We start from the raw sequence: 56,310 nt of genomic DNA, 5'->3' as shown, positions 1-56,310 counted from the left end.
AGCACCACCAGGGCCGCGGCCGGCGGCGAGGCGGTCTGCGCCAGCCAACAGGCGAGCGGATAGCAGACGAGGAAGGTCGCCGCCGTCACCAGCGCGCTCGCCCAGACGGTCTTGAGGAAGATCTCGCGGTGGACGGGCTCGTTCGCCAGATAGGCGAGGTTGTCGAGGGAATAGACGTCGCGGGGCCCGCCGATGTCCGCCGGCAGGAGATTGGGACGCAGCGCGAAGTCGATCATCATCAGGTTCGGCGCGAGCACGAGGCCCGCGAGCCAGAACCCGACGAGGGCGAGGAAGAGGCCCGTGAGCCCCGCGCCGAAGCGTCCGGTCAGCGCGCCCATGTCACGGTCCCCATGTCACGGTCCCCATGTCACGGTCCCCATGTCACGGTCCCCATGTCACGGTCCCCATGTCACGGATCCCCGAGCGCGACGGCGTCGCGCGCGGGATAGGCGAAGCGCGCCCGCGCGCCGGGAGCCGGCGCGGCGGCGAGCGCGGTGGACGGGAGCGCGGCGAGCAGCGGCAGGTCGCCTTCGGCCCGGGCGTGGAGGAGGCCGAAGGCGCCCTCGAAATCGAGCCGCTCGACGGCCGCCTCGATCACGTTCTCGCCCCCCGCACCCGCGAGCGTCAGGGCCTCGGGCCGCACGTAGAGCGTCGCGGGAGCGCCCTCGGCGAGGCCGGCGCCGGCGCGGGCGGTGAGCCGCCCCAGCGGCGTGTCGAGCGCCGCCTCCCCTCCCGCGAGCGCGGCGACGCGGCCGGCGATGGCGTTCGTCTCGCCCACGAAGGTCGCGACGAAGGGCGTCGCCGGGTCGTCGTAGAGCGCGCGCGGGGCGGCGACCTGCTGCACGACGCCCTCGCTCATCACCGCCACCCGGTCCGACATGGCGAGCGCCTCGGACTGGTCGTGGGTGATGTAGAGGAAGGTGACGCCGGTGCGCTTCTGGATCGTGCGCAATTCGGCGCGCATGTGCTGGCGCAGCTTGAGATCGAGGGCCGAGAGCGGCTCGTCGAGGAGGAGCACCTGCGGCTCCACGGCCAGCGCCCGGGCGATGGCGACGCGCTGCTTCTGGCCGCCGGAGAGCTCGGCGATCTTCCGGTCGGCGAAGCCCGGCAGCGCGATCAGCTCGAGCAGCTCCTCGGCCTTCGCGCGGCGCTTGGCCTTGGGCATGCCCCGCGCCTCGAGCCCGAAGGCGATGTTCTCCCACACCGGCATCAGCGGGAACAGCGCCAGCGACTGGAAGATCATCGCGGTCGGGCGCTGGTTGGGGCCGAGCCCCGCCATGTCGCGCCCGCCGATCGTCACCCGCCCCGCGGTCGGCGCGAGGAAGCCCGCGACCATGCGCAGGATCGTGGTCTTGCCGCAGCCGGACGGGCCGAGGATGGAGAAGAATTCCCCCGGATCGACGGTGAAGGTGACGTCGTCCACCGCCTTCACGGCCCCGAAGGCCATGGTGACGCGGTCGAGGTGGACGGAATGGGACATGGATCGGCTTCTCGTGTGCGCGACGGTGCCGTCCCCGGCCGGAGGTCGCGCAGCGACCCTGCGCGCCCGGCGGCGCTCCGGCCGGGGATGACGGGGGCGGCGTCCCCGGGCGCCAGGCTCGGGGACGCGATACAGGTCGGGATTACGCCGACAGGAAGCGATCCTGGTACTCGTTGCGCTTGGCGACGAACCAGCTGTCCTGGATCGGCCACCACCACAGCTTGTCGAGCGCGTCGCCGGGATAGGCGGCGGCGAAGAAGGCCTTGTTGGCGTCCGAGAGCAGCGCGTCGGCGCCCACCGCGGTCGAGTTGATCGAGGTGTGGTTGGCGTACATCGCGCCGGCCTTCGGCGAGACCATCCAGTTGATGAAGGCGTAGGCCTCGTCGAGGTTCTGCGCCTGCGAGGGGATGGACAGACCCTCCATCCAGGCGAGCGCGCCCTCCTTCGGGGCGATGTAGCCGATGGGCAGGCCCTCGCGGGCGAGGCCGGCGGCGGTCGAGTCCCAGGTCTGGCCGATGGCGCAGCCGTTGACGCGGAAGGCGCCCTGAGCCTCGTTCTCGTTCGACCAGAACTGCGCGACGTTGCCCTTGCGGGCGATCGCCTCGGCGAGGATCACGTCGTAGACCTCGACCATCGCCTCCTCGGAGGCGAAGGCCTCGCGCATCGGGCGCGGAAGACGGCCCTCGCCCTCGAGCCACAGGCCGATGCCGACGAGGGCGGAGTGGCCGCGCACCGTGGCCTTGCTCTCCATCTCCGGCTTCCAGATGTCGCCGTAGCCGGCCGAGCCGTATTCGAGCGGCGCCTGGTCCGTGTCGAAGGACAGCGCCTCGGTGCCCCAGTCGGACGGGACCTGGTAGCGCTTGCCGCCGACGACCGCGCCCATGTTCTCCGAGCCCGAGATCGCCGAGGGGATGACCCGGTCCCACATCACCTTGCCCTCGTCGATGGGCTGGACGAGCCCGAACTCGACGTAGTTCGGCACGCGGTCCACCGTCGGCCAGATCACGTCGAAGCCGGCGCCCTGGGAGACGCGCATCTGGTTGAGCAGCTCGTCGTTCGTGCCGTAGGGCGTGAAGACGGGCTTGATGCCGGTGTCGGCCTCGAAGGCGGCGAGCATCTCGTCGGAGATGTAGCCGGCCCAGGCGAAGACGTTGACGGTTCCGGACTGCGCGAAGGCGCGGCGCGAGACGAAGGGCGCGGCGAGGCCGAGGGCGGCGGCGCCGGTGAGGAGCGTGCGGCGGGACACGCCGGTGGACGCGAGGGTCATGAGTTTTGCCTCCCGAAGGGATTGGATCCGACGGATCGCATCGGAGAAGAACCCGGCTAAGCTTCTTTTGCAACAACCCCGTGACCGTTTCCCGGCTCATTTGGTCTTCCCCAAGGGACTCGAACGCACGCCCCGCCTGCGCGTTGGCGCCCCGTCCGCGGGGAGAACGCCTTTCCATGAACGACATCGAGGACTGCGCCGTCGTCGGCGGCGGCATCGGCGGCCTGACCGCCGCGATCTATCTCGCCCGGTTCCGCCGGCGCGTCGTCGTGCTCGACGGCGCGGACTCGCGGGCCCGCTGGATTCCGCGCTCGCGCAATCACCCGGCCTTTCCCGAAGGCGTCACCGGCGACGAGCTGCTGAGCCGCCTTCGCGCCCAGCTCGCGCGATACGGCGTCACGCCGGTGCACGACCGGGTGACCGCCATCGTGCGGGAGGGCGACGGCTTCCGGCTGTCGCGCGCGTCGGGCGCCGAGACGCGCGCGCGGCTCGTGATCCTCGCCACCGGGGTCTCGGATATCGAGCCGCCGATCCCGGACGCTTTCGACGCGGTGAAGCACGGCCTCGTGCGCCATTGCCCGATCTGCGACGCCTACGAGGCGATCGACAAGCGGCTCGCGGTGCTGGGCCGCGGCGACCATTGCCTGGGCGAGGCGCTGTTCCTGCGCACCTACACGCCGCACATCGTGGCGCTGACCAACGGCGCGCCGCTCGGCTGCGCCGCGGAGAGCCGCGCCCGCATGGACGAAGCGGGCGTGCGCCTGAACGAGGCGCCGATCGCCGCGATCGCGCGGGCGGAGGACGGCGCGGGCGTGGTGATCCGCTTCGCGGACGGCGAGACGCTGCGCGTCGACGCGCTCTATTCCGCCATGGGCATGCGCCCGCATGCGGAGCTCGCGGCCGATCTCGGCGTCGCGCTCTCCTCCGACCGGCGCATCCCCGCCGACGACCATCAGCGCACTTCGGCCGACGGCGTGTGGGCCGTGGGCGACGTCGTCACCGGCCTCAACCAGCTCGGCGTCGCGATGGCGCAGGGCGAGATCGCCGCCACCGACGCGCACAACCGGCTGCGGCGGAAGGAGGGGTTGAGCGTGGGCTAGGAGGCTGTCCGAGTAATTTTCTGGACGTGGGAATCCGGTCGTGATTCTCTTGTTTCATGAGCACGAGCAAGACGTTTCGCCCCTGGGATGTCGAGCAGAGCTGGCTTCTGCCGCCGTCCATTCACGACTTCGTCCCGCCTGGGCACGCGGCGCACTTCGTGCGCGAGACGGTGCGTGAGGGGCTGGATCTGCGGGATATCCTGAGCGCCTACATCGAGCTGCGAGGCTATCCGCCGTATCATCCGGCGATGATGGTGGCGCTTCTGCTGTACGGCTACAGCCGCGGGGTCTACTCCTCGCGCCAGCTGGCGCGAGCCTGCGAGGAGCGGGTCGACTTCATGGCGGTGACGGGCCTGCAGCGGCCGGACTTCCGCACGATCGCGGACTTCCGCAAGCGCCATCTCAAGGCGCTGGGGCGCCTGTTCGAGCAGGTGCTGCGCCTGTGCCGGGCGGCGGGACTGGTGCAGCTCGGGCACGTCGCTCTGGACGGCACGAAGATCAAGGCGAACGCCTCGCGGCACAAGGCGATGAGCTATGGCCGCATGAAGAGCGCGGAGCCGGCGCTGGCCGATGCGGTGGCGGGCTGGCTCGACCGGGCCGAGACGGCGGACCGCGAGGAGGATGCCGCGCACGGCGAGCGGCGCGGGGACGAGATGCCGGACTGGGCGGCGGACAAGCTGCGCCGGCTGGAGCGGATCCGGGCGGCCAAGGCCGCGCTGGAGGCCGAGGCGGCGGCGCCGGCGGGCGGCGAGGACGAGGACGGCCCCGGTCCCTCCAGCGGCATGCAGGATCGCGGGCGGCCCAAGCGCGCGCCCGACGGCGGCCCGCCGGACAAGGCGCAGCGCAACTTCACCGACCCCGACAGCCGCATCCAGCCGACCCGCGACGGCTTCATCCAGGGCTACAACGCCCAGATCGCCGTCGACGCCGCCCACCAGGTGATCGTCGCCCACCGCCTCCAGAGCAATCCGGGCGACGTCGACGCCCTCGTCCCCCTGGTGGACGCCGTGCGCCGCAATCTCGGAGCCAAGCCCCGCGAGATCTCGGCGGACGCCGGCTTCTGCTCGGAGGCGAACCTCGGCGCCCTGAAGGCGCGCCGCATCCGCGCCTACGTCGCCGTCGGCCGCGCCAAGCACGCCACCGGGGTCCCGGCGACCGAGCGGCGCCTCTCGAAATCACCCCTGACCCGGGCCATGGCCGAGACGCTCGCCCGCGCCGGGCGGCGCAGCCGCTACAGGCTGCGCAAGCAGGTCGTCGAGCCCGTCTTCGGGCAGATCAAGCAGGATCGCGGGATGCGCCAGCTCCTCTTGCGCGGCCTCGGCGCCGTCAGGGCCGAATGGGCGCTCGTCTGCACCGCTCACAACATCGCGAAGCTCGTCGCCGCTCACAACCGACCGAGGCCGGCCGGATGAGACGGGGCGAACGCGTCCCGCGAACGAAACGCACTCGCGTCGCAGAACGAATTAGCTGGACAGCCTCCTAGGCCGCCGCGTCCGCCTCCAGCACCAGCTCCGCGGTCGCCCGGTTCAGCGCGAACGGGATGTCGTAGAGGATGGCGAGGCGCATCAGGGCCTTGACGTCGACGTCGTGCGGGTGGGGCGTCATCGCGTCGACGAAGAAGATCAGGGCCGCGACCTTCTCCTCGGCGATCAGCGCGCCGATCTGCTGGTCGCCGCCGAGCGGGCCGGACTTGAGGCGGGTCACCTCCAGCTCGGGGAGCGCCTCCGCGATGCGCCCGCCGGTCGTGCCCGTCGCCACCAGCCGATAGCGGGAGAGCGCCGCGCGATGGCCGGAGCAGAAGGCGACGAGGTCCGCCTTCTTCTCGTCGTGGGCGACGAGGGCGACGATGGGGCGCGTATCGGCGCTTTCAGGCGGCATGGGGGATCCTCCGGGCGTCGCGAGGCTACCCCATCGGCGCGATCCGGCAACCCTCGCCGCGCGCCCCGCGTTGGCGGGGAGAAAGCGATCCGCTCAGCGAGGAAAGGATCCCCCGATGAAGCGCGTCCTCATGGAAGCGACGAGCCCCGGCTACACGCCCGAGCGCCTGAGACGGCAAGTGCGCCACGATCGCGGGCGGGAGATGCGCTATCGCCGCGCCATCGTCGCGACCTCGCTCGTCGGCATGGCCTCGATGGCCTTCGTCACCCTGTTCCAGACCGGCCTGGTGCGCCGCCTGCCGGACCCGCCGACGCGCCGGCCGCATTTCGACACGGCCAAGGTGAACAATTCCGACGAGGCCTGGTCCTACGGCATGCCGGACGGCCCGCTGACGCTCGCGATGCACGCGGCGAACCTGACCCTCGCGGCGTCCGGCCCGCCGGAGCGCTGGCGCGAGCGGCCCTGGATTCCGGTCGCCGCGAGCGCCTTCTCCGGCGCGCAGGCGGCGGTGGCCGCGAAATACCTGTTCCACGACATGCCCTATGTCGACCGCGCCTGGTGCCCCTATTGCGTCGTCGACGCGCTGGCGCATTTCGCCTCCTTCGGGCTGACACTGCCGGAGAGCGCCCGGGCGATTCGCGGGCGGTGACGCCCCCCTTTCATCCCCGGCCGGAGCCGGCGAAGCCGGCGCAGGGGAAGGGGAAACAGCACGACTCTTCGCCGCGGAGCGGCGGCATCCGGCGGCGACCAGCCGCCTGGACGGCGGCCGAAGGAGCGCCTACGGCGCGACGTTCTTGCGCTGGCTCCCCTTCCCCTGCGCGCCTACGGCGCTCCGGCCGGGGATGACACCGTGGAGATCCCCGGAACCGCATCCACCGGCGTGGCATTGGCAGGCGGCGCGCGAGGGCTTAGCCTGGACGCTGCGCCGCAACACGAGAAGGATCGGAGCCGATGCCGAACACGCGCTGGACCATCGTCACGGGAGCCTCGAGCGGGATCGGCGCCGAGATCGCGCGCCAATTCTCCGCCATCGGGCACAACCTCGTCCTCGTGGCGCGCCGGCGCGAGAAGATGGAGGCGCTCGCCGCCGAGCTGACGGCGGCGGATCGCGGCTTCGTCGAGATCGTCGAGCTCGACCTCGCCGAGCCCGACGCGCCGGCGAAGCTCCACGCGCAGGTGACGCAGATGGGCTTGGGCGTCCACACGCTCGTCAACAATGCCGGCTTCGGCCTGCGCGGCGAGTTCGTCGATCTCGGCCTCGAGGAGCAGGTGACGATGATCGAGCTCAACGTCACCGCGCTCACCCGGCTCTCGCGGCTGTTCCTGCCCGACCTGATCAAGCGCGGCCAGGGCGGCATCCTCAACGTCTCCTCGCTCGCCGCCTTCCAGGCGGGCCCGCACATGGCGGTCTACCACGCCACCAAGGCCTACGTGCTCTCGCTCTCCGAGGCGCTGCACGAGGAGGCCAAGCCCTTCGGCGTCACGGTGACGGCGCTCTGCCCCGGCGCCACGGAGAGCGAGTTCGGCGCCCGCGCCGGCATGGAGGGCTCGCGGCTGTTCTCACGCGCGCGGATGGACGCGGCCCGCGTCGCCAAGATCGGCGTCGAGGCCTACCGCGCCGGGCACGCGGTCTCGACCCCTGGAACGCGCAACAAGCTCGTCAAGGCGCTGGGCCGCGTCCTGCCGCGCTCGGTGATGCGCAAGGCGGCGGGAGAGATGGTGGGGTGAGGCGCGGGGTCGGAGGACGGCAGAGTCTATCGTCGAGCAGGGACAGGGCTAGTCTAGGTTGACTCGCTGAGCCGACCTGCGATCGTATGCCCCTTGGCTGCGGTCTTGCTCCCGATCGAGGCGCAGCATCTCGAATTCTTCGATTCTCCGAAGGGGCTTCGATCATGCTCGGCGAAGACCTCCTCACCGCCTTGGGAGCGAGCCCGATCGTCCTCGGCGTTCTGCTGCTCTTCTGGACAGGCGACGCGCATGTTAGCGAGGACGCGAAAAAGGCGCTTGCCGATTGGCTGAAGAGGGACCCTCGTCCGCCCAAGACGAGAGCCGTCCGGCTGCTCGTGGAGGGACAATACGAACGCGTCTTCGGCGGAAGCACTCTTTCCCTCAGATTTATCATCGGCTCTATCGGCTTCAGCCTTGCTACACTATCCTCTTTTGTTCTTATATTCGACACCTTCAACTATCTGCGGGGCGCAGATACGATCATTCAGCACGCCTTTAGACGGGAAGGGTATATCACGCTGATGTTCGCGATATCGGTAAATCTGCTTGCCGATTTGGCATCCAACATTCAGACGAGGATATTTTTGAATGCGCTGTTTTCACAGAAGTTGAAAACAATTACTCTTATAGTACTTGATTTTATGCTTACAACACTGATATTGGTCGTCATTGCAGAGATTTCCTACTATACCACAAAACTGATTCTCGACTATGATAATCTTTCCACCTTTACTGCGGCATTCTTCCAGTTTGTTGTCTTCGAATCCGGGAGCTACTCCGTCTTCGGAATTTTCGCCAGCGAAGATAGCGCGATACTGTACATGATGGTCGCAACCACGTATCTCACGTCCGTCTGGATCTGGGCTGCCGCGATCGGCATGACCGCGATCCGATTGGCGTCCCGTCTGCTGGGCGTGAAGCGGCTGATCACCTTCGTCTTTCCCGTCGACGACAAGCCGATCAGGTCCATCGGCATCGTCTTCGCCGGCGTCTATCTCGTGGTCGCGAGCATAGCGGCCCTGCTTCCGCTGTAGCTCAAACCTCGGGCACGCGCCCCCGCATCCCCTCCGGCAGCGCCGCGCGCAGAGCCTCGAGGAAGGGGCCGATCTGGCCCGGCTCGATCGGGCCGATGTGCTTGTGGCGCACGATGCCCTCGGCGTCGACGATGAAGGTCTCCGGCACGCCGTAGACGCCCCAGTCGATGGCGGAGCGGCCGCTCGAATCGACGCCGACGCGGTCGTAGGGATTGCCGAGCGCGCCGAGGAAGCGCCGGGCGTTCTCCGGCGCGTCCTTGTAGTTGATGCCCACCATGGTGACGAAGGGCAATTCGGCGAGCTCCATCAGCACCGGATGCTCGACGCGGCAGGGGCCGCACCAGGAGGCCCAGACGTTGACGATGGTCACCGGCCGCTCCGGCGTGCCGGCGAGATCGGCGCTGGAGAAGCCGGGGATCTGCGCGCCGGCGTCCCGCAGCCCCTCGAGCGGCGGCAGCGTCACCTGCGGCGCGGGGCGCCCGATCAGGACGGACGGCACGCGCGACGGGTCGCCGAACAGGCCGATGAAGAACACGATCGAGAGGCCGGCGAAGATCAGGACCGGCAGCAGGAAGATCAGCCGGATACGGGCGCGCGGCGCGGGATCGGCGGCGCGCTTCGCCTCGGCGGGCTCGGTCTCGGGCGGCGGGGTCGGGCGGTCGTCCATCTCAGGCGCCCTCGCGCACGGGCCGCGCGACGGCGCCGCCCCCGCCGCCGCCGCGACGGCCGCGGCCGCCGCCGCGGGCTTCGAGCTCGGCCAGCGCGCGCTTCTGGGCGCGATGATCGAGGACGAGGCGCGCGATCAGCCCGCCGGTGATCAGGATCCAGGCGGCGTAGCTCGCGATGATGAAGGGGGCGTGAGGGTCGGGCATGGCGTTGTCCCTCAGGCGGCGACGCGTTCGGCGTCGAGGCGCTCGGCCTCGAGGATCGAGAGCGTGCGCACCCGGCGTTTGTAGACCTCGGTGCGCATGGCGTACATGTGCAGCGTCACCGCGAGAAGGCTGAAGGCGAGCGCCATCACCAGCAGCGGATAGAGCATCGAGGGGTAGATGGTCGGCCCGTCCATGCGGAAGACCGAGGCCGGCTGGTGCAGCGTGTTCCACCAGTCGACGGAGAACTTGATGATCGGCAGGTTCAGCGCGCCGACCAGCGTCAGGATCGCCACCGCGCGGGCGGCGCGGGACGGGTCCTCGATCGTGCGCCAGAGCGCGACGATGCCGCAATAGACGAGGAAGAGCACGAGCACGGAGGTGAGCCGGGCGTCCCACACCCAGTAGGTGCCCCACATCGGCTTGCCCCAGAGCGCCCCGGTGATCAGGCACACCAGCGTGAACGCGGCGCCGATGGGCGCGGCCGCCTTCTGCGAGACGTCGGCGAGGGGATGGCGCCAGACCAGCGTGCCGATGGCCGACGCGCTCATCATCGCATAGAGGAAGAGCGCCAGCCACGCGGACGGCACGTGGATGTACATGATGCGGATCGTCTCGCCCTGCTGGTAGTCCGGCGGGGCGACGAACCAGGCCATGTAGAGGCCGACGAGAAGCGTGACCACGGTGAGGCCCGCGAGCCAGGGCACGAGCGCGCCCGACCAGCGCAGGAACGTGCTCGGATTGGCGAGTTTCGTCAGCATGCGGCTCCCTCGAACCCGCTCGATGTAGCGAGCGCGTCACCTCCCCGCAACGGCGGCGTCGTCGCACCTTGGAACCGTTACGGGTTTCGGCGAGCATGGCCGGCGCGCGCGCCGGGGGCAAGTCGCGCAAGTCCGGACCCCGAGGGCGCGCCGCGAGGCCGCCCTCACGGGCTTGCATTCGCCGGCCCGAGCGCGTATAGGCGCGCCCATCCCACACGCGGAGCCCTCCTCGCATGGTGCGAGGCGAACCCGGTGCCGGCTGCTTCAAGCCGGAACGCGGCCCCGCGGAGGCTCAACCGGAGTATAGAGACATGGCCCTTCCCGACACCTCCATGCGTCAGCTGCTCGAGGCCGGCGCGCATTTCGGCCACCAGGCGCACCGCTGGAACCCGAAGATGCTGCCCTTCATCTTCGGCACGCGCAACAACATCCACATCATCGACCTCGCCCAGACGGTGCCGATGTTCTACCGCGCCCTGCAGGCGGTGAGCGACACGGTCGCCCGCGGCGGGCGCGTGCTGCTGGTCGGCACCAAGCGCCAGGCCCAGGAGGCGGTGGCGGACGCGGCGAAGCGCTCGGCCCAGTACTACGTCAACTCCCGCTGGCTCGGCGGCACGCTGACGAACTGGAAGACCATCTCGGGCTCGATCTCGCGCCTGCGCAAGGTCGACGAGATCCTCGACGGCGGGGCGGTCGGCCTCACCAAGAAGGAGCGCCTGATGCTCGCCCGCGAGAAGGAGAAGCTCGAGCGGGCGCTCGGCGGCATCAAGGACATGGGCGGCGTGCCCGACCTGATCTTCGTGATCGACACGAACAAGGAGCAGCTGGCGGTGAAGGAGGCGACGCGCCTCGGCATCCCGGTGGCGGCCGTCGTCGACACGAACTGCGATCCGGACGGCATCACCTATCCGATCCCGGCCAACGACGACGCCGGCCGCGCCATCGCGCTCTATTGCGACCTGATCGCCCGCGCGGCGCTCGACGGCATCTCCCGCTCGCAGGGCGAACTGGGCATCGACATCGGCGCCTCCGAGGCCCCGATGGTCGAGGAGCTGCCGGCCGAGACCGGCCCGGCCGAGGCGCCGGTCGACCTCAGCGTCGAGCAGACCGACACGTTCGAGCGCCTGGCCGCCCCGCGCGGCGCGCCGGACGACCTGACCAAGCTCACGGGCGTCGGCCCCGAGCTCGAGCAGTCCCTCAACGACGGCGGCGTCTTCCACTACTGGCAGATCGCCGCGCTGACCGACGAGGAGGCCGCCGCGCTCGACGCCGACCTCAAGCTCAACGGCAAGATCGCGCAGAACGGCTGGGTCGCCCAGGCCCGCGCGATGATGGAAGCCGCCGCCGCGTAATGCGCGCGATGCGTCGGCGGAACGTCGCGGGCTCGCGGCGTTTCTCCCGACGCGCCGACCGACGACATCAGCCCGGCGTGCCGAACAGGACCGCCGGGCTCCCTTTTGACGGAGACCCGAGATCATGGCGAACATCACCGCGGCGATGGTGAAGGACCTGCGCGAGAAGACCGGCGCGGGCATGATGGACTGCAAGAACGCGCTGGGCGAGACGGACGGCGACATCGAGGCCGCCGTCGACTGGCTGCGCAAGAAGGGCCTCGCCAAGGCGGCGAAGAAGGCCGGCCGCGTGGCGGCCGAGGGCCTCGTCGCCGTGGAGGTGCGCGACAACGTCGCCGGCATGGTCGAGGTGAACTCCGAGACGGACTTCGTCGCCCGCAACGAGCAGTTCCAGGGCTTCGTCTCCGAGGCGGCCAAGATCCTGATCGGCACCGACGGCACCGTGGACGGCCTCTCGGCCGCCGCCTATCCGGGCGGCCCGGGCACCGTCGCCGAGAAGCTGTCCGAGCTCATCGCCACGATCGGCGAGAACATGACGCTGCGCCGCACGGCCAAGGTCACGGTGAAGCAGGGCGTCGTCGCCTCCTACATGCACAACGCCGTCGCCGAGGGCCTCGGCAAGATCGGCGTCCTCGTCGCCATGGAATCGACCGGCTCGAACAAGGACGAGCTCGTCACGCTCGGCCGCCAGATCGCCATGCACGTCGCCGCCGTGAACCCGGCGGCCGTCGACGCCTCGGGCATCGACCCGACGACGGTGGAGCGCGAGTCCGCGATCCTGCGCGAGAAGAACGCCGGCAAGCCGGACCACGTCCTCCAGAAGATCGTCGAGAGCGGGCTGAAGTCCTACTACAAGGAAGTCACCCTCCTCGAGCAGTCCTTCGTGCACGACCCCTCGAAGAGCGTCGGGCAGGTGCTGAAGGAGGCCGAGTCCAAGGTCGGCGGCCCCGTCGCCATCGGCGGCTTCGTGCGCTACGCGCTCGGCGAGGGCATCGAGAAGGAAGAGACCGATTTCGCGGCCGAGGTCGCGGCCCAGGCCGGCAAGGCCTGAGGCTCCTCGTCCTCCTTCTCCGAGGAACGACCGAGGGCGGCGCCGCGGCGCCGCCCTTTTTCGTGCGCGCGCCGCTCACCGGCAGCCGTTGTGGCGACGCCACATGGCGGCGTCGTGCCCTTCGGGAACCGCGGCGCACGGATCGCTCGCATAGCCGCGCAGCCGCCGATAGGCCTCGATCTGCTCCGCCGTCAGCAGCGGCGGCGTCGAGAGATGCCGCGAGAGATGCACGAAGCGCAGGTCGGCCCGGGCGTCCCCCGCCTCGTCCACGAGGCGGCGCAGCGCCGTGTCGTCGAGCCCGCCCCCGCGGAACGCGGCCTCGAGCGCTTCCTCGGCCGCCATCAGGCGCGCACCCGCCTCCTGCGCCTCGCGCCGCATCTGCGCATGGATCGCCGCGATCGCCGCGACCTGCTCCGCATCGAGGCCGATCTCGTCCTTCAGCTCCAGCAGGTGCGCCGGCCCCGGCACCCCGTTCAGCTCCGCGGCGAGCGCGAGGCCCCAGCCGCCGCCGCGCCGGAGCTCGTCGAGGTCGTCCGCGGACAGGCTCTTGATCTCCCGGCTCTCCATGCCGGCATAGGGCGAATGGGCGTGCTGCTGGGCGGCGGCGGCCAGCGGCGCGAGGCAGAGGCAGGCGGCGAGGGCGAGGCGGATCATGGCGAGCTCCTTCGAACGCCGGGACGATAGCGCCGGCCGCCCTCCCCGCGTATGATCGCGATCATGTCCGTCTCGATGGAGCTCCTGTTCGGCGACGCGCCGACCCGTGCCCTGCGCGACGGCGACGTCGTCTTTCGCGTCGGCGCGCCCGTGGAGAGCGTCCTCTTCGTGCGGTCGGGCGCCGTCGCCCTCGTCCGGCACACGCAGGCCGGGAGCCGGCTCGTCCTGCACCGGGCGAGGCCGGGCACGATCGTCGCCGAGGCGTCGGCCTGGTCCGAGACCTACCATTGCGACGGCGTCGCGCTCGGGGACACGGCTCTCGCGGCGCTGCCCCGCGCGGCCTTCCGGGCGGCGCTCGCCCGCGAGCCGGCGCTGCTGGAGGCCTGGGCCGCCGATCTCGCACGCGCGGTGCAGGCCGCGCGGCTGCGCGCGGAGATCCGCAGCCTGCGCACGGTTCCAGAGCGCCTCGACGCCTGGCTCGACGCCTTCGGCGCGCTGCCGGAGCGCGGCCGCCGGCAGGAGGTCGCCGAGGAGATCGGGGTCACGCGCGAGGCGCTCTACCGCGAGCTCGCGCGGCGCGATGCGGACGGTCGGAGAGCCCCGTGACGACGACGTGAAAAATCCGCGCGCGCCGCCTTGCGCCCGCGGCGGGCCGGCGGCAGTGTGCCGCCCGGCGGGCCGATCGGGCGAGAACTGACGGGAGATTGCGGCGTGGCGATGCCCTACAAGCGTATTCTGGTAAAGCTCTCCGGCGAGGCCCTTCAGGCGTCCGACGGCTACTGGCTCGACGCCCAGGTCCTCGCCGGGCTCGCCGAGGACATCGCCCGGGCTCAGGGCGCGGGCTTCGAGATCGCCCTCGTGATCGGCGGCGGCAACATCATCCGCGGCGCGCGCATGAGCGCCGCCGGGTGGATCGACCGCGCCACCGCGGACTCGATGGGCATGCTCGCCACCGTGATGAACTCGCTCGCGCTCGAGACCGCCCTCAACGCCGCCGGCGTGCCGGCGCGCACCATGTCGGCCGTGTCGATGCCCACCATCTGCGAGACCTACGCCCGCCAGCCGGCCCTGCACCATCTGGAGAAGGGCCAGGTGGTGGTGCTCGCCGGCGGCACCGGCAACCCGTTCTTCACTACCGACACCTCCGCCGTGCTGCGCGCCGCGGAGCTGCGCTGCGACGCCGTGCTCAAGGCGACGAACGTCGACGGCGTCTATTCCGCCGACCCCAAGCGCGATCCGCAGGCGCAGCGATACGACCGCCTCACCCACGACGAGGCGATCGGGCGCGACCTCAAGGTGATGGACACCGCCGCCTTCGCGCTCGCCCGCGAGCAGAAGCTGCCGATCATCGTCGGCAGCGTGCACGCGCCCTCCTCGGTCGTCGCCATCCTGGAGGGCGCTGCGCCCGCGACCGTGGTCGCCCCTTGATGAAGCGGCGTCATCGGCGTAAGCCGGATCGACATTGGCGTTAAGGCGAGACCAGCGATGAGCGACGATTTCGATCTCAACGACATCAAGAGGCGCATGCAGGGCGCGGTGACGTCCCTGAAGAACGACCTCTCCGGCCTGCGCACCGGCCGGGCCTCCGCGAGCCTGGTCGAGCCGATCCAGGTCGAGGCCTACGGGGCGGCGATGCCGATGAACCAGGTCGCGACCATTTCCGTGCCGGAGCCGCGCCTGCTCTCCGTGCAGGTCTGGGATCGCGGCATGGTCGGCGCGGTCGAGAAGGCGATTCGCGAGTCGGACCTCGGCCTCAACCCGCAGACGGAAGGCCAGGTGATCCGCCTGCGCATTCCCGAGATGAACGAGCAGCGCCGCAAGGAGATGGTGAAGGTCGCGCACAAGTACGCGGAGGAGGCGCGCGTCGCCATCCGCCACGTGCGCCGCGACGGCCTCGACACGCTCAAGAAGCTCGAGAAGGACGGCGCGCTGTCGCAGGACGACGAGAAGCGCCAGGCGGATCTCGTGCAGAAGGCGACGGACGAGCACGTGTCCGAGGTCGACAGCGTCCTCGCCGCGAAGGAGAAGGAGATCATGCAGGTTTGAGGGACCGGCATGATCGCACGCCGCGCGCGCTTTCGCGCGCGGATCGCAGACGGATTTCGGCATCGCGGCGCGGACGCGGCGCGGGGGGAGCGGAGCGACAGCATGGCCGCTGAGATCGGCGCCACCGCCGCGGCGGCCCGGCCGCCGCAGGACGAAGCGGACGCCCGCACGGGCGCGGCGCGCCCGCCGCGCCACGTCGCCATCATCATGGACGGCAACGGCCGCTGGGCCGCGCGCCGCGGCTTGCCGCGGGTCGAGGGCCATCGGCGCGGCGTCGAGGCCGTGCGCCGCGCCGTACGCCTCGCCGCCGAGGCGGGCGTGCGCTACCTGACGCTCTACTCGTTCTCGGCCGAGAACTGGTCGCGCCCGGCGCAGGAGGTCTCCGACCTCATGCGCCTGCTCAAGCGCTTCGTGCGCAACGACCTGGCCGAGCTCCACCGCAGCAACGTGCGTGTGCGCATCATCGGCGAGCGCGACGGGCTCGCCCCCGACATCCTCGCCGTGCTCGACGAGGCCGAGGGGCTGACGCGCGCCAATACCGGGCTCACCCTCGTCGTCGCCTTCAATTACGGCGGCCGCCAGGAGATCGCCCGCGCGGCCCGCAGGCTGGCGGAGGAGGTCGCCGCCGGGCGGCTGCGGCCGCAGGACGTCACCGTCGACCGGCTCTCGGCCGCCCTCGACACGTCCGACATCCCCGACCCCGACCTCGTCGTGCGCACATCGGGCGAGCAGCGGATCTCCAACTTCCTGCCCTGGCAGACCGCCTATTCCGAGTTCGTCTTCCTGCCGGACCTGTGGCCCGATTTCGGCGCCGACGCCTTCGGGCGGGCGCTCGCCGAGTACGCGCAGCGCGAGCGCCGCTTCGGCGGGCTCGAGGCGCGGACCGCCTGACATGCCGTCTCCCGCCCCGCAGGGACCCGAGAGGCGCGGCTTCCTGCGCTCGGAGACGGGCGTGCGCCTGCTCTCCGCCCTGGTCCTGGTCGCCTTGGCGCTCGGCGCGGCCTGGGCGGGTGGTCCCGCGCTCGCCCTTTTCTGGCTGATCGCGGCGGGCGCGGCGGCCGTCGAGTGGGCGGACGTCTGCAAGCTCGAGCGTCGCGGCGCGATGCGCGTCGCCTTGCTCGCGAGCCTTCTCGCCGGATCGTTGCTCGCGGTCGCCGCCCCGCCCGCCTGGCTCGTGGTCGCCGTCGCCGCACTCGCGATCGCCGCGGTCGCGGCCGCCGGCCGCACCGGCCAGGATCGGCGCTGGGGCCTCGTCGGGCTCGTGGTGACGGCGATCCTCGCCGTCGTCCCCGTCCTGGTGCGCGAGAGCCCCGTGCTCGGCCTCGTCGGGCTCCTGTGGATCTTCGCCGTGGTCTGGGGCACGGACATCGCCGCCTACTTCACCGGGCGGGCGATCGGCGGGGCGAAGCTCGCGCCGAGCATCAGCCCCGGCAAGACCTGGTCCGGCTTCGTCGGCGGGCTCGTCGTCGGCACGCTCGCGGGCGCGCTCGTGGTCGCGGCGGGCGAGGCGTTCGGGTGGTCGCGGCCGCTCACGTGGGGGGCGATCGTCGTCCTCTCGGCCGTCGCGTCGGTGATCGGGCAGATCGGCGACCTCGCCGAATCGAAGCTCAAGCGGCATTTCCAGGTCAAGGATTCGAGCCACCTCATTCCCGGCCACGGCGGCGTGCTCGACCGCATCGACGCCTTCGTCGCGGTGTGCGGCTTCGTCGCGCTCGGGATGGTCCTGACCGGGCTTTCCGGCGCTGCGGCCGGGTGACTTCGCGCGCGTTCTCGCGCATAAATCGCGAGGGCTGGAGACGACATGGCGGACACCGCGACCCATCCCGCGCCCGGCGCGCGGACGATCAGCATCCTCGGCGCGACCGGCTCGGTGGGACGCTCCACCGTCGACGTCGTGCGCGCCCATCCCGACCGCTTCCGGGTCGAGGCCCTCGTCGGCGGCCGCGACGCCGCGGCCCTCGCCGATCTCGCGATCGCGCTCGGCGCGCGCTTCGCCGCGGTCGCGGACGAGGCCGCCGGCCCCGCCCTGCGCGAGGCGCTCTCCGGCTCCGGGATCGCCTGCGGGGCGGGATCGGCGGCCGTGATCGAGGCGGCGGAGCGCGACGCGGACGTCGTGCTCGCCGCGATCTCCGGCGCCGCCGGCCTCGCGCCCACGGCCGCGGCGATGAAGCCCGGCCGCGCCATCGCGCTCGCCAACAAGGAATGCCTGGTCAGCGCCGGCGAGGCCTTCATGGCGCGGGCGCGCCGCCTCGGCGTCGTGCTGCGGCCCGTCGATTCCGAGCACAACGCGCTGGAGCAGGCGTTGCGCGCCGGCCGCCCGGAGGACGTCCTCGCCCTGACGCTGACCGCCTCCGGCGGCCCCTTCCGCACCTGGGAGCGCGCGCGCCTCGAGAGCGCGACCGTCAAGCAGGCGCTCGCCCACCCCACCTGGTCGATGGGCGCGAAGATCTCCATCGATTCCGCCACGCTGATGAACAAGGGCCTCGAATTGATCGAGGCGCATCACCTCTTCGGCGTGGCGTCCGAGCGGCTCGAGGTGCTGGTCCATCCCCAGTCGATCGTGCACGGCCTCGTGCATTGGCGCGACGGCTCGATCACGGCCGGGCTCGGCGCGCCGGACATGCGCATCCCGATCATCAACAGCCTCGCCCTCGACGGCGCGCGGCTCGATCTCGACGCGCCGCGTGTCGATTTCGCCGCGCTCGGCGGCTTCACCTTCGAGGCCGCGGACCGGGAGCGCTTCCGCTGCCTGGCGCTGGCCGAGGCCGCGATGGCGGCGGGCGGCGGCGCGCCGACCGTGCTCAACGCCGCCAACGAGATCGCGGTCGCCGCCTTCTGCGCCGAGCGCATCGGCTTCTTCGCCATCGCCGACACGGTCGAGCGCACGCTCGAGGCGCTGGCCGCCGGGGCGCTGCCGGCGCCGGCGAGCGTCGCCGACGCGTTAACGCTGGACGGCGAATCGCGAGCGAAAGCCGAGGAAATCTTGCAAGATCGGCGCGCGCGCCCGATCTGAGGGTGAACAGGCGAGAGACGGCCCGCCCGCCGGGCGAGAGGAGACGACCCAAATGGAATTCTTCAGCGCGATCGGCGGCGGGGCCTTCGACGTCGTCGTGGGCTATCTCGTCCCCTTCATCGCCGTCCTCGCGCTCGTCGTCTTCGTGCACGAGATGGGGCACTTCCTCGTCGGGCGTTGGTGCGGGGTCGGCGTGCAGGCCTTTTCCATCGGCTTCGGGCCCGAGATCGTCGGCTGGAACGACCGGCACGGCACCCGCTGGAAGATCTCGCTCGTCCCGCTCGGCGGCTACGTCAAGTTCTTCGGCGACGCCGGCGCGGCCTCGACGCCGGACAACGACGGCCTCCAGCAGATGGGCGCGGCCGACAGGGCGAAGAGCTTCCACCACAAGCCGGTCTCCCAGCGCGCCGCGATCGTCGCCGCCGGTCCGCTGGCGAACTTCATCCTCGCGGTCGCGATCTTCGCGGGGCTCGTCTACGTCAACGGGCGCGACGTGCTGATTCCGCGCGTGGACGAGGTGATCGAGGGCAGCGCCGCCGAGCGCGCCGGCTTCCAGCCCGGCGACGTCATCGTGGAGATCGACGGGCGCACCATCGTCGGCTTCAACGACATGCAGCGGATCGTCTCGTCCTCCGCCGAGGACGAGCTGACCATCGTGGTCGACCGCGGCGGGGCGCTCGTGACGCTGACCGCGACCCCGGAGCGGCGGGTGACCGAGACCGCCTTCGGCGTGCAGCGCATCGGCATGCTCGGCATCCAGGCGTCCCGCTCCCCGGAGGCGATTCGGCACATCTCCTACGGGCCGATCGAGGCGGTGGGGCTCGGCGTCTACGAGAGCTACTTCGTCGTCGAGCGCACCTTCGACTATCTCGGCAAGCTGATCACCGGCCGCGAATCGGCCGATCAGCTGTCCGGCCCGATCCGCATCGCCAAGGTCTCCGGCGACGTCGCGGAGGCCGGCGGCATCCTGCAGCTGATCACGCTCGCGGCGGTGCTCTCCGTCTCGATCGGGCTGATCAACCTGTTCCCCGTTCCCATGCTCGATGGCGGGCACCTGATGTTCTACGCGATCGAGGCCGCCCGCGGGCGCCCGCTGAGCGAGAACGCGCAGGAGATCGGCTTCCGGATCGGCTTCGCCCTCGTGATCTTCCTGATGCTCTTCGCCACCTGGAACGACATCGTTCACCTTATCAACCCGTTGACCGCCGACGGGACGTGACACGAAGGCCACGCCCGGCCAAAATTGCGGCGGGGTGAGGACGAGGCGGTTGCGTGGCCGCCCAACTCGGTTAGAAGCGGAGATTGACCAGAACGGTCGGGGGGGCGTTCGCGCGCTTTCGGTCCGCACGGCAACCCGTGGCAACAAGAACGAGACGGGCCTTATATGTCGATGACAGTGAAACGCCGGCGTCATGCGGCGAAGTCGACCTCGGTGGCACTCGCGGCGCTGATGGTCGCATTCAGCGTGTCGGAGGCGGTGGCGCAGCAGGTCGTGGTTCGCGGCAACAGCCGAATCGACGACGCGACCATCCGCGCCTACGTCACCGGCGTCAGCCCCGAGGAGGCGCGTCGCAACCTCGTCGCCACCGGCTTCTTCACGGACGTTCGCGTCTCCCGCTCCGGCGGCCAGACGATCGTCTCCGTCGTCGAGAACAACGTCATCAACCGCGTCGCCTTCGAGGGGAACCGCCGGCTGCCGAGCGAGGCGCTGCTCCCCGAGCTGCAGACGCGCGCCCGCCAGCCCTACAATCCGGCCACCGTCCAGGCGGACGTCGAGCGGATCCAGGAGATCTACCGGCGCACGGGCCGTGCGCTGGCGACGGTGTCCTCGCGCGTGGTCGACCTGCCCGACGGGCGCATCGACGTCGTCTTCACGGTGGACGAGGGCGTCAAGACCGGCATCCGCGAGATCGGCTTCTCCGGCAACGAGGCCTTCTCGGACGGGCGCCTGCGCGACGTCATGACCTCGACCGAGACGAACATCCTGTCGTTCCTCAAGACCTCGGACGTCTACGACCCGGATCGTCTCGCCGCGGACCTCGAGCTGATCCGGCGCTACTACCTGCGCAAGGGTTACGCCGACTTCCGCGTGGTGGGCACGAACGTGGTGTTCGACCCGCAGCGCGAGGGCTACGTCATCGACATCGCCGTCGAGGAAGGCCAGCAGTACCGCGTCGGCGCCGTCTCCGTCGATTCGCGCATCCCGGACGTCGCCACCGACGAGCTTCAGCGCCGCGTGCTGACGCGCTCGGGCCAGATCTACGACGCGACCGCCGTCGAGCGCACGCTGGTCGACCTGACGACCGAGGTGGCGCGCCGCGGCTACGCCTTCGCGCAGGTTCGCCCGGCGGGCGAGCGCGACCCGGCGGCCGGCGTCGTCAACATCACCTACATCGTGGAGGAGGGTCCGCGCGTCTACATCGAGCGGATCAACATCCGCGGCAACACGCGCACCCGCGACTACGTCATCCGTCGCGAGCTCGATCTCGGCGAAGGCGACCCCTACAACAAGGTCCTGATCGACCGCGCGGAGCGCCGGCTGAACAATCTCGGCTTCTTCGAGCGCGTGCGCATCTCCAACGAGCCGAGCCTGTCGCCGGACCGTGTCGTCCTCAACATCGACGTCGAGGACAAGCCGACCGGATCGTTCTCCGTCGCCGGCGGGTATTCCACCTCGGACGGCTTCATCGGCGAGGTGTCGCTGTCGGAGTCGAACTTCCTGGGCCGCGGCCAGGCCGTGCGGATCGCCGGCTCCTGGGGCGAGCGGTCGCAGGGCTTCGACTTCTCCTTCACCGAGCCGTATTTCCTCGGCTATCGCGTGGCGGCGGGCGTCGACCTGTTCTCGCGCTTCTCGGAGGCCTCCGACACGGGCCGCTTCGACACGCGCACGACCGGCGGCGCGCTGCGCTTCGGCCTGCCCATCACGGAGCAGCTCTCGGTCCAGGCGCGGTACTCGCTGTACCAGCAGGACATCGACGTCCCGGCCGCCTTCCGTGACGGCAATCCCGCCAATGGCGAGGCGTCCGTCGCGATCCGCGAGGCGGCCGGCGAGACGATCACCTCGCTCGTGGGCCTGACCTTCACCTTCAACTCGCTCGACAACGCGCGCAATCCGCGCTCGGGTCTCTTCGCCGAGCTGCGGCCGGAACTCGCCGGCCTGGGCGGCGATTCCGAGTTCTTCCGCGTGACGGCCGATGCGCGCTATTACCACGAGCTGTTCGAGGACGTCATCGGCATCGCCCGCGTCCAGGCCGGCCACGTCGTGGCCTGGGGCGGCGACGACCTGCGCATTCTGGACCACTTCTTCATGGGCCCGTCGCTCGTGCGCGGCTTCGAGCCGTCCGGCATCGGCCCGCGCGACCAGCTCGGCAACGCCATCGGCGGCACGACCTATGCCGGCGGCTCGCTGGAGGTGCAGTTCCCGCTGCCGCTGCTGCCGCGCGATCTCGGCTTCAAGGGCGCGGTCTTCGCGGACGTGGGCACGCTCGTGAACTACGAGGGCCAGCGCGTGTTCCGGCTCGCGAACGGCACGACCGAGACGATCACGGTCAACGACAACGACGAGATCCGCTCGTCCATCGGCGCGAGCCTGCTGTGGGCGTCGCCGCTCGGCCCGCTGCGCTTCGACTACGCCTACGCCCTCTCGAAGGCGGACGGCGACCAGACCCAGGCGTTCCGCTTCTCGGGCGGAACGAGCTTCTGATCGCGGGGGTTGACCTCCCGTCGCGGCGATGTCCGCGGCGGGAGCGACTCCCCGATCCACTGCGCGAGCGGCGCCCCAACAGAGCCAGAGCCTCATGGCGGAACCCGATTTCTTCCCCAGGGCCGACGCGCTCACGCTCGCCGACGTCGCGGCTCTCGCCGGCGTCGCGATCCCGGCGGGTGCGGATCCCGAGGCCCGGTTCCGCGGCGCCGGCGCGCTCGAGGAAGCCGGCCCCGACGACATCGCCTACATGGACAACCCGCGCTACGCGGACGCGCTCGCGAGCACGGCCGCCGGCCTCGTCCTGACCTCGAAGCGCTTCGCCCCGCGCGCGCCCGACGAGGCGGTGGTCCTCGTCTGCGCGCAGCCCTACCGGGCCTTCGCCGAGGTGCTGGCGCGGCTGTATCCGACGGCGCTGCGCCCGCAGTCGGTCTTCGGCTCGTCGGGCGTCTCGCCGGGCGCGCTCGTTCACCCGACGGCCAGGATCGAGCACGGCGCCACGATCGACCCCGGCGCGGTGGTCGGGCCGCATGCCGAGATCGGCGCCGGCACGATCGTGTGCGCCAACGCCGTCGTGGGCCCGCAGTGCCGGATCGGCCGAAACTGCTCGATCTCGCCCGGCGCGACGGTGATGAACGCCTTCCTCGGAAACCGTGTGATCGTCCATCCCGGCGTGCGCATCGGCCAGGACGGCTTCGGGTTCGCCATGGGTCCGCGCGGGCACGGCAAGGTCCCGCAGGTCGGGCGGGTCGTCGTTCAGGACGACGTCGAGATCGGCGCCAATTGCACGATCGACCGCGGCTCGGGGCGCGACACCGTCATCGGCGAGGGCACCAAGATCGACAACCTCGTCCAGATCGGACACAACGTCGTCGTCGGCCGCCATTGCGTCATCGTCGCCCAGGTCGGCATCTCCGGGTCGGCGACGCTCGAGGATTTCGTCGTGCTCGGCGGGCAGGTCGGCGTCGTCGGGCACGTGACCGTCGGCATGGGCGCGCAGATCGCGGCGACGAGCAACGTCAACAGCGACGTGCCCGCCGGCGCACGCTGGGGCGGCACGCCCGCCAAGCCGGTGCGGGAATGGTTCCGCGAGATCACAGCCGTCAAAACGCTTGCATCCCGGCGCGTTTCCGCCAAAGACGACGAGGATTGAGAACCTGCCGCCGCAGGCCGCGCGCGCTGTTCGCGAGCGGCGCGAGCGGGTCGCGTGATGGGAGGAGGGAGCATGAGCGAAACCAACGGCGACGCCGCATCGACGACACTCGAGGCCGTCGACATCGTCGAGATCCTGGAGCTCCTGCCTCACCGCTACCCGTTCCTGCTGGTCGACCGCATCCGCGACATCGACGGCGACCGCTCCTGCGTCGGCGTGAAGAACGTCACCTTCAACGAGCCACAATTCACGGGCCACTTCCCGACCCGGCCGATCTTCCCCGGCGTCCTCATCTGCGAGGGCATGGCGCAGACGGCCGGCGCGATCTGCGTGCTCGCGACCCGCGCCGAGAAGAAGAAGCCCGAGCAGGTGTTTTTCATGACCATGGACAAGGTCAAGTTCCGCAAGCCCGTCCAGCCCGGCGACGTGCTCGAGTATCGCATGACCAAGCTGAACCAGCGCCGCGCCATGTGGTGGTACCGCGGCGAGGCCTTCGTCGACGGCCAGATGGTCGCCGAGGCGGAACTCTCCGCCATGCTGGTGCTCTCGTGACGGCTTTCGTCCATCCGACCGCCATCGTCGAGGACGGGGCGCAGCTCGGGGAGGGCGTCTCGATCGGCCCCTTCTGCACGGTCGGCCCGGAGGTCGTCCTCGGCGACGGCGTCGAGCTCCTCAGCCACGTGGTGGTGACGGGGCGCACCGAGATCGGCGCGCGCACCAAGATCCATCCCTTCGCCGCCATCGGGCACGGGCCGCAGGACCTGAAGTACAAGGGCGAGTGGAACAAGCTGATCGTCGGCGCCGACTGCATCATCCGCGAGTCGGTGACGATGAACGCCGGCACGCCGCAGGGCGACGGCGTCACCCGCGTCGGCGACCGCTGCTTCTTTCTCGCCTACAGCCACGTCGCCCACGACAACCGCATCGGCGACGGCGTCGTGCTCGCCAACAACGTCATGCTCGCCGGCCATTGCAAGCTCGGCGACCACGTCATCGTCGGCGGCGGCGCGGGCCTGCATCAATTCGTGCGCATCGGCTCCTACGCCTTCATCGGTGGCATGTCGGCGATCGAGAACGACGTCATCCCCTACGGCATGGCCATGGGCAACCGCGCCGCGCTGGCGGGGCTCAACGTCATCGGCCTCAAGCGACGCGGCTTCTCGCGCGAGTCGATCCACGACCTGCGCCGCGCCTACCGGCTCCTGTTCGGCGCCGAGGGCACCTTCGCCGAGCGCCTCGCCGACGTGGAGGAGGCCTATGGCGGGCACGAGCAGGTGCGCGAGATCCTCGCCTTCATCCGCGCGGGCGGCGACCGGTCGGTGATGACGCCGCGCGAGAGCGCCTGACCATGCGGAACGACGGCCCGGTCGTCGTGGTCGCCGGGGCGGGCGCGCTGCCCGAGATCCTGGTCTCGGCTCTGGCCGCGCAGGGCCGCGAGGCGCGCGTGCTCGCGCTCTCTGGCTTCGCCGGGCGGGCGGTTCGTCGCCGCGCCGACAGGACGATGAGCCTTCTCGACGTCGCGGGCATTCTGGACCAGCTGGCAGCCTGGCGTCCCGCCGCCGTGGCGCTCGCCGGCGGCGTCGCCCGCCCCTCCCCCGCGGCGCTCGCGAGCGGCGTCGCCGCCTGGCGCAATCGCAAGGAGATCGCCGAGGTCTTCGCGCGCGGCGACGACCACCTCCTGCGCGGCGTCGTCGCGCTGCTGGAGGAGCGCGGCCACCGCGTGATCGGCGCGCACGAGATCGCGCCGGACGTGCTCGCGCCCGCGGGTCTCCTCGGGGCGGTCCGCCCCGCGCCCGAGCATCTGCGCGCCGTGCGGGTCGGCTTCGCCTGCCTCGCCGCCCTCTCGCCCTTCGACGTCGGGCAGGCCTGCGTCACGGTCGAGAGCCGCATCGTCGCCATCGAGGGGGCGGAGGGGACGGACCGCATGCTCGCGCGCGTCGCGGCGCTCGGCCGCGGCATCCCCTTCCTGAGCCGGCGCAAGCCCCTCGGCGGCGTCCTCGTCAAGACCGCGAAGGCGGGGCAGGACCGGCGCGTCGACCTCGCCGCGAGCGGCCCGCGCACGATCCGCAACGCCGCCGCCGCCGGCCTCGCCGGCGTGGCGCTCGGCGCCGGCGCGACGCTGACGATCGAGCGCGAGGCCATGATCGCCGAGGCCGACCGGCGCGGGCTGTTCCTGATCGGCGTCGATCCCGACCGGCCGGAGGAGATCGCCGCATGAGCGCCGCTCCCCTGATCTACCTCGTCGCCGGCGAGGAATCGGGCGACGCCCTCGGCGCCGGCCTGATGCGGGCGATCCGCGCGCACGTGCCCGAGGCGCGCTTCGTCGGCGTCGGCGGGGAGCGCATGGCCCGCGAGGGGCTCGACAGCCTGTTCCCCATGGCGGAGATGTCGGTGATGGGCATCCTGCCGGTGATCGCCCGTCTGCCCTCGCTGCTGCGCCGGATCGACCAGACCGCCACAGCGGTGGTCGCGGCGAAGCCGGACGCGCTCGTGCTCATCGACAGCCCGGACTTCACCCACCGCGTCGCCCGGCGCGCCCGCAAGCGGCTGCCGGATTTGACGGTGATCAACTACGTCTCGCCGACCGTCTGGGCCTGGCGGCCGGGCCGCGCCAGGGCGATGCGGGCCTATGTCGACCACGTCATGGCGCTCAAGCCCTTCGAGCCGGCGGCGCACCAGCGGCTCGGCGGCCCGCCCTGCACCTATGTCGGCCACCCGCTGATCGAGCGCACCGAGGCCCTGCGCCCGGCGCCCGGCGAGCGCCATCCGGTCGGCGAGGGGCCGCTCGAGCTGCTCGTCCTTCCCGGCAGCCGCCGGTCCGAGGTGTCGCGGCTGCTGGCGCCCTTCGGCGAGGCGCTCGCCCTGCTCTCGAAGGCGCTCGACGGTCGCGAGATCGCGCTGACCCTCCCCGCCGTCGACCATGTCCTGCCGCTGATCGAGGACGGCGTGCGCAACTGGCCGATCGCGCCGACCATCGTGCGCGGCGAGGCGGCCAAGCACGCCGCCTTCCGCAAGGCGCACGCGGCGCTCGCGGCCTCGGGCACGGTGACGCTCGAGCTCGCGCTCGCGGGCGTACCGATGGTCGTGGCCTACAAGGTCTCGACGCTCGAGGCGCAGCTGCGCTGGCTGCTCACGGTGGACACGATCGTGCTCGCGAACCTGGTGCTCGGCGAGAAGGCCATCCCCGAATTCATCCAGGGCGAATGCCGCGGCGACACGCTCTGCGCCGCCCTCGCGCCCTTGTGCGCCGACACCCCCGCCCGCCGCGCCCAGGAGGACGCCTTCGCCCGCATCGACGCCGCGATGGATCTCGGCGGCGAGACCCCGAGCGAGGCGGCGGCGCGGGTGGTTCTGGAGACGATGGGGATTAGCTGACGAGCGGAACAGCTTGTCACTCGACACGAATGCTCGCGTTGCTTATCCTTCGACGCGCAGCCTGGAGGCGAGAGACATGGGGACCGTCCGCTACGCGCTCGAGCCCGAGAACCCGCCGAAGCTCTCGGACGAGACGAAGGCGCGCCTCGACGCCATGCGGGACGAGGACATCGCCTTCAACGACATTCCGGAGCTCGACCCGGCCCACCTGCGCGAGCTGGAGCCACGCCCTGTCGTCTACAGGCTCGACCCGGCCCGGCCACCGCCTCTGTCCGACGAGAGCGCCGCGCGGTGGGATGCGCTCGCGGACGAAGACATCGACTACAGCGATGCGCCGGAAGTCGACCCGAAGGGCTGGCGCGAAGTCGACCCGCAGTCGTCGGCCGCCGTCTCCAAGCGCTAAGACCGGCGTCAATCGGAACGGCGAGACGGACTGACAGCCAACCCGTTGAAAATCGGATACGTCGAAAAATTTCAGCCGCGTCGACGGCTTTCCGGTGTCATCCCGGGCGCCGAACGGCGACCCGGGACCCATAGACGCCGACGCCCGAGTCGCAGCCTTGAGGCTGCGTTGCGCGACATCGACATAGCTGGCGCGACGAGCGCGGCATGCGCGCTCGAGCCGAGGTCGAGGTGATGGGTCCCGGGTCCGCTTCGCGGCCCGGGATGACAGCGCTCCGCATTGCGCGCCTCGCTCCCCTCCTCACGCCTCCCCGGCCGCCGGCGCTTCCAGACCCTCGATCAGCCCCCGCTTGCGCAGCAGCGGCTCCACGTCCGGCATGCGGCCGCGGAAGGCGAAATAGGCGTCCGCCGGATCTCGGCGGTTGCCGGCGGCGTAGATGTGGTCGTGGAGCTTCTTCGCCGTCTCGGGGTGGAAGACGTCGCCCGTCTCCTTGAAGGCGTCGAAGGCGTCGGCGTCGAGCACCTCGGACCACATGTAGCTGTAGTACCCCGCCGCGTAGCCGGCGCCCGCGAAGATATGGGCAAAATGCGGCGTGCGGTGACGCATCACCATCTCGTCCGGCATGCCGATGCGCGCGAGCGCGTCGCGCTCGAAGGCGATCGGGTCGACGTTGTCCGCCGACGGCAGCAGGTGGAAGTCGAGGTCGACCAGCGCGCAGGAGAGATACTCCACCGTGGCGAAGCCCTGGTTGAAGGTGCGCGCGCCGATGAGCTTCTCGCGCAGGTCGAGCGGCATCGGCTCGCCGGTGCGGTAGTGCGTGGCGAAGCGCTCCAGCACCTCCGGCGTCTCGAGCCAGTGCTCGTAGAGCTGCGAGGGCAGCTCCACGAAGTCCCGGGCCACCGCCGTGCCGGCGAGCGAAGCGTAGGTCACGTCCGACAGGAGCCCGTGCAGCGCGTGGCCGAACTCGTGGAAGAGCGTGCGCGCGTCGTCGAACGAAAGAAGCGACGGCTCCCCGGGCGCGCCGGCGGAGAAGTTCATCACGTTGACGATGATCGGCCGCACCCGCCCGTCGAGATTCTGCTGAGAGCGGAAGGAGGAGGCCCAGGCGCCGGAGCGCTTCGAGGGTCGCGCGAAATAGTCGCCGTAGAACAGCCCGACATGGGCGCCGTCCGGGCCGGTGACCTCGTAGGCGCGCACGTCCGGGTGCCAGGTCGGCACGTCGTGGCGCTCGGTGAAGGCGAGGCCGAAGAGCCGGTTCGCCACCCAGAAGGCGGCGCCGATGATGTTCTCGAGCTGCAGGTACGGCTTGAGCGCGCCCTCGTCGAGATCGTAGCGCTCGCGCCGCACCTGCTCGGCGAAGTACCGCCAGTCCCAGGGCGCGATCTCGGCCGGCTCGCCGCGGGCCTGCGCCAGAGCGGAGAGCGCGTCGCGCTCCTCGCCGACGCGCTTGCGGGCGGGCGTCCAGACCGCGCCGAGGAGGTCGCTCACGGCGTCGGGCGTCTTCGCCATGGCGTCGTCGAGCTTGAAGTGCGCGAAGCTCTCGTAGCCGAGCAGCTGGGCGCGCTCGGCGCGCAGCCGCACGGTCTCGGCGACGATGCCGCGATTGTCGGTCTCCGCGCGGCTCTCGCCGCGGGTGGTCCAGGCCTCGAAGGCTCTCTTGCGCAGGTCGCGCCGGGCCGAGAAGGCGAGGAAGGGCTCGACCGAGGAGCGCGCCAGCGTGATCACGTGCTTGCCCCGCATGCCGCGATCCTCCGCCGCGCGGGCGGCGGCCGAGACCAGCCAGTCCGGCAGGCCGGCGAGGTCGTCCTCGCCATCCAGCACGAGGGTGAAGTCGCTCTCGTCCTTCAGAACGTTCTGGGCGAAGGACGTGCCGAGCTCGGCCAGGCGCTGGTCGATGGCGGCGAGCCGCTCCTTCGTCTCCGGCGGCAGCTGCGCGCCGGCGCGCACGAAGCCGAGATGCGTGCGCTCGAGGAGCCGCGCCGCCTCGGCGTCGAGGCCGAGCGTCTCGCGCGCCTGGAACACGACGTCGACGCGGGAGAAGAGCGCCGGGTCGAGATTGATCTTCGAGGAATGGCGGGAGAGCCGAGGCGCCATCCGGCGCTCGATCGCCTGGATCTCCGGATTCGTGTGCGCGCCGGCGAGATTGTAGAACACGAGCGCGACCCGGCGCAGGGCCTTGCCCGCGCGTTCCAGCGCCAGGATCGTGTTCTCGAAGGTGGCGGGCGCGGAATCGTCGCGGATCGCGGCGATCTCGGCCTCGTGCGCGGCGAGCCCCGTCTCGAACGCCTCCTCCATGTGCTCCGGCGCGATCTCCGCGAAGGGCGGCGCCTCGAAGGGCGTGGTCCAGGCCTGGGAGAAGGGGTTCGCATTCATGGGTGGCGCTCCTTGTCGTGACACTCCTCATTTAGGCCCTGCACGTGGCCACGTCGAGGCGCTATGGTCCGCCATGATCACAGACGATCGCGCGGCCTTCGTGCGCGCAAACACCCGCCTCCTGCCCGTGCCGCACGCGCCCGAGCTCGCCCTCCACGTCGCCGACGAGGCGACGGCGCTGTGGGAGAAGACCGAGGAGGAGCTCGGGAGAATCGGCCTGCCGCCGCCCTTCTGGGCCTTCGCCTGGGCCGGCGGGCAGGCGCTCGCGCGATACGTGCTCGACCATCCCGAGACGGTCGCGGGGCGGCGCGTGCTCGATTTCGCCGCCGGTTCCGGCCTCGTCGCCATCGCCGCCGCGAAGGCGGGGGCCGCGCGGGTCGAGGCCGCCGACATCGACCCCTTCGCCCGCGCCGCCATGCCGCTCAACGCCGCGGCCAACGGCGTGACCATCCTGCCGCGGGGCGAGGACCTGATCGACGCCGACGAGGGCTGGGAGGTCGTTCTCGCCGGCGACATCTGCTACGAGCGCGACCTCGCCGAGCGCGTGATCGCCTGGCTGGAAACCCTCGCCGCGCGCGGCGCGACGGTGCTGATCGGCGATCCCGGCCGGGCCTACCTGCCGAAGGAGCGGCTGACGGAGGTCGCGATCTACCAGGTGCCGGTGACGCGGGCGCTGGAGGACGCGGAGATCAAGCGCTCGTGCGTGTGGCGGGTGAGGTGATCAGCGGCGGGCGCGGCCTGGGCCGTGCGGCTGCGCACCCGAGGCCACGCTTTGCCCGGCCAGAGACTCGAGCGCGAGGGCGCTCATGTCGATCGCCTCGTCCTCGCCCCAGACCAGAGCCGAGCCGTAGGCGCCGACGCGGACGGTGGCGAACAAGGTGGGGTCGGCCCGCAGGGGCGCATAGAGCTTGTAGCGATCCAGCATCGGCGAGAGGTCGACCGTCTGCGCGCCGGCGACGCCGTCGCCCTCCGCCCAGGTCACGCGCACCGCGCGGGACCCGACCGCCTCGACCGCGGCGATCCGGGGAAGCACCCGGCCGACGACGATGGTGTCATTCTCGGTCATTCAACTCGTCCCGTCTCGCCTCCAGAAGATGCCGGTTCGCCGCCGCCCATGCAAGGACCTCCTGCATGGGCCGCCTCGGATACCGCCCGAACAGCACCTTCAAGCTCCGCAGGTCGACGACTGCATCCGTTCCCGGCCCCACGACATGAAAGTGCGGCGGCGGATGCTCCGCGGGCGCTGCGTAAATGTAGATCGCGAGCTTGGTGCGAAACGTGACGATACGGGGCATGCCCGTCGCCTTGCAGGCGCATTTGATCTCACGATATCCCCAAATATGCAACCATTCGACAGTTAAATCTCAAAGAAGCCACTGAGTGTATCAACTGATCTCCACCCACTCCACCCCCGGCACAGCCCTGAGCGCCCCCGCGATCTGCGGGGTGGCCAGATACCGTCCGGGGAGCTTCACCTCCACCTCCTGCTCGCCCTCGTTCAGGATCAGCACGAGGGAGACCTCGCCCTCGCCCTTCGTCTTCAGCCGCTCCTGCACGGAGCGGATGGGGCGGTCGTCGCGCAGGTAGATGCGCATGCCCTTCTGGTGCTTGGCGATGGCCTGGTCGAGGGGCTCCACCGCATTGATGCGCGCGCGCACGTCCTCGCCCTCGACGCCCGCCTGGACGACGAGCACCACCGCCGCGCCCGGCTCCAGATCGTCGCGGAAGCGCTGGAGGCCCTCGGAGAAGACGATCGCCTCGAAATGCCCGGACTGGTCGGAGAGCTGCAGGATGCCCATCTTCGAGCCGGACTTGGTGCGCCGCTCCTGCCGGTCGAGCACGGTGGCGGCGAGGCGCCCGACATTGGCGCCGGCGCGCACGGAGCGGACGAAATCCGTCCAGCGCTGGACGCGCAGCTTGCCCAGCAGCTCGGCATATTCGTCGAGCGGATGGCCCGAGAGGAAGAAGCCCACCGCGTCGTATTCGCGCTGCAGCCGATCGGACGCCGTCCACGGCTCGTGCTCGGGCACGCGCAGCGACACGTCCGCCGCCGCGAGCCCGCCGAACATGTCGACGATGCCGGTCGTCTCCGCCTCCGCCGCCTGGGCGGCGAGGGCGAGCATCGGCTCGATGGCGGCGAAGGCGCGGGCGCGGTCGGGCTCGAGGTCGTCGAAGGCGCCGGCGCAGACGAGGTTCTCGAGGATGCGCTTGTTGACGCTCTTGGGCGGCAGGCGCCGGGCGAAATCGGCGAGGTCCTTGAACGGCTCCGCCCCGCGCGCGGCGACGATCGACTCCATGGCCTGGCGGCCGACCCCCTTCACCGCGGCGAGCGCGTAGCGGATCGCGCCCTCGTGCACCGAGAAGCGCACCTGCGAGCGGTTGATCGAGGGCGGCTCCACCCGGATGCCGAGGCGCTGCGCCTCCCGGCGGAATTCGGAGAGCTTGTCCGTGTTGTCGATGTCGAGGTTCATCGACGCGGCCAGGAACTCGACCGGGTGGTTCGCCTTCACGTAGGCCGTCTGGTAGGAGACGACCGCGTAGGCGGCGGCGTGCGACTTGTTGAAGCCGTAATCCGCGAACTTGGCGAGCAGGTCGAAGATCTCGTCCGCCTTGGCCTCGTCGATGCCGTTCGCCTTGCAGCCGTCGACGAAGCGGACGCGCTGCTTGTCCATCTCCGCCTTGATCTTCTTGCCCATGGCGCGGCGCAGGAGGTCGGCGTCCCCGAGCGAGTAGCCGGCCAGCAGCTTGGCCACCTCCATCACCTGCTCCTGGTACACGATGATCCCGAAGGTCTCGCGCAGGATCGGCGCGAGCTTGGGGTGCGGGTACCATTCGCTCTCGGGCTCGCCCTTGCCGAGCTTGCGGGCGCAATAGACCGGGATGTTCGCCATCGGGCCCGGACGGTAGAGGGCGACCAGCGCGATCAGGTCCTCGATGCGGTCGGCGCGCATCTCGACGAGCGCCTTGCGCATGCCCGCCGATTCCACCTGGAACACGCCCACCGTCTCGCCGCGCCCGAGCATCTCGTAGGTGGTCTTGTCGTCGAGCGGCAGGCCGGAGAGATCGACCGCGACGCCGCGTTCCTTAAGGAGGTCGACGGCGTTGCGCAGCACGGTGAGCGTCTTGAGGCCGAGGAAGTCGAACTTGACGAGGCCCGCCTGCTCGACCCACTTCATGTTGTACTGCGTCACCCGCATGCCCGTCTTCGGGTCTCGGTAGAGCGGCACGAGCTCCTGGAGCGGGCGGTCGCCGATGACGACGCCGGCGGCGTGCGTCGAGGCGTGGCGGTGGAGGCCCTCCAGCTTCTGCGCGATGGCGAGGAGCCGCTCGACCACCTCCTCCTGCTCGGCCGCCTCGCGCAGGCGCGGCTCGTCCTCGATGGCCTGCTCGAGGGTGACGGGCTTCGCCGGGTTTTGCGGCACGAGCTTGCAGAGCTTGTCCACCTGCCCGAAGGGCATGGCGAGCGCCCGGCCGACGTCGCGCAAGACGCCGCGGGCGAGCAGCGTGCCGAAGGTGATGATCTGCGCCACTTGGCGTTCGCCGTAGCGGCGCTGCACGTAGTGGATCACGTCCTCGCGGCCGTCGACGCAGAAGTCGATGTCGAAATCCGGCATCGAGACGCGCTCGGGATTGAGGAAGCGCTCGAACAGCAGACCGAAGCGCAGCGGGTCGATGTCGGTGATGGTCAGAGACCAGGCCACCAGCGAGCCCGCGCCCGAGCCGCGGCCCGGGCCGACGGGGATGTCGTGGTCCTTGGCCCACTTGATGAAGTCGGCGACGATGAGGAAGTAGCCGGGGAACTTCATCCGCCGGATGATGCCGAGCTCGAAGTCGAGCCGGTCGTGGTAGTCCTGCTCCGTCGTGCCCGGCGCCGGGCCGTGCGCCGCGAGCCGCGCGGCGAGCCCCTCCTTGGCCTGGCGCTCGAGCTCGAGCCCCTCGGCCTCCTCGCCGTCGACGCCCTCCACGTCAGCGGTGAAGCGCGGCAGGATGGGCTTTCGCGTCGTCACCCGGTACGAGCAGCGCATCGCCACCTCGACGGTGTTGGCGAGCGCGTCCGGCAGGTCGGCGAAGAGCGCCTGCATCTCGGCGCGGGTCTTGAAGCGGTGCTCCGGCGAGAGCCGGCGCCGATCCGTGTTGGCGACGACCTGGCCCTCGGCCACTGCGAGGAGCGCGTCGTGGGCCTCGTAGTCGTTCTCACCTGCGAAGAAGGGCTCGTTCGTCGCGACCAGCGGCAGGCCGCGCTCGTCGGCGAGCGCGATCAGCGCGCCCTCCACCGCACGCTCCTCCTCGAGCCCGTGGCGCTGGATCTCGACGTAGAGCCGCTCGCCGTAGATCGCCTCCAGCGCCGAAAGCCGCTTGCCGGCGAGCTCGGCGCGGCCGGAGGCGAAGGCCCGGTCGAGGGGGCCGGTGAGCCCGCCGGTGAGCGCGATCACGCCCTCGGCGTGATCGGCGAGCGCCGCGAGCGAGACCTGCGGGCTCGCACCGAGCGCCCCATCGAAATAGCCGCGCGTGACGAGCCGCATGAGGTTGCGGAAGCCCTCCTCGGTCTGCGCCAGCAGCACGAGGTTGGCGATCCCGCCGGCGAGCGCGGCGGGGCCCTGGCGCTGGGCCGGGTCCGGCTCCTCGAAGCAGGTGGTGAGCTGCACGCCCGCGATCGGCTGGATGCCGGCCCCCGACAGCTTCTCGGAGAATTCCAGCGCGCCGAACAGGTTGTTCGTGTCGGTCAGCGCCAGCGCCGGCTGGCGGTCGGCGAGCGCGAGCTTGGAGAGCGCGCCGATCTGCAGAGCGCCCTCGAGCAGCGAGTAGGACGAGTGCGCGTGGAGGTGAACGAAGCCCACGTCCTTGAGAACCGCCATCGTCTCCCCCGCGTCCCGATCCGCCGACGTTCCTTATCCGTTTTAGGGAGCCGGGTGTCGAGGGGAGAGGGGCGACGGGGCTGTGGACGGCGGCGGCGTACGCCGCCTCAGCCCTCGCCGTTCGCCGGCTTCGGACCGCCCTTCGACACCCCGACCATCGCGGGCCGCAGGCAGCGCTCGCCGATGACGTAGCCGGTCTGGACGACCTGGACGACGGTGCCGTTGGGCACGTCCGGGTTCGGGATCTCGAACATGGCCTGGTGCAGGTTCGGATCGAACTTCTCGCCCTGCGGGTCGATCTTCCTCACGCCGTGGCGCTCGAGCGTGTGGAGCAGATCGCGCTCGGTGAGCTCGATGCCTTCCACCAGAGTCTTCGCCGGGCCTTCCATGCCCTCGCGGGCGTCGCCGAGGCTCTCCAGCGCGCGGCGCACGTTGTCGGCCACGGTGAGCATGTCGCGGGCGAAGTTGGTCTTGGCGTAGGTCCGCGCGTCGGCGACCTCGCGCTCGGCCCGGCGGCGCACGTTCTCGAGGTCGGCGAGGGCGCGCAGGAGCTTGTCCTTGAGCGCGTCGCGCTCGGCCTCGACCTCGGCGAGGCGCGCCTCCGGCGTGCCCTCGACGGCGTGGGCGGCGGCCGCCGCGTCGAGCGGATGGGCCGCGGCCGCGGTCGCGTCGACGCGGGCGAGCTCGTCCGTGCCGCCCTCGCCCGGGGCGGTGTCGGCGTTCTCGGCAGGATTCTCGGGACGGGAGGTGTCGTTGGTCATGAGGCTCGATTCGGCTGATCGTCGGAACGGGTGAACTCGGCCCTCATATCAGGGCGCGAGCGCGATGAATCAAGCGCGCGCGGCGGCCGGCTCCTTCGCGGCGTCCTTCGCCCGCCCGGCCCGATCGCGCGCGAGCACCTCCATCACCGCCTTGCGGATGGCGCTCTGGCGCGAGGCCTGGACGACCTTGCCGCCGGTGAGATCGGTGACGTAGAACACGTCCACCACCTTCTCGCCGAAGGTGGCGATGTGGGCGGAGGCGATGTTGAGGTTGAGCTTGCCGAGCGCCGTCGTGAGGTCGTAGAGCAGCCCCGGCCGGTCGAGCCCGGTGATCTCGAGCACCGTCTGCCGCGAGGACAAGGTGTTGTCGATGATCACCTCCGGCACGACGTCGAAGGGCTTCGTGCGCTCGCGCGGCTGGCGGCGGCCGTCGACGAGGTCGGCGATCTTCACCTCGCCCTTGAGCGCCTTCTCGATGGAGCGCGCCACGCGCTCGGCCCGGCGCAGCTCGTCCTCGTCCTGGTCGAAGGCGCGCGAGACGAAGATCGTGTCGAGCGCCAAGCCGTCGGCGGTGGTGAAGATCGCGGCGTCGACGATGTTGCCGCCCGCCGCGGCGCAGGCGCCGGTGAGGATGGCGAGCAGCCGCGGGTGGTCCGGCGAGAGGACGGTGAACTCGGTCACGCCGCGGAAGGCGTCGGTCTCGTAGGAGACGGACACCGTCTTGCCGGCGCGCTCCGCCTCGCGGATGAAGCGCGCGTGCTTGACGCGGTAGCGCAGGTCGACCTTGAGCCAGTAGGACGGATAATGGCGTGCGGCGTAGGTCTCGACCGCCTCGTCGGACCAGTCCCCCAGCTCGGCGCGCAGATCCTCCTGGGCGATGCGGATGCGCTGGGGCCGCTCGACGTCGCCGGCCGCGCCGCCCAGCACCATCTCCGTCTCGTAGTAGAGCGTGCGCAGGAGCTCGCCCTTCCAGCCGGTCCAGACCCCGGGTCCCACCGCGCCGATGTCGCAGACCGTGAGGAGGAGGAGGAGCTTCAGCCGCTCCATGGTCTGCACGACGCCCGCGAAGTCCTGGATCGTGCGCGGGTCGGAGAGATCGCGGCTCTGGGCGATGGTGGACATGAGCAGGTGGTGCTCGACCAGCCACGCCACCGTCTCGACCTCCGCCGGCGTCAGGCCGAGCCGCGGCCCGACCTTGCGGGCGATGCGGGCGCCGGCGATGGAATGGTCCTCCTGCCGGCCCTTGGCGATGTCGTGCAGGAAGAGCGCGACGTAGAGCGCGCGCCGGTGCTGGACGGAGTGGATGATGCGATGCGACAGCGGATGGTCGGCGTCGAGCCGGCCGGCCTCGAGATCGGCGAGCCGGCCGATGGAGCGGATCAGGTGCTCGTCGACCGTGTAGTGATGATACATGTTGAACTGCATCATCGCCACGATCCGCCCGAAATCCGGCACGAAGCGACCGAGCACGCCGGATTCGTTCATGCGCCGCAGCACGCTCTCGGGCGCGTTCTTCGAGGTGAGGATCTCGAGGAAGAGCTTGTTCGCCCGCGGATCCCGACGCACCTCGGTGCCGATCAGCTTCAGGCAGCGGCTGGCGAGGCGGCTCGCGTCGGGATGGATCGCGACGTCGTTGCGGTCCGCGTGCCAGTAGAGCGCGATCAGGTTGACCGGGTCCTTGGCGAAGACCTCCTCGTCCTTGACCGTGATGCGCGCGTTCTCGACGACGAAGTCCCCCGATTGCAGGCGCTTGGGCTTGGGCCGGCGGAACGAGCCGATGACGCGGTCGAGCATCGGCTTGGGCTTGGCGTGGCGCGCTTCCATGGCGGCGCAGACGATGGCGGTGAGATCGCCCACGTCCTTGGCGCGCAGGAAGTAGGCCTTCATGAAGCGCTCGACCTGGGAGAGACCGACGCGATCGGAATAGTCGATGCGCGCGGCGACCTTCGGCTGGAGGTCGAAGGTCAGCCGCTCCTCGGCGCGGCCGGTGACGAAATGCATGTGGCAGCGCACGCGCCAGAGGAATTCCTCGCAGCGCGCGAAGAGCCGCGCCTCCTCCGGGGAGAACAGCCCCGCGGCGACGAGCTCCTTGGGGTCGCGCACGCGGTAGACGTACTTGCCGATCCAGAACAGGGTGTGCAGGTCGCGCAGGCCGCCCTTGCCGTCCTTGACGTTCGGCTCGACGAGGTAGCGCGAGGCGCCGACGCGGCTCACCCGGCGGTCGCGCTCGCGCAGCTTGGCGTCGACGAACTCGGCCGCCGTACCCTCCACCACCTCGGCGTCGAAGCGCCGCTGGAGCTCGGAATAGAGCGCCTCGTCGCCGAGCAGCAGGCGCGTCTCGAGCAGGGCCGTGCGGATCGTCATGTCCGCCCGCGCCTCGCGGATGCACTCGTCCACCGAGCGCGTGGCGTGGCCGACCTTCAGCTTCAGGTCCCAGAGGATGTAGAGCATGGATTCGACCACGCTCTCGCCCCAGGCGGTCTGCTTGTAGGGCAGGAGGAACAGGAGATCGACGTCGGAGCCCGGCGCGAGCGTGCCGCGGCCGTAGCCGCCGGTCGCGACGAGGGCGAGGCGCTCGCCCGTCGAGGGGTTCTCGAGCGGGTAGAGGTGGCGCGTCACGGCCTCGAAGGCGGTGCGCACCACGCCGTCCATCAGGGTGCAGATGCGGCTCGCGCAGGCGAGACCGTTCGCTTCGGCGACGAGGCGGGCGTCCTCGCGGGCGAGGCCCTCGTCGATCGCCGCGCGGAGCGCCGGGACGAGGCGCGCGCGAAGGTCGCTCGCGCCGGCCGGCGGATCGCGGGCGAGGTCGTCGAGGCTATCGCTGAGCGGCTCTGGCAGGACGGGCTGACGCATGCCGTTTGGTAGCACGCCGCGGGGGCGCCGGGAAACGAGCCTTTCGGCCGCGCCGCCACTCCCCTCGGGGGCCGGCGGCGCGGGCGCGGCTCAGCGGCGGCGCGGGCCGCCGGGGCGCGAGCCGCCCGGGCGGGGGCCGATCGGGCCGCGGTCGTCCTTGTGGCGGAACACGAGACGTCCCTTGTCGAGGTCGTAGGGGGACATCTCGACGGTGACGCGGTCGCCGGCGATGGTCTTGATGCGGAACTTGCGCATCTTGCCGGCGGTGTAGGCGATCACCTCGTGGCCGTTCTCGAGCTCGACCCGAAACTTGGCATCGGGGAGAACCTCGGTCACGATGCCCTCGAAGGTGATCAGCTCCTCTTTCGCCATACGGTCATCCTTTGATCAGCGAGCGCGCCCGTCTCGCCGCGCGAGCGGGGGCAAATCTTGCGCTCTGGCTTTAAACCCGAGGGCGCGCGAGGTCAAACGCGCGCGGCGCATGCCGCGGCGGACGCGGGCGGCCAAGGCCGCCCCGGGGCGCGCGCCTCGTTCTCGTTCCGGTGATGTGGGGTGCGCGGGACCCCGAGGCAAGGCCGTCGCGCCGCGCGGCCGCTCTCTCAGAGTGTCGGCGCGGGGGTCGGCGGCCCGCCGTTCTCGATGATGCGCCGGATGGCGTCCTGATCGAAGGTCGGCAGCGCCGGCGCCTCGGCGGGCCGGGCGTCCTCGGCCGGAGGCGGCTCCTGCTCGGCTTCCTCCGCCGCCCGGCGCGCCTCCTCCTCCGACCGGAGCCGCTCGGCCTCCGCCGCCCGGCGCGCCTCCTCCTCCAGCCGAAGCCGCTCGGCCTCCGCCGCCCGGCGCACGCGCTCCTCGGCGAGGGCCTCGACGGAGCGGGCCTCGGCCTCCCGGCGGCTCTGCTCGACGGCGCCGCGGCGGCGGATCTCCTCGGCGCGGCGGCGGGCGACCTCCTCGCGCCAGGCCTCGGCGCGCTCGCGGCGCAGCTCCAGCATCCGCGCCTGGTCGATCCGGCGCTGGCGCTCGCTCGCCTCGCGCTCGAACGCCTCGATGCGCGCGAGCTCGCGCTGGAGCACGATGGCGGCGATGCCGTTGGTGAGCGGGCCGACGTCGATCGTGCGCGCGAGGCCGCCGATCGGCCCCGCGAGCGCGTAGCCGATCATCGGATCGGGCCCCTCCCAGCCCTGCGGCGCGGCGGGCGAGCGCAGGAAGCCCCGGATGTCGAGGGTGAGCGAGCGCAGGTCGAGCGCCGCGACGCCCTCGAACCCGCCAGCGGCCCCTTGCGCGCCGTCCGCGTCGACCCGCACCGGCGAGAGATTCAAGACGCCCGAGACCAGGGTCGCCGGCGCCTCGACCGCCTGCGCGCGGAACGGCGCCTCGTCGAGCGCCGCGCCGACGAAGGTGTCGATCCGCCGGCCGCCGAGCGGGTCCTCCTCCCGAAGCGCGCGCTCGAGGCCCCTGCCGATGGCGCCCGGATCGGCGCCGGGCACGACGAGGTCGGCGATCGTCACCCGGCCCTCTCCCGCCAGCGCGCCCACCACCTCGGCCACGCTGCCGCCGACGCCGCCGAAATCCACCGTGCCGGTCAGCCGGCCGTCGATGGCGAGCTCCGGCGCGATCTCGGAGAGGGCGAGGTCCGCCAGGGACGCCTCGCCGACGATGGAGGCCTGCTCGGCCGTCGGCCGGCGCAGGGTGAGGTCCGCCGCGATCCGCCCGTCGGCGAACGCGCCCTCGAGGCCGGTGATCGTGAAGCCGTCGCGGGTCAGGGCGAGGCCGAAGCGGGCCTCGCGCGCGACGTAGCCGCGTCCCAGCGCCAGCGCGTCCACGGTGACGGTGGCGCCGCCGCGCTCCAGCGGCCGGCCGAGCGCCGCGAAGGCCTCGCGCGACCAGAGCGTATCGCGCTCGGCCTCGAGCACGTCGCCGATGGCGAGCGTCTCGGCGAGCCAGGGCAGCGACAGGCGCTCGAGCCGGATCTCCCCCTGCGGATCGCCGCCGAGCGGCCAGGTCAGGTCCGCGCGCACGCTCTGGCCGGCGACCGTGCCGCCGGCCTGCAGCGTCGTCTCGAGCCCCTCGCGGGAGAGCGAGGCGCGCAGGTTCGCCGGGACCGGCTCGTCCGCAGCCACCCTCCCACCGAGGAGCGCCAGGGCCGGGCGGACGTCCGCGCTCGCGAGCACGATCTCGCCGTCGAGCGGCGAGAAGTCGATGGCGTCGAGGGCGAGCGGGCGCGGCGTCGACAGGCGCAGGCCCGCCATCTCGCCGGCGATGCGGGCGACGAAGCGGTCCGGCCCGCTGCGGCCGAGGGTGAGGGTGACCAGCGAGGGCTCCCCCGCGACGAGCGGGCTCTCCACGTCGAGCCAGCGCCGGGTGTCGTCGGTGGAGAGCTCGACCTCGAGCCGCTCGGTCCGCCCGTCGAGCGTGAGCCATTGCGCCGAGATCGGCCCGCCCGCGGCCGTGCCCTCGATCGCGGTGCGCAGGCCGGGCTGCGCCCCGTTCGCCGCGTCCGCGAAGCGCTCGACGGTGAGCGCGACGTCGAGGCCGCCCTCGCGGATGAAGGCGGGAATGACGTCGACGGCGTCGCCGAAGGCGACGCGCCCGAGAAGCGCGATCAGCGGCTCGGCCTCCACCGCCTGCAGGCGGCCTTCGATCCGCCCCGCCCCGTCCTCGTCGATGCGTCCCGACACGGAGACGTCGGCGCCGGCGAGGTCGGAGATCTCCAGCGTGTCGACGAGGATCCCCTCCCCGCGCGATTCGAGCCGGGCCTGGATGCGGCCCGCGCCCTCCAGCCCCTCGAAGCGCACGTCCTCGGCGTCGATGATCAGCGCGACGTCGAGCTCGGACGGCAGGTCCGCGAGCGCGGAGAGCTGCGGCAGGCGCGCGACGTCGAGCCCGTCGGCGGCGATCTGCGCCTCGAGCGTGGGACGCGCGCCGGCCTCGCCCGGCTGGTAGCGCAGCGCGCCGGTGAGCGCGGCGTCGCCGGCGGCGAGGCGCAGGTCCGAGAGCGCGACGAGATCCCGGCGGAGCACGATGTCCGCGTTCAGGTCGATCGGCTGGCCGTCGAGCAGGCCGAGACCGGGCCCGTCCAGCCCGGCGCGGCGCAGGAAGCGGGCGAGCCGGGCGCTGTCGGCGACGTTCAGCGAGACCCGGCCGTCGACCACGGGCGGGTCCTCCAGCGCGACCTCGCCGAGAAAGCCGAGCGCGGCCTCGCCCGGCAGGGTCGCGGTCGCCTCGCGCACCGCGAGCGTGTCGCCGTCGGCGACGACGTCGAGGCGCACGCCGGCGATCTCCTCGCCGAGCACCGACAAGCTGTCCACCGTGAGGTCGAGCGCGACCGGGACCGGCAGCGCGCCCTGGGCCGTGGCGGTCAGCGCGCGCCCGAGCGGGCTTTCCAGCATGCGCTCGGCGACGATGCGCCGGCTCGTCAGCGCGAGCCGAACGCGCGGGTCGTCGAGCCGCACGAAGCCCGAGCCCTCGAGCCGCGCGCCCGTGGCGGCGTCGCCGGTCTCGATGGAGAGATCGGCGAGCGCGACGCCGCCCGGCGCGGTCTCGAAGCCGGTCTCCACCACCATCGGCGCCGCGTCGGGCTCGGGCGGCGCGACGATCATCCGCCCCTCGCCCGCGAGCGCGGCGGCGAAGAAGCCGCCGCCCGCATCCGTCAGCGTCAACGCCGCCTCGGCGTCGAAGCGCACGGGACCCTCCTCGCCCGCGAGGAAGCGCATCGGCATCGCGCCATCGGCGTCGAAGCGGCCCGTCACCAGCCGGAACGACAGGCCGTCGGCGACGCCGTCGATGCGGTACGGCCCCCCGAGCGCGTCGGCCGAGAGCCGCACGTCGTCGAGCGTGAGCCAGCGCCGCGCCCCCATCTCGGGGGAGACGGCGACGATCGTGAGCGCGTCCGTGCGCAGGTCCTCGAAGGCGAAGGTCGTCGCGGTCTCGGCGCCGGGCGCGAGCGCGCCGGGAAGCCGCAACCCCGCATCGCCCCGCGTGGGGATGCGGATCTGCGCGTCCGCGGCATAGCCCGCGGAGAAGCGCACCTGCCCGCGCAGCAGCGGCGCGAGCTCGATCTCGGCCACCACGTCGTCGGCGACGAGAGCGGCCGCGTCCTCGCCCGACCCGCCGATCACCAGCCGGCCGACGCCGAGCCGCGGCGAGGGCAGGAGCCGCACCTCGATCGGTCCCGCGGTCTCGATCGGCGCGCCGGCGGCGCGCGACAGGGCCGCCTCGACCTCCGCGCGGCGCAGGTCCCAATCGATCAGCGGCGGCGCGACGAGCGCCGCCGTGAGCAGGACGATGACGAGACCCGCGAGCGCGGTCAGGATGTCACGCAAGACGGTAAGACCCTTCTCTCGGTCGCACCCGGCTCATACCGGCGCCACGACCTTGCCGGGGTTCATGATGTCGTGCGGATCGATGGCACGTTTGATCGCACGCATCAATTCCAGCGCGGCCGGGCCGTGCTCGGCCTCGAGATAGCGCATCTTCTTCTGGCCGACGCCGTGCTCGCCGGTGCAGGTGCCCTCCATGGCGAGCGCGCGCTCCACCAGCCGGTCGACGAAGGCCTTGGCGCGGGCGACCTCGTCGGCGTCGTCGATGTCGACGAGCGGCAGGACGTGGAAATTGCCGTCGCCCACATGCCCGACGATGGGCGCGACGAGCCCCGAGGCGTCGGCGTCGGCGATGGTCTCCTCGACGCAGTCGGCGAGGCGCGAGATCGGGACGCAGACGTCGGTGGCGACGCCCTTGGTGCCGGGCCTGAGGCTCAGCGCGGCCCAGTACGAATCGTGCCGCGCCTGCCACAGCCGCGAGCGCTCCTCCGCCTCGGTGGCCCAGGCGAAGGGTCCGCCGCCGAGTTCCTCGGCGATCTCGCCGAAGCGCTCCGCCTGCTCGCGCACGCCGGCCTCGGTGCCGTGGAACTCGACGAAGAGCGTCGGCGCCTCCGCGAGGGAGAGCTTCGAATAGGCGTTGCAGGCGCGCACCTGCGCCGCGTCGAGGAGCTCGATGCGTGCGACGGGGATGCCGGACTGGATCGCCAGGATCGTCGCCTCGCAGGCGGCGCGCACGCTCGGAAAGGCGCAGACGCCCCCCGAGATCGCCTCGGGAATCCCGTGGAGCTTCAAGGTGATCTCGGTGACGATCCCGAGCGTCCCCTCCGAGCCGACGAGGAGGCGCGTGAGGTCGTAGCCCGCGCTCGACTTGCGGGCGCGCCGGGAGGTGCGCACGATCGCGCCGTCGGGCGTCACGGCGGTGAGCGCCACGACGTTGTCCTTCATCGTGCCGTAGCGCACGGCGTTGGTGCCGGACGCGCGGGTCGCGACCATGCCGCCGAGCGAGGCGTCGGCGCCGGGGTCGATGGGGAAGAACAGGCCCTGATCGCGAAGATGGGCGTTCAGCTGCTTGCGGGTCACGCCCGGCTGGACGACGCAGTCGAGATCCTCGGCGTGCACGGCCAGGATCGCGTTCATCCGGCTCGTGTCGACAGAGACGCCGCCGAAGGGCGCGTTGACGTGGCCCTCCAGCGACGAGCCCGTGCCGAAGGGGATGATCGGCACGCGGTGCTCCGCGCACAGGCGCACGATCTCGGCCACCTCCTCCGTCGTCTCGGGGAAGACGACGGCGTCCGGGGGTTCGTTGGCGGCCCAGGTGAGCGTGCTCGCATGCTGCTCGCGGACGGCGCCGGCGGTCGAGGCGCGGGCGCCGAACCGCTCCGCGAGCCGCGCGAGCACGGCCGCGAGCGCGTCGGGCGCGGGGCGCGATCTCGGGACGGGATGCGGAGCGTTCATGACGGCCTCGGTGCTTCGGACGCGATCGGATCGGGATCAACACGAATCTAACAGAGGTCGCGCCCCGGGAACATCCGCGCAAATCGCCCGATCGGGATGAAACCGCAGAGCCTAAACCGATTTTACCGTGTCGCGCACTGGACGTGCGCGCGCCGATTCGGCACCCTCTTCCCGGCAGGACTCCGGAGGGACACGTGGGCGACGATGCGCCGACACCGATCTTCTTCTTCGCGCCGTTCGTCTCGTCGACGATGCGGGTCGAGGACGCGTGGATCGACTACAACGGCCACATGAACCTCGCCTATTACCACGTGCTGTTCGACCGCACGCTGGACGAGGCCTTCGGGCTCGCCGGCCTGGGGCCCGACTACGTGGCGGAGAAGAAGGCCTCGTTCTTCGCCGCGGAGGCGCACGTGCTCTACCGGCGCGAGCTGAAGGCCGGCGACGCCGTGCGCGTGACCCTGCAGCTGCTCGACACGGACGAGAAGCGCTTCCACGTCTACATGGAGGCGCGGCACGCCAGCGAGGGCTGGACGGCCGCGACCTGCGAGATGCTGTCGCTGCACGTCGACCTGACGACGAAGCGTGTGACGCCCTTCCCGGAGGAGATCCGCGGCAATCTCGAGGTGATGCGCTCGGCCCATGCGCGCCTGCCGCGGCCGGACGCCGTCGGCCGGGTGATCGCGATCCCGAGCGCGGAGCCGCAGCGGGCGACAGGCACGCGGCACTGAGGCCGCCGCCTCCCCGGGTCAGGCGCCCATCACGAGCCCGATTCCGTTCAGCAGCACGCGGCCGGCCACCAGGCTCCAGAAGCCTGCGATGCAGGTCGCGATCATCACGAAGGGGATGGGCCGGCGCTCGAAGCGGCGCCCGCGCACGGTGTTGCGCAGGATGATGAAGGGGGCGCAGAAGACCAGCATCGGCAGGCTCGCCATCGCCACCACGGCCCCGCGCTCGAGCAGCGAGAAGCTCGCCCGCGTGCGCGTGACGAGCTCGAAGGCGCTCGCCAGCAGGCCCGCGAAGGCGAAACCGAGGATCAGGGCCTGCAGGGCCGAGGCCGAAGCCGGGTCGAGGCTCATGCGCGTCTCCGCTCACCGGCCCGTCCCGGGCCGGCACGGCGATCCTGCCCCGGCTTTTACCGATCGTTAAGCACGAAGCGGGAAAAGGGTTAACGTCGCCCGCTGGCACCGAGGAGCCGCCGATGCCCCGCGCCGCCGCGCTCACCGCCGATCCGCAGCCGATCCGCTGGCGCCGCATCGGCCTGCCCGCCGCCTTCCTGATGCTCGCCATCGCCGCCGGCCTCGCGGCGCTCGCCCTATGGTCGCGCATGCTGATCGCGCCGGCGCCGGTCGCGATCTCCGGGACGGTCGCGGTCGCGCTCGCCGACCGCACCCTCGTCGTCCCGCGGGCCTGGCTGATCGAGCCGCATGGCGGGCGTCCGGTGGCGCGGCTCGCGCTCGAGGCGCCCCTGCGCGAGCTCCTCGACCGCGACACGATCCCGCACGACCTCGCGATCGGCCTCGCGATCCAGCCGGCGGACGACGCGCCGGCGCCCTCCGACCGGCCGGCTCTCCTGTACAATCGCTTCCTGCTGCCCGGGGCCGAGTCCACCGCCGACGGCCTCGTGCGCCGCGTCTTCGAGCCGAGCTCCCCTTATGCGGGCGAGGCGCTCTTCCTCGCGCCGCCGCAAGGCCGCGCCTTCGCCGCGCGCTGCCTCGACGGCGCGGCGGCGGAGGGCGTGCGCCTTCCTTGCCTCGCCGAGATCCGCCGCGCCGGCCTCGACGTGCAGGTCCGCCTCCCCCGCGCGGCCCTCGGGCACTGGAGCCGGATCACGGCGGCGGTGGACGGGATGGTGACGCCGACGGGGCGGTGACGCTGCTGGCAGAGGCGCGACGCGGGCTCTCCCCTCTCGCTCGTGGAGAGGGACCCGGGGTGAGGGGCGATCAGAACGATCTCGCCCGTCATGACGCGCTGGCACCCGTCCCGACATCCGGCCGAGCCCTGCCCGGCGCCCCTCTCCACCGGGGCTGCTCGACCAAGCATCGTCGCAAGACGTACTCGATGGCGACGGACCCGCACGGCATCAACGGCGCGCACGTCCTGTAGGCCCCTCACCGCCAACCCCTCTCCACGAGGGAGAGGGGAGTGCGTCGGCGCTGCTCCTCCCCGCCTCACCCGGCCTTCTTCTGATAGTCCTTCACGTCGGTGAAGCGGATCTGCGGCCAGCGCTCCTCGTCGTAACGCAGCGAGAAGGGCGAAGGCGCGAGGAACACGGGGGCGCCGTCGAGATCGTCCGCCATGGCCGAGCGGTTGGCGGTCATGAACTCGTCGAGCGTCTTCTCGTCCTCGCTCTCGATCCAGCGGCAGACGGAGAAGCGGGTCTGCTCGTAGTCGATCGGCAGAGAGTATTCCGCCTGCAGCCGCTCCTTGAGCACGTCGAGCTGCAGCGCGCCCACCACGCCGACGATGGCGCCCGAGCCGTCGTGCGGCACGAAGAGCTGGACGACGCCCTCCTCGGCCAGCTGCTGGAGCGCCTCGCGCAGCTTCTTCGCCTTCATGGCGTCGGAGAGCTTCACGCGGCGCATGATCTCGGGCGCGAACGAGGGCACCCCGCGGAAGATCAGCTCCTCGCCCTCGGTGAGCGTGTCGCCGATGCGCAGGGTCCCGTGGTTGGGGATGCCGACCACGTCGCCGGCATAGGCTTCGTCGGCCACCGCGCGATCCTGGGCGAAGAAGAATTGCGGCGCCGACAGCGTGATCGGCTTGCCCGTGCGCACGAGCTTCGCCTTCATGCCGCGCTGGAGCCGGCCCGAGCACACCCGCATGAAGGCGATGCGGTCGCGGTGGTTCGGGTCCATGTTCGCCTGGATCTTGAAGACGAAGCCCGTCATCTTCGGCTCGGTCGCCTCCACCGCGCGCCCGTCCGCCTCCTGCGCGCGGGGCGGCGGGGCGACGGCGCCGAGCGAGTCGATCAGGTCGCGCACGCCGAAGTTCCGCAGCGCCGAGCCGAAGAAGACCGGCGTCAGGTGCCCCTCGCGGAAGGCGCCGAGATCGAACGTGTTCAGCCCCTCGCGGGCGAGCTCGACCTCCTCGCGGAAGGCCGCGCGCTCGGCCGGATCGGGCAGGAGCTCGTCGAAGAGCGGGTCGTCGGGCCCCGAGACGGGGGTCGGGACCGCCTCCTCGTCCAGCCGGCGCACGGTGCTCGCCGCGAGATCGTAGGTGCCGGCGAAGGAGCGCCCGCGGCCGATCGGCCAGGTCACGGGCGCGGTGTCGAGGGCGAGCGTCTTCTCGATCTCGTCGAGGAGGTCGAACGGGTCGCGGGTCTCGCGGTCCATCTTGTTGACGAAGGTGACGATCGGGATGTCGCGAAGCCGGCAGACCTCGAAGAGCTTGCGCGTGCGCGCCTCGATGCCCTTGGCCGCGTCGATCACCATCACGGCCGAATCGACGGCGGTGAGCGTGCGGTACGTGTCCTCCGAGAAGTCCTCGTGGCCCGGCGTGTCGAGCAGGTTGAAGACGTGGCCGCCGTACTCGAACGTCATCACCGAGGTGACGACGGAGATGCCGCGGCTCTTCTCGATCGACATCCAGTCCGAGCGCGTGGAGACGCGGTTGCGCTTGGCCTTCACCTCGCCGGCGAGCTGAATCGCGCCGCCGAAGAGCAGCAGCTTCTCGGTCAGCGTGGTCTTGCCCGCGTCCGGGTGCGAGATGATGGCGAAGGTGCGGCGCGCCGACACGGGATCGGCGGCGGCGGGGCGTACGGCGTCGGTCATCGAGGATACGGCTTCGGTGATGCGGGGTGGCCGCCCTCAGATGGGGCAGAACGCGGCAAAACGCAAATCGCCGCTTCGGAAAGCGCCCCTCCCCCATTCGGTCGCGCGTCCGACCGCCGCGCCTCGCCCCCAGGAACCGCCGCCTTCCGCGTGACGTTGGCCGCGCATTCGACCCGCGGCCACGACGCGCCGCGTCCGCCTGCGCGCGTCGTATCCCCGACGCGCCGTCCGAACGAGGGTTCGACCCATGGAACTCGACGCCTTCATGCTGTCGCGAATCCAGTTCGCGTTCACGGTGGCGTTCCACATCATCTTTCCCGCCTTCACGATCGGGCTCGCGAGCTGGCTCGCGGCGCTCGAGTTCCGCTGGCTGAAGACCGGAAACCCGGTCTTCAAGAACCTCTACAAGTTCTGGGTGAAGGTGTTCGCGATCTCCTTCGGGCTCGGCGTCGTGTCCGGGGTGGTGATGTCCTACCAGTTCGGCACCAACTGGTCGGGCTATTCGGACTTCACCGGCAACGTGCTCGGCCCCGTGATCGCCTACGAGGTGATCACCGCCTTCTTCCTCGAGGCGGCCTTCCTCGGCATCATGCTGTTCGGCTGGAACCGGGTCGGCGACCGGCTGCACTTCTTCGCCACCTGCATGGTGGCGCTCGGCACGCTGCTCTCGGCCTTCTGGATCCTGTCGGCGAATTCCTGGATGCAGACGCCGGCGGGCCACGAGATCCAGAACGGCGTCGCCGTTCCGGTGAACTGGTTCGAGGTCGTCTTCAACCCCTCCTTCCTCAACCGCTTCAGCCACATGGTGATGGCGGCCTATCTCACCACCGCCTTCGCGGTGGCGGGCATGTCGGCCTACATGCTGCTGCGCGGGCGCCGGCGCGGGCGGGAGATGGGCCAGACGCTGCGCATGGAGGGCGCGCGCCGCTCGCTGTCCATGGCGACCGCCTTCGCCGCGATCTTCGCCCCGGTCCAGATCTTCCTCGGCGACCTGCACGGGCTCAACGTCTTGGCCTACCAGCCGACCAAGCTCGCCGCCATGGAGGGGAACTGGGAGACGCAGGCCGGCGCGCCGCTGCTTCTGTTCGCCATCCCCGACGAGGAGGCCGAGGAGAACAGGTTCGAGATCGGCATTCCCAAGCTCGGCTCGCTCATCCTCACCCACTCGCTCGACGGCGTCGTGCCGGGGCTGAAGGAGGTGCCGCCCGAGATGCGTCCGCCGATCTGGCCGGTGTTCTATTCCTTCCGCGTCATGGTCGCGATCGGCTTCCTGATGCTGTTCGTCGGCGCCTGGTCGATCTGGCTGAGGCTCAGGGGCCGGCTCTACGACAGCCCCGCCTTCCTGTGGACCTGCGTCGCCATGCTGCCGTCGGGCTTCATCGCGGTGCTCACCGGGTGGTTCACCGCCGAGATCGGCCGCCAGCCCTACGTGGTCTACGGCCTCATGCGCACGATCGACGCGGTCTCGCCGGTGACGACCGGCGCGGTCGCGACGTCGCTGATCGCCTTCGTCGTGGTCTACGCGATCATCTTCACGGCGGGGACCTACTACCTCGTCAAGCTCCTGCGCCGCGGGCCTGACGAGCACGAGGTCATGCCCGGCGGGTCCCTCGCCGAGCGCCCGAAGCGGCCCTTCTCCGCCGCGGAGGAGCGCCTGCCCAAGGGCGACGTCGGGCGCGAGCGCGCGCGCGACCGCGACCGCACCCCAGCCGAGTGACCACGAGACGGGAGAGCGAACCATGTTCGGATATGCCGAGGGTCTCGAGGGGCTCGCCCTGTGGCTGCCGCTGATCTGGGCGGGGCTGATCGCGGTCGCGGTGATCATGTACGTGATCATGGACGGCTTCGATCTCGGGGTCGGGATCCTGTTCCGCCCGGCGCAGCGGGAGAACTGGCGCGACCGGATGATGATCTCGGTCGCGCCGATCTGGGACGGGAACGAGACCTGGCTGATCCTCGGCGGCGGCGGGCTGTTCGCCGTGTTCCACCTGGCCTACGCCGTGCTGATGCCGGCGCTCTATGTGCCCATCATCGTCATGCTGCTGGCGCTGATCTTCCGCGGCGTCGCCTTCGAGTTCCGCTTCAAGGCCGACGCCTCGAAGTTCCTCTGGGACGCGTCGTTCCACTACGGCTCTCTGGTGGCGACCTTCGCGCAGGGCGTCGTGCTCGGCACCTTCGTCCAGGGCTTCACGGTGGTCGGCCGCGAGTTCGCCGGCGGCACCTTCGACTGGGCGACGCCGTTCGCGATGATGACGGGGGTGGGCCTCGTCGCCGGCTACGGCCTGCTCGGCGCGACCTGGGTGGTGATGAAGACCACGGGCGAGCTCGAGATGTGGGCGCGGCGCAAGGCCTACCGCTATCTCCTCGGCTCGGTGGTCGCCATGGCGGTGGTGTCGGTGTGGGTGCCGTTCCTCGGCGTGGAGATCGAGGAGCGCTGGTTCTCGACGCCGAACATCTACTATCTCGCGCCGATCCCGCTGCTCACCGCCCTCGTCGCCTTCGGCGTCTGGCGGGCGCTCGTGAACGAGCGGCACTACGCGCCGTTCTTCCTCTCCATCGCGCTCTTCCTGCTGGGTTTCCTCGGGCTCGGCGTGAGCCTCTTCCCCTACATCGTCCCGCCGACGATCACGATCTGGGAGGCGGCGAACACGGTGAACAGCCAGCTCTTCGCGCTGGTGGGCTTCTCCGTCGTCCTGCCGGTGATGCTCGGCTACACGGCCTACGTCTATTGGGTCTTCCGCGGCAAGGTCGCCGAGGACCTCGAGGAGAGCGGGTACCATTGATGAGCGAACGGATGCGCCGGATCGCCTGGTTTCTCGGGCTCTACGTCGTCGGGGGCGCCGTCTTCATGGCCCTGGTCTACGGCCTGCGGGCGATCGTGCCGGGATGATGAGCGGACCTACCGCTGTCATCCCGGACGCCGAAGGCGATCCGGGACCCAGAACCGCCATCGCATCCCGAGCGGCGTTTACGCCGCGTCCCTCCCCTCGGTCCCGCGCGCAAATCTACGCTCGGCACGGGGCTCGCGATGCGACCTGAAGGTCGCAAGATCGCCGTCGGCGGGTATGGGTCCCGGATCGGCTTCGCCGTCCGGGATGACAAGTGTGGGCTGTCATCCCGGACGCCGAAGGCGATCCGGGACCCGGAACCGCCATCGCATCCCGAGCGGCGTCGACGCCGTGTCCCTCCCCTCGGTCCCGCCCTCTTTTCGGCTCGGCACGGGGCTCGCGATGCGACCTGAAGGTCGCAAGATCGCCGTCGGCGGGTATGTTGGTGTGGACGGCCCCACCCGGCGGCATCTGTGTGCCAAGATGGAGTATCTGCAGCTCGATCTGAGGGAGGGACCGTCCATGAAGGAGTTTAGCGCGATCGGCATCGACACGTCCAAGGCTCATTTCGCGGTGTCCGGCGCGGACGCGTCGGGCCGGGAGGTCTGGCGCGAGAGCGGGACGCCGGCGCGGATGAAGAAGAAGCTTTCGGCGCTTGCGCCGACGCTGATCGGGATCGAGGCGTGCCGGGGCGCGCACCTTCTCGCGCGCGAGCTCGTCGCCATGGGCCACGACGCGCGCATCGTGCCGCCCCAGCTCGCCAAGCCCTTCGTCGGGCGCAACAAGAACGACGCCGCCGACGCCCGGGCGATCTGCCGGGCCGTGCGGGAGCCGGACACGACCTTCGTGCCGATCAAGAGCGAGGCGCAGCAGGCGGCCGCCATGCTCGTCGACCACCGGCGGGCGCTCCAGGCGCGCCGAACCGAGATCGGCAACCGCGTTCGCGGCTACGCCGCCGAGCTCGGGATCGTGGCTCCGCAGGGCGCCCGATACATCCCCACGATCCTCGGCGAGATCCTCGCCCGCACGGACCTGCCGACGCACGCGCGGCTCGTCTTCGAGGATCTCGCCGACGAATGGGAGCGCCTCGGCCCGCGGGTCGCGGCCGCGGAGGCCGCGCTCGTGAAGGCGGCGCGGGCGAGCGAGGCCTGCCGCCGGCTGATGGAGGTGCCCTGCGTCGGCCCGGTCGTGGCCTGGCGCACGATGGTGGCGGTGGGCGATCCGCGGCGCTTCCGCTCGGGACGCGCCTTCGCCGGCTGGCTCGGGCTCACTCCGCGCGACCACACCACCGCCAACAGGCAGCGCCTCGGCGCCATCACCCGCGCGGGCGACATGGCGCTCAGGGCCGATCTCGTCTGCGCGGCGACGGCGCTGCTCCAGCAGGTGAAGCGCCGCGGCGAGGAGGCCTGCGGCGGCGGGCGGCTCGTCGCCTGGGCGGCGCGGCTCCTGCCCAAGAAGAAGTTCAAGGAGGTCGCGGTCGCGCTGGCCAACCGGGTGGCGCGGATCCTGTGGAAGCTCCTCGCCTCCGGCGCGCGCTTCGACCGCGATCACGGCCCGGCCCTCGAGCCGCTGGAGGCCGCGGCGTGAGCGCCGCCGCACCCCGTTTCGCGCCGGCCGGCCGCACCTGCGGCCGCCCCGGCGCGCCCGAGACGCCCGCCGCCCGCCGTGCCCTCCGGGGCCGACAAGCGAGGGCGTGACCTGCAGGAACGAGAGGTGGACCATCGACACGTCGATGATCGGGCCAAGCCGCGGGACCCAATGGCGCGATGAAATCGCGGGTATGTTCGGCGCCCGATCAAGCGTAACCCATCTTGGCCAGCGGCCCTCGGGCCGCGCGAACAGGTCGGACATATGGGTGCAGGCGATCTCGATGAGCCGGCTCGACCCTCTTGCAGACCAGGGGCCGTCCACATATGGGTCCCGGATCGGCTTCGCCGTCCGGGATGACAAGTGTGGGCTGTCATCCCGGACGCCGAAGGCGATCCGGGACCCGGAACCGCCATCGCATCCCGAGCGGCGTTTACGCCGCGTCCCTCCCCTCGGCCCCGCGCGCAAATCTACGCTCGGCACGGGGCTCGCGATGCGACCTGAAGGTCGCAAGATCGCCGTCGGCGGGTATGGGTCCCGGATCGGCTTCGCCGTCCGGGATGACAAGTGTGGGCTGTCATCCCGGACGCCGAAGGCGATCCGGGACCCAGAACCGCCATCGGTTCCCGAGCGGCGTCGACGCCGTGTCCCTCCCCTCGGTCCCGCCCCATTTTCGGCTCGGCACGGGGCTCGCGATGCGACCTGAAGGTCGCAAGATCGCCGTCGGCGGGTATGTTGGTGTGGACGGCCCCACCCGGCGGCATCTGTGTGCCAAGATGGAGTATCTGCAGCTCGATCTGAGGGAGGGACCGTCCATGAAGGAGTTTAGCGCGATCGGCATCGACACGTCCAAGGCTCATTTCGCGGTGTCCGGCGCGGACGCGTCGGGCCGGGAGGTCTGGCGCGAGAGCGGGACGCCGGCGCGGATGAAGAAGAAGCTTTCGGCGCTTGCGCCGACGCTGATCGGGATCGAGGCGTGCCGGGGCGCGCACCTTCTCGCGCGCGAGCTCGTCGCCATGGGCCACGACGCGCGCATCGTGCCGCCCCAGCTCGCCAAGCCCTTCGTCGGGCGCAACAAGAACGACGCCGCCGACGCCCGGGCGATCTGCCGGGCCGTGCGGGAGCCGGACACGACCTTCGTGCCGATCAAGAGCGAGGCGCAGCAGGCGGCCGCCATGCTCGTCGACCACCGGCGGGCGCTCCAGGCGCGCCGAACCGAGATCGGCAACCGCGTTCGCGGCTACGCCGCCGAGCTCGGGATCGTGGCTCCGCAGGGCGCCCGATACATCCCCACGATCCTCGGCGAGATCCTCGCCCGCACGGACCTGCCGACGCACGCGCGGCTCGTCTTCGAGGATCTCGCCGACGAATGGGAGCGCCTCGGCCCGCGGGTCGCGGCCGCGGAGGCCGCGCTCGTGAAGGCGGCGCGGGCGAGCGAGGCCTGCCGCCGGCTGATGGAGGTGCCCTGCGTCGGCCCGGTCGTGGCCTGGCGCACGATGGTGGCGGTGGGCGATCCGCGGCGCTTCCGCTCGGGACGCGCCTTCGCCGGCTGGCTCGGGCTCACTCCGCGCGACCACACCACCGCCAACAGGCAGCGCCTCGGCGCCATTACCCGCGCGGGCGACATGGCGCTCAGGGCCGATCTCGTCTGCGCGGCGACGGCGCTGCTCCAGCAGGTGAAGCGCCGCGGCGAGGAGGCCTGCGGCGGCGGGCGGCTCGTCGCCTGGGCGGCGCGGCTCCTGCCCAAGAAGAAGTTCAAGGAGGTCGCGGTCGCGCTGGCCAACCGGGTGGCGCGGATCCTGTGGAAGCTCCTCGCCTCCGGCGCGCGCTTCGACCGCGATCACGGCCCGGCCCTCGAGCCGCTGGAGGCCGCGGCGTGAGCGCCGCCGCACCCCGTTTCGCGCCGGCCGGCCGCACCTGCGGCCGCCCCGGCGCGCCCGAGACGCCCGCCGCCCGCCGTGCCCTCCGGGGCCGACAAGCGAGGGCGTGACCTGCAGGAACGAGAGGTGGACCATCGACACGTCGATGATCGGGCCAAGCCGCGGGACCCAATGGCGCGATGAAATCGCGGGTATGTTCGGCGCCCGATCAAGCGTAACCCATCTTGGCCAGCGGCCCTCGGGCCGCGCGAACAGGTCGGACATATGGGTGCAGGCGATCTCGATGAGCCGGCTCGACCCTCTTGCAGACCAGGGGCCGTCCACATATGGGTCCCGGATCGGCTTCGCCGTCCGGGATGACAAGTGTGGGCTGTCATCCCGGACGCCGAAGGCGATCCGGGACCCAGAACCGCCATCGGTTCCCGAGCGGCGTTTACGCCGCGTCCCTCCCCTCGGTCCCGCGCGCAAATCTACGCTCGGCACGGGGCTCGCGATGCGACCTGAAGGTCGCGAGACGAGCGCCGGCGGGTATGGGTCCCGGATCGGCTTCGCCGTCCGGGATGACAAGTACGGGCTGTCATCCCGGACGCCGAAGGCGATCCGGGACCCGGAACCGCCATCGGTTCCCGAGCGGCGTCGACGCCGTGTCCCTCCCCTCGGTCCCGCCCCATTTTCGGCTCGGCACGGGGCTCGCGATGCGACCTGAAGGTCGCAAGATCGCCGTCGGCGGGTATGGGCCCCGGATCGGCTTCGCCGTCCGGGATGACAAGTGTGGGCTGTCATCCCGGACGCCGAAGGCGATCCGGGACCCAGAACCGCCATCGCATCCCGAGCGGCGTTTACGCCGCGTCCCTCCCCTCGGTCCCGCGCTATTTTCGGCTCGGCAGAGGGCTCGCGATGCGACCTGAAGGTCGCGAGACGAGCGCCGGCGGGTATGGGCCCCGGATCGGCTTCGCCGTCCGGGATGACACCCCCTTCACGCCACGTTGCGCAGGCTCGCGAACAGCTCGGCGAAGGCGCTGTCCTGGCGGTAGAACACCGGCGGCTCGCCGAAGGGCGCGGCGACCTCCGCCTCCTGCCCGCCCGCGATCTCCCGGCCCGACCAGACGTGCACCCAGTCGGCGCCCGCGGGCAGGTAGGTCGTCCAGCTGCGCTCGCCGGCGCGCCAGACCGGGGCGACGAGGAGGTCGCGGCCGTAGAGATAGGCTTCCTGCGTCTCGAAGGCGCGCGGATCCTGCTCGAAATGCAGGAAGAGCGGGCGCTGGCAGGGCAGGCCCGCCTCCCGCGCCTCGGCGATCAGCGTACGCAGATAGGGGGTGAGCGCCTTCCAGATCCGGGTCATGCGGGCGAAATGGGCGAGGAGCTCGGGGCTGTCGTCGAATTGCAGGTTCTCGCGCGGGCGGTTGCCCTCGTGCGTGCGCATCACCGGCGTGAAGGCTGCCATCTCGGCCCAGCGGATCATCAGCTCGGCCGTGCGCACGTTGCCGAACAGGCTCGTGTAGCCGCCGATGTCCGAATGGTGGTAGGCGTTGCCGACGAGGCCGGAGGACAAGGCCCCGCAGATCACGGTGACGAGCCCGTCGTGGCGCGAGAAGTCGACCGACTGGTCGCCGGCCCAGAGCAGCGGGCAATGCCGCTGCACGCCCGAGAAGCCGGCGCGCATGAAGAACAAGGCCTCGCCGGTCATGCCGCGATTCCCGACGGCGCGGGCGTTCACCTCCGCCCAGAGGACGGGCCAAGCGTTGTGCATGAGCAGCGGATCCGAGCCGTCCGAGAGCACGACGTCGACGGGCAGGTACTCGCCGAAATCCGCCATCCAGCCGGACAGGCCCTTGTCGATCAGCTCCTGGCCGATCACCCGCTCCTCGAACCAGGCGCAGGCGGCGGGCGCGGTGAAGTCGACGACGCCGCAATCGAACTCGCCGAAATCGACCCGGTAGGTCCCGCCCGCGGCGTCCTTCGCCAGATGGCCTTCGGCCTCGGCCTCCTCGAACAGGATGCCGTCGACCGCGAGGTACGGGTTGACGTAGCCCATGAAGCGGATGCCGCGCTCGCGCAGCCGGGCGATCTCCTCCTCGAGCCGCGGATACCAGTTCTCGTTCGCCCGCCAGTCCCAGAACAGGCGCCGGCCGAAGGTCGTGTCGCGCACCCCGACCCAGTCCTCGCACCAGAGCGCCGAGACCGCGCAGCCGGCCTCGAGGTATCTCTCCAGCCGCGCGAAGGAATTCGCCCCGTCCTTGAGGCCGATGATCGCCCCGTTCATCAGCCACTCGGGCAGCGGCGGCTGGCGGCCGAAGCGGGTGGAGAGCCGCGAGACCAGCCCCTCGAACGAGCGCGCGCCGTGGAAGGACACGCGCTCCGGCACCGCCCAGACCTCGATCTCGTGGAAGCTCGTGCGGCGGAAATCGAAGGCGGAATACGCCGTCGTCTCGACGTGGAGCGCGTAACGGCGCGTGGAGAGGAAGGTCGGCTGGGGGTAGTTGGTGTGCCAGTAGTCCCCGCCGGCGCCGCCGAGCTTGTCGGCCTGGAAGGTGATCTCGCTCTTCTTGTCGCGCCCCACGCCCGGCTCGGAGGTCCAGAGCGGGAACTTGCGGCCGGAGAGGTCGAAATACGACATCTGCTCGCCGCCGCCGAAGACCCGCTCGCCCGCCTCCGCCTCGACGCGCAGCCACAGCCGGTTGATGCGCTGATGCGCCTCCACGAAGACGAGGGCGCCCTCCTCGATCCCGTCCTCCTCCACCGCGACGACGAGGCGGGGCTT

The 56,310-nt window shown here is 71.3% G+C and carries 48 protein-coding genes (2 of these 48 cut by a window edge); 28 read left to right on the top strand and 20 right to left on the bottom strand.

Going from position 1 to position 56,310, the window contains the following annotated elements:
* The 3 genes from ABL310_RS06240 to ABL310_RS06230 form a co-directional block, all read right to left on the bottom strand.
* Window positions 1-338 carry the start of an ABC transporter permease gene (locus tag ABL310_RS06240; protein ID WP_349370830.1) on the bottom strand. 544 nt of this gene lie to the left of the window's left edge, so 338 of the gene's 882 nt are visible here — the first part of the coding sequence; it begins with the start codon at window positions 336-338; the stop codon falls past the left edge of the window.
* Between the two features lie 71 nt (window positions 339-409).
* A complete protein-coding gene (locus ABL310_RS06235) occupies window positions 410-1,480 on the bottom strand; it encodes an ABC transporter ATP-binding protein (protein WP_349370829.1) in 1,071 nt (356 codons plus the stop codon).
* A gap of 142 nt (window positions 1,481-1,622) precedes the next feature.
* Window positions 1,623-2,747 (bottom strand): extracellular solute-binding protein, encoded by a 1,125-nt coding sequence (locus ABL310_RS06230; RefSeq protein ID WP_349370828.1) that lies wholly within the window; start codon window positions 2,745-2,747, stop codon window positions 1,623-1,625.
* A gap of 176 nt (window positions 2,748-2,923) precedes the next feature.
* On the opposite strand from ABL310_RS06230, the gene ABL310_RS06225 reads away from it, so the two are divergent.
* Together ABL310_RS06225 and ABL310_RS06220 are read left to right on the top strand one after the other, a co-directional pair.
* Window positions 2,924-3,847: an NAD(P)/FAD-dependent oxidoreductase gene (locus ABL310_RS06225; RefSeq protein ID WP_349370827.1), complete on the top strand. Its 924-nt coding sequence runs from the start codon at window positions 2,924-2,926 to the stop codon at window positions 3,845-3,847.
* Between the two features lie 56 nt (window positions 3,848-3,903).
* Complete coding sequence (locus ABL310_RS06220) at window positions 3,904-5,259, top strand: IS1182 family transposase (protein ID WP_349368221.1); 1,356 nt, start codon at window positions 3,904-3,906, stop codon at window positions 5,257-5,259.
* 67 nt (window positions 5,260-5,326) lie between these two features.
* Here the strand turns inward: ABL310_RS06220 and ABL310_RS06215 are convergent, their stop codons facing one another.
* A complete protein-coding gene (locus ABL310_RS06215) occupies window positions 5,327-5,725 on the bottom strand; it encodes a methylglyoxal synthase (protein ID WP_349370826.1) in 399 nt (132 codons plus the stop codon).
* 115 nt (window positions 5,726-5,840) lie between these two features.
* Between ABL310_RS06215 and ABL310_RS06210 the strand changes: the two genes are divergently transcribed.
* From ABL310_RS06210 to ABL310_RS06200, 3 genes are all read left to right on the top strand, one after another.
* Window positions 5,841-6,374 (top strand): vitamin K epoxide reductase family protein, encoded by a 534-nt coding sequence (locus ABL310_RS06210; protein ID WP_349370825.1) that lies wholly within the window; start codon window positions 5,841-5,843, stop codon window positions 6,372-6,374.
* A gap of 302 nt (window positions 6,375-6,676) precedes the next feature.
* Entirely contained in the window at window positions 6,677-7,453 is a 777-nt protein-coding gene (locus tag ABL310_RS06205; RefSeq protein ID WP_349370824.1) for an SDR family oxidoreductase, read from the top strand.
* Window positions 7,454-7,617: 164 nt separating this feature from the next.
* Window positions 7,618-8,487, top strand: coding sequence for a hypothetical protein (locus tag ABL310_RS06200; RefSeq protein WP_349370823.1), 870 nt, complete (start codon window positions 7,618-7,620; stop codon window positions 8,485-8,487).
* Between the two features lies 1 nt (window position 8,488).
* On the opposite strand, the gene ABL310_RS06195 is transcribed toward ABL310_RS06200, so the two are convergent.
* The 3 genes from ABL310_RS06195 to ABL310_RS06185 are packed head-to-tail and all read right to left on the bottom strand — an operon-like array spanning window position 8,489 to window position 10,117.
* Window positions 8,489-9,154, bottom strand: a complete 666-nt coding sequence (locus ABL310_RS06195; protein ID WP_349370822.1) for a DsbE family thiol:disulfide interchange protein — start codon at window positions 9,152-9,154, stop codon at window positions 8,489-8,491.
* Window position 9,155: 1 nt separating this feature from the next.
* A complete protein-coding gene (gene ccmD, locus ABL310_RS06190; RefSeq protein WP_349370821.1) occupies window positions 9,156-9,359 on the bottom strand; it encodes a heme exporter protein CcmD in 204 nt (67 codons plus the stop codon).
* An 11-nt stretch (window positions 9,360-9,370) separates the two neighbouring features.
* Complete coding sequence (locus tag ABL310_RS06185; RefSeq protein ID WP_349370820.1) at window positions 9,371-10,117, bottom strand: heme ABC transporter permease; 747 nt, start codon at window positions 10,115-10,117, stop codon at window positions 9,371-9,373.
* Between the two features lie 311 nt (window positions 10,118-10,428).
* Between ABL310_RS06185 and ABL310_RS06180 the strand changes: the two genes are divergently transcribed.
* Both ABL310_RS06180 and tsf read left to right on the top strand, forming a co-directional pair.
* Window positions 10,429-11,469, top strand: a complete 1,041-nt coding sequence (locus tag ABL310_RS06180) for a 30S ribosomal protein S2 (RefSeq protein ID WP_349370819.1) — start codon at window positions 10,429-10,431, stop codon at window positions 11,467-11,469.
* Between the two features lie 124 nt (window positions 11,470-11,593).
* Window positions 11,594-12,520 carry a translation elongation factor Ts gene (gene tsf, locus ABL310_RS06175; RefSeq protein WP_349370818.1) on the top strand — a complete coding sequence of 309 codons (927 nt, stop codon included), beginning with the start codon at window positions 11,594-11,596 and terminating at the stop codon, window positions 12,518-12,520.
* Between the two features lie 75 nt (window positions 12,521-12,595).
* Here tsf and ABL310_RS06170 read toward each other — a convergent pair whose 3' ends face one another.
* Window positions 12,596-13,174 carry a Spy/CpxP family protein refolding chaperone gene (locus ABL310_RS06170; protein ID WP_349370817.1) on the bottom strand — a complete coding sequence of 193 codons (579 nt, stop codon included), beginning with the start codon at window positions 13,172-13,174 and terminating at the stop codon, window positions 12,596-12,598.
* A gap of 63 nt (window positions 13,175-13,237) precedes the next feature.
* Here ABL310_RS06170 and ABL310_RS06165 point away from each other — a divergent pair, with 63 nt between their 5' ends.
* From ABL310_RS06165 to ABL310_RS06100, 14 genes are all read left to right on the top strand, one after another.
* Complete coding sequence (locus tag ABL310_RS06165) at window positions 13,238-13,780, top strand: Crp/Fnr family transcriptional regulator (RefSeq protein ID WP_349370816.1); 543 nt, start codon at window positions 13,238-13,240, stop codon at window positions 13,778-13,780.
* Between the two features lie 111 nt (window positions 13,781-13,891).
* Window positions 13,892-14,602, top strand: a complete 711-nt coding sequence (pyrH, locus tag ABL310_RS06160) for a UMP kinase (RefSeq protein ID WP_349372005.1) — start codon at window positions 13,892-13,894, stop codon at window positions 14,600-14,602.
* A gap of 57 nt (window positions 14,603-14,659) precedes the next feature.
* A complete protein-coding gene (gene frr / locus ABL310_RS06155) occupies window positions 14,660-15,220 on the top strand; it encodes a ribosome recycling factor (protein WP_349370815.1) in 561 nt (186 codons plus the stop codon).
* 102 nt (window positions 15,221-15,322) lie between these two features.
* Complete coding sequence (locus ABL310_RS06150) at window positions 15,323-16,111, top strand: isoprenyl transferase (protein ID WP_349370814.1); 789 nt, start codon at window positions 15,323-15,325, stop codon at window positions 16,109-16,111.
* Between the two features lies 1 nt (window position 16,112).
* Entirely contained in the window at window positions 16,113-16,976 is an 864-nt protein-coding gene (locus ABL310_RS06145; RefSeq protein WP_349370813.1) for a phosphatidate cytidylyltransferase, read from the top strand.
* Between the two features lie 45 nt (window positions 16,977-17,021).
* Window positions 17,022-18,233: a 1-deoxy-D-xylulose-5-phosphate reductoisomerase gene (dxr, locus tag ABL310_RS06140; RefSeq protein ID WP_349370812.1), complete on the top strand. Its 1,212-nt coding sequence runs from the start codon at window positions 17,022-17,024 to the stop codon at window positions 18,231-18,233.
* A gap of 52 nt (window positions 18,234-18,285) precedes the next feature.
* A complete protein-coding gene (gene rseP / locus ABL310_RS06135; RefSeq protein WP_349370811.1) occupies window positions 18,286-19,452 on the top strand; it encodes an RIP metalloprotease RseP in 1,167 nt (388 codons plus the stop codon).
* A gap of 165 nt (window positions 19,453-19,617) precedes the next feature.
* Window positions 19,618-21,936, top strand: a complete 2,319-nt coding sequence (gene bamA / locus ABL310_RS06130; protein ID WP_349370810.1) for an outer membrane protein assembly factor BamA — start codon at window positions 19,618-19,620, stop codon at window positions 21,934-21,936.
* Between the two features lie 94 nt (window positions 21,937-22,030).
* The gene (gene lpxD / locus ABL310_RS06125; RefSeq protein ID WP_349370809.1) at window positions 22,031-23,089 is read left to right on the top strand and encodes a UDP-3-O-(3-hydroxymyristoyl)glucosamine N-acyltransferase; all 1,059 of its coding nucleotides are present in this window, start codon (window positions 22,031-22,033) and stop codon (window positions 23,087-23,089) included.
* Window positions 23,090-23,161: 72 nt separating this feature from the next.
* Window positions 23,162-23,641 (top strand): 3-hydroxyacyl-ACP dehydratase FabZ, encoded by a 480-nt coding sequence (gene fabZ / locus ABL310_RS06120; protein ID WP_349370808.1) that lies wholly within the window; start codon window positions 23,162-23,164, stop codon window positions 23,639-23,641.
* Entirely contained in the window at window positions 23,638-24,435 is a 798-nt protein-coding gene (gene lpxA, locus ABL310_RS06115; protein WP_349370807.1) for an acyl-ACP--UDP-N-acetylglucosamine O-acyltransferase, read from the top strand. The genes fabZ and lpxA overlap by 4 nt, the downstream gene beginning before the upstream one ends.
* A gap of 2 nt (window positions 24,436-24,437) precedes the next feature.
* A complete protein-coding gene (locus ABL310_RS06110; protein ID WP_349370806.1) occupies window positions 24,438-25,307 on the top strand; it encodes a UDP-2,3-diacylglucosamine diphosphatase LpxI domain-containing protein in 870 nt (289 codons plus the stop codon).
* Window positions 25,304-26,464 (top strand): lipid-A-disaccharide synthase, encoded by a 1,161-nt coding sequence (gene lpxB, locus ABL310_RS06105; RefSeq protein WP_349370805.1) that lies wholly within the window; start codon window positions 25,304-25,306, stop codon window positions 26,462-26,464. Before ABL310_RS06110 ends, lpxB begins: the two co-directional genes overlap by 4 nt.
* A 76-nt stretch (window positions 26,465-26,540) precedes the next feature.
* Complete coding sequence (locus ABL310_RS06100) at window positions 26,541-26,867, top strand: hypothetical protein (protein ID WP_349370804.1); 327 nt, start codon at window positions 26,541-26,543, stop codon at window positions 26,865-26,867.
* Between the two features lie 300 nt (window positions 26,868-27,167).
* Here ABL310_RS06100 and ABL310_RS06095 read toward each other — a convergent pair whose 3' ends face one another.
* Window positions 27,168-29,240, bottom strand: a complete 2,073-nt coding sequence (locus tag ABL310_RS06095; protein ID WP_349370803.1) for a M3 family metallopeptidase — start codon at window positions 29,238-29,240, stop codon at window positions 27,168-27,170.
* Between the two features lie 73 nt (window positions 29,241-29,313).
* On the opposite strand from ABL310_RS06095, the gene ABL310_RS06090 reads away from it, so the two are divergent.
* Window positions 29,314-29,961, top strand: a complete 648-nt coding sequence (locus tag ABL310_RS06090) for a methyltransferase (RefSeq protein WP_349370802.1) — start codon at window positions 29,314-29,316, stop codon at window positions 29,959-29,961.
* Here the strand turns inward: ABL310_RS06090 and ABL310_RS06085 are convergent, their stop codons facing one another.
* The 8 genes from ABL310_RS06085 to ABL310_RS06050 form a co-directional block, all read right to left on the bottom strand.
* Entirely contained in the window at window positions 29,962-30,306 is a 345-nt protein-coding gene (locus ABL310_RS06085) for a hypothetical protein (RefSeq protein WP_349370801.1), read from the bottom strand. It abuts the gene before it with no gap.
* Window positions 30,293-30,535, bottom strand: coding sequence for a DUF4160 domain-containing protein (locus ABL310_RS06080; protein ID WP_349370800.1), 243 nt, complete (start codon window positions 30,533-30,535; stop codon window positions 30,293-30,295). The genes ABL310_RS06085 and ABL310_RS06080 overlap by 14 nt, the downstream gene beginning before the upstream one ends.
* A gap of 90 nt (window positions 30,536-30,625) precedes the next feature.
* Window positions 30,626-34,096: a DNA polymerase III subunit alpha gene (gene dnaE / locus ABL310_RS06075; RefSeq protein WP_349370799.1), complete on the bottom strand. Its 3,471-nt coding sequence runs from the start codon at window positions 34,094-34,096 to the stop codon at window positions 30,626-30,628.
* Window positions 34,097-34,203: 107 nt separating this feature from the next.
* On the bottom strand, window positions 34,204-34,857 hold the full coding sequence (gene grpE, locus ABL310_RS06070) for a nucleotide exchange factor GrpE (RefSeq protein WP_349370798.1): 654 nt from the start codon (window positions 34,855-34,857) through the stop codon (window positions 34,204-34,206).
* A gap of 69 nt (window positions 34,858-34,926) precedes the next feature.
* Window positions 34,927-37,710, bottom strand: coding sequence for a [protein-PII] uridylyltransferase (locus ABL310_RS06065; protein ID WP_349370797.1), 2,784 nt, complete (start codon window positions 37,708-37,710; stop codon window positions 34,927-34,929).
* Between the two features lie 90 nt (window positions 37,711-37,800).
* Window positions 37,801-38,082 (bottom strand): translation initiation factor IF-1, encoded by a 282-nt coding sequence (gene infA / locus ABL310_RS06060; protein ID WP_349370796.1) that lies wholly within the window; start codon window positions 38,080-38,082, stop codon window positions 37,801-37,803.
* 227 nt (window positions 38,083-38,309) lie between these two features.
* Window positions 38,310-42,029: an AsmA-like C-terminal region-containing protein gene (locus tag ABL310_RS06055; RefSeq protein WP_349370795.1), complete on the bottom strand. Its 3,720-nt coding sequence runs from the start codon at window positions 42,027-42,029 to the stop codon at window positions 38,310-38,312.
* Window positions 42,030-42,062: 33 nt separating this feature from the next.
* On the bottom strand, window positions 42,063-43,481 hold the full coding sequence (locus ABL310_RS06050; protein WP_349370794.1) for an FAD-linked oxidase C-terminal domain-containing protein: 1,419 nt from the start codon (window positions 43,479-43,481) through the stop codon (window positions 42,063-42,065).
* A gap of 194 nt (window positions 43,482-43,675) precedes the next feature.
* On the opposite strand from ABL310_RS06050, the gene ABL310_RS06045 reads away from it, so the two are divergent.
* Window positions 43,676-44,212 carry a thioesterase family protein gene (locus tag ABL310_RS06045; RefSeq protein ID WP_374730372.1) on the top strand — a complete coding sequence of 179 codons (537 nt, stop codon included), beginning with the start codon at window positions 43,676-43,678 and terminating at the stop codon, window positions 44,210-44,212.
* Between the two features lie 18 nt (window positions 44,213-44,230).
* Here the strand turns inward: ABL310_RS06045 and ABL310_RS06040 are convergent, their stop codons facing one another.
* Window positions 44,231-44,560, bottom strand: a complete 330-nt coding sequence (locus ABL310_RS06040) for a DUF6949 family protein (RefSeq protein ID WP_349370793.1) — start codon at window positions 44,558-44,560, stop codon at window positions 44,231-44,233.
* A gap of 122 nt (window positions 44,561-44,682) precedes the next feature.
* Here ABL310_RS06040 and ABL310_RS06035 point away from each other — a divergent pair, with 122 nt between their 5' ends.
* Window positions 44,683-45,354, top strand: coding sequence for a hypothetical protein (locus ABL310_RS06035; protein WP_349370792.1), 672 nt, complete (start codon window positions 44,683-44,685; stop codon window positions 45,352-45,354).
* 298 nt (window positions 45,355-45,652) lie between these two features.
* Here ABL310_RS06035 and ABL310_RS06030 read toward each other — a convergent pair whose 3' ends face one another.
* Window positions 45,653-47,254: a peptide chain release factor 3 gene (locus tag ABL310_RS06030; protein ID WP_349370791.1), complete on the bottom strand. Its 1,602-nt coding sequence runs from the start codon at window positions 47,252-47,254 to the stop codon at window positions 45,653-45,655.
* 247 nt (window positions 47,255-47,501) lie between these two features.
* Between ABL310_RS06030 and ABL310_RS06025 the strand changes: the two genes are divergently transcribed.
* The 4 genes from ABL310_RS06025 to ABL310_RS06010 all read left to right on the top strand — a co-directional run bounded on the left by ABL310_RS06025 (window position 47,502) and on the right by ABL310_RS06010 (window position 53,549).
* Complete coding sequence (locus ABL310_RS06025) at window positions 47,502-48,971, top strand: cytochrome ubiquinol oxidase subunit I (protein ID WP_349370790.1); 1,470 nt, start codon at window positions 47,502-47,504, stop codon at window positions 48,969-48,971.
* A 22-nt stretch (window positions 48,972-48,993) separates the two neighbouring features.
* Window positions 48,994-50,037, top strand: a complete 1,044-nt coding sequence (gene cydB / locus ABL310_RS06020) for a cytochrome d ubiquinol oxidase subunit II (protein ID WP_349370789.1) — start codon at window positions 48,994-48,996, stop codon at window positions 50,035-50,037.
* Between the two features lie 567 nt (window positions 50,038-50,604).
* Complete coding sequence (locus tag ABL310_RS06015) at window positions 50,605-51,669, top strand: IS110 family transposase (RefSeq protein WP_349370788.1); 1,065 nt, start codon at window positions 50,605-50,607, stop codon at window positions 51,667-51,669.
* Between the two features lie 815 nt (window positions 51,670-52,484).
* Window positions 52,485-53,549, top strand: a complete 1,065-nt coding sequence (locus ABL310_RS06010) for an IS110 family transposase (protein WP_349370788.1) — start codon at window positions 52,485-52,487, stop codon at window positions 53,547-53,549.
* Window positions 53,550-54,525: 976 nt separating this feature from the next.
* Here ABL310_RS06010 and ABL310_RS06005 read toward each other — a convergent pair.
* Window positions 54,526-56,310, bottom strand: the 3' portion of a protein-coding gene (locus ABL310_RS06005) for an alpha-glucosidase (RefSeq protein ID WP_349370787.1). Its footprint extends 225 nt past the window's final position; the window shows 1,785 of its 2,010 coding nt (coding positions 226-2,010); its start codon lies beyond the right edge, outside the window — the gene reads right to left on this strand; the stop codon is at window positions 54,526-54,528.

Origin of the sequence: Salinarimonas sp., from assembly GCF_040111675.1 — a bacterium.
In the GTDB taxonomy this organism is placed as follows: Bacteria; Pseudomonadota; Alphaproteobacteria; order Rhizobiales; family Beijerinckiaceae; genus Salinarimonas.
Note: the sequence above shows the minus strand (reverse complement) of the source record. Positions and strands in the feature narration are given on the sequence as shown.

What these genes read in the sequence shown, in the direction of transcription:
- fabZ (WP_349370808.1), top strand. Translation starts at nt 23,162, where the DNA reads ATGAGCGAAACCAACGGCGACGCCGCATCGACGACACTCGAGGCCGTC.
- ABL310_RS06205 (WP_349370824.1), top strand. Translation starts at nt 6,677, where the DNA reads ATGCCGAACACGCGCTGGACCATCGTCACGGGAGCCTCGAGCGGGATC.
- rseP (WP_349370811.1), top strand. Translation starts at nt 18,286, where the DNA reads ATGGAATTCTTCAGCGCGATCGGCGGCGGGGCCTTCGACGTCGTCGTG.
- ABL310_RS06220 (WP_349368221.1), top strand. Translation starts at nt 3,904, where the DNA reads ATGAGCACGAGCAAGACGTTTCGCCCCTGGGATGTCGAGCAGAGCTGG.
- ABL310_RS06090 (WP_349370802.1), top strand. Translation starts at nt 29,314, where the DNA reads ATGATCACAGACGATCGCGCGGCCTTCGTGCGCGCAAACACCCGCCTC.
- ABL310_RS06015 (WP_349370788.1), top strand. Translation starts at nt 50,605, where the DNA reads ATGAAGGAGTTTAGCGCGATCGGCATCGACACGTCCAAGGCTCATTTC.
- ABL310_RS06050 (WP_349370794.1), bottom strand. Translation starts at nt 43,481, where the DNA reads ATGAACGCTCCGCATCCCGTCCCGAGATCGCGCCCCGCGCCCGACGCG.
- ABL310_RS06165 (WP_349370816.1), top strand. Translation starts at nt 13,238, where the DNA reads ATGTCCGTCTCGATGGAGCTCCTGTTCGGCGACGCGCCGACCCGTGCC.
- ABL310_RS06085 (WP_349370801.1), bottom strand. Translation starts at nt 30,306, where the DNA reads ATGACCGAGAATGACACCATCGTCGTCGGCCGGGTGCTTCCCCGGATC.
- ABL310_RS06200 (WP_349370823.1), top strand. Translation starts at nt 7,618, where the DNA reads ATGCTCGGCGAAGACCTCCTCACCGCCTTGGGAGCGAGCCCGATCGTC.
- bamA (WP_349370810.1), top strand. Translation starts at nt 19,618, where the DNA reads ATGTCGATGACAGTGAAACGCCGGCGTCATGCGGCGAAGTCGACCTCG.
- ABL310_RS06230 (WP_349370828.1), bottom strand. Translation starts at nt 2,747, where the DNA reads ATGACCCTCGCGTCCACCGGCGTGTCCCGCCGCACGCTCCTCACCGGC.
- ABL310_RS06170 (WP_349370817.1), bottom strand. Translation starts at nt 13,174, where the DNA reads ATGATCCGCCTCGCCCTCGCCGCCTGCCTCTGCCTCGCGCCGCTGGCC.
- lpxB (WP_349370805.1), top strand. Translation starts at nt 25,304, where the DNA reads ATGAGCGCCGCTCCCCTGATCTACCTCGTCGCCGGCGAGGAATCGGGC.
- cydB (WP_349370789.1), top strand. Translation starts at nt 48,994, where the DNA reads ATGTTCGGATATGCCGAGGGTCTCGAGGGGCTCGCCCTGTGGCTGCCG.
- dnaE (WP_349370799.1), bottom strand. Translation starts at nt 34,096, where the DNA reads ATGGCGGTTCTCAAGGACGTGGGCTTCGTTCACCTCCACGCGCACTCG.
- tsf (WP_349370818.1), top strand. Translation starts at nt 11,594, where the DNA reads ATGGCGAACATCACCGCGGCGATGGTGAAGGACCTGCGCGAGAAGACC.
- ABL310_RS06095 (WP_349370803.1), bottom strand. Translation starts at nt 29,240, where the DNA reads ATGAATGCGAACCCCTTCTCCCAGGCCTGGACCACGCCCTTCGAGGCG.
- ABL310_RS06235 (WP_349370829.1), bottom strand. Translation starts at nt 1,480, where the DNA reads ATGTCCCATTCCGTCCACCTCGACCGCGTCACCATGGCCTTCGGGGCC.
- frr (WP_349370815.1), top strand. Translation starts at nt 14,660, where the DNA reads ATGAGCGACGATTTCGATCTCAACGACATCAAGAGGCGCATGCAGGGC.
- ABL310_RS06080 (WP_349370800.1), bottom strand. Translation starts at nt 30,535, where the DNA reads ATGCCCCGTATCGTCACGTTTCGCACCAAGCTCGCGATCTACATTTAC.
- ABL310_RS06065 (WP_349370797.1), bottom strand. Translation starts at nt 37,710, where the DNA reads ATGCGTCAGCCCGTCCTGCCAGAGCCGCTCAGCGATAGCCTCGACGAC.
- lpxD (WP_349370809.1), top strand. Translation starts at nt 22,031, where the DNA reads ATGGCGGAACCCGATTTCTTCCCCAGGGCCGACGCGCTCACGCTCGCC.
- ABL310_RS06150 (WP_349370814.1), top strand. Translation starts at nt 15,323, where the DNA reads ATGGCCGCTGAGATCGGCGCCACCGCCGCGGCGGCCCGGCCGCCGCAG.
- ABL310_RS06100 (WP_349370804.1), top strand. Translation starts at nt 26,541, where the DNA reads ATGGGGACCGTCCGCTACGCGCTCGAGCCCGAGAACCCGCCGAAGCTC.
- ABL310_RS06210 (WP_349370825.1), top strand. Translation starts at nt 5,841, where the DNA reads ATGAAGCGCGTCCTCATGGAAGCGACGAGCCCCGGCTACACGCCCGAG.
- ABL310_RS06225 (WP_349370827.1), top strand. Translation starts at nt 2,924, where the DNA reads ATGAACGACATCGAGGACTGCGCCGTCGTCGGCGGCGGCATCGGCGGC.
- ABL310_RS06110 (WP_349370806.1), top strand. Translation starts at nt 24,438, where the DNA reads ATGCGGAACGACGGCCCGGTCGTCGTGGTCGCCGGGGCGGGCGCGCTG.
- ABL310_RS06180 (WP_349370819.1), top strand. Translation starts at nt 10,429, where the DNA reads ATGGCCCTTCCCGACACCTCCATGCGTCAGCTGCTCGAGGCCGGCGCG.
- infA (WP_349370796.1), bottom strand. Translation starts at nt 38,082, where the DNA reads ATGGCGAAAGAGGAGCTGATCACCTTCGAGGGCATCGTGACCGAGGTT.
- ABL310_RS06030 (WP_349370791.1), bottom strand. Translation starts at nt 47,254, where the DNA reads ATGACCGACGCCGTACGCCCCGCCGCCGCCGATCCCGTGTCGGCGCGC.
- ABL310_RS06185 (WP_349370820.1), bottom strand. Translation starts at nt 10,117, where the DNA reads ATGCTGACGAAACTCGCCAATCCGAGCACGTTCCTGCGCTGGTCGGGC.
- ABL310_RS06035 (WP_349370792.1), top strand. Translation starts at nt 44,683, where the DNA reads ATGCCCCGCGCCGCCGCGCTCACCGCCGATCCGCAGCCGATCCGCTGG.
- ccmD (WP_349370821.1), bottom strand. Translation starts at nt 9,359, where the DNA reads ATGCCCGACCCTCACGCCCCCTTCATCATCGCGAGCTACGCCGCCTGG.
- ABL310_RS06215 (WP_349370826.1), bottom strand. Translation starts at nt 5,725, where the DNA reads ATGCCGCCTGAAAGCGCCGATACGCGCCCCATCGTCGCCCTCGTCGCC.
- ABL310_RS06145 (WP_349370813.1), top strand. Translation starts at nt 16,113, where the DNA reads ATGCCGTCTCCCGCCCCGCAGGGACCCGAGAGGCGCGGCTTCCTGCGC.
- ABL310_RS06010 (WP_349370788.1), top strand. Translation starts at nt 52,485, where the DNA reads ATGAAGGAGTTTAGCGCGATCGGCATCGACACGTCCAAGGCTCATTTC.
- dxr (WP_349370812.1), top strand. Translation starts at nt 17,022, where the DNA reads ATGGCGGACACCGCGACCCATCCCGCGCCCGGCGCGCGGACGATCAGC.
- ABL310_RS06025 (WP_349370790.1), top strand. Translation starts at nt 47,502, where the DNA reads ATGGAACTCGACGCCTTCATGCTGTCGCGAATCCAGTTCGCGTTCACG.
- ABL310_RS06040 (WP_349370793.1), bottom strand. Translation starts at nt 44,560, where the DNA reads ATGAGCCTCGACCCGGCTTCGGCCTCGGCCCTGCAGGCCCTGATCCTC.
- grpE (WP_349370798.1), bottom strand. Translation starts at nt 34,857, where the DNA reads ATGACCAACGACACCTCCCGTCCCGAGAATCCTGCCGAGAACGCCGAC.
- ABL310_RS06195 (WP_349370822.1), bottom strand. Translation starts at nt 9,154, where the DNA reads ATGGACGACCGCCCGACCCCGCCGCCCGAGACCGAGCCCGCCGAGGCG.
- pyrH (WP_349372005.1), top strand. Translation starts at nt 13,892, where the DNA reads ATGCCCTACAAGCGTATTCTGGTAAAGCTCTCCGGCGAGGCCCTTCAG.